This window comes from Verrucomicrobiia bacterium, assembly GCA_035577545.1.
Taxonomy (GTDB): domain Bacteria; phylum Verrucomicrobiota; class Verrucomicrobiia; order Palsa-1439; family Palsa-1439; genus Palsa-1439.
Genome location: DATLVI010000037.1, coordinates 1 through 57,671, shown reverse-complemented (window position 1 = coordinate 57,671; position 57,671 = coordinate 1). Strand labels below are relative to the sequence as shown.

The 57,671-nt window shown below is 58.2% G+C and carries 50 protein-coding genes and 1 tRNA gene (1 of these 51 running past the window's edge); 23 read left to right on the top strand and 28 right to left on the bottom strand.

Going from position 1 to position 57,671, the window contains the following annotated elements:
* The 3 genes in view from glgA to VNL17_14110 are tightly spaced (at most 33 nt apart) and all read left to right on the top strand, a layout consistent with a single transcriptional unit that may run on beyond the window.
* Positions 1-294 carry the 3' portion of a glycogen synthase GlgA gene (glgA, locus tag VNL17_14120; protein HXI85217.1) on the top strand. 1,146 nt of this gene lie to the left of the window's left edge, so 294 of the gene's 1,440 nt are visible here — the last part of the coding sequence; its start codon lies beyond the left edge, outside the window; it ends in the stop codon at positions 292-294.
* Positions 295-327: 33 nt separating this feature from the next.
* The gene (locus VNL17_14115; GenBank protein HXI85216.1) at positions 328-1,350 is read left to right on the top strand and encodes a DUF4931 domain-containing protein; all 1,023 of its coding nucleotides are present in this window, start codon (positions 328-330) and stop codon (positions 1,348-1,350) included.
* A 17-nt stretch (positions 1,351-1,367) separates the two neighbouring features.
* Entirely contained in the window at positions 1,368-3,542 is a 2,175-nt protein-coding gene (locus VNL17_14110) for a glycoside hydrolase family 57 protein (GenBank protein ID HXI85215.1), read from the top strand.
* 53 nt (positions 3,543-3,595) lie between these two features.
* On the opposite strand, the gene VNL17_14105 is transcribed toward VNL17_14110, so the two are convergent.
* The 4 genes from VNL17_14105 to VNL17_14090 form a co-directional block, all read right to left on the bottom strand.
* Positions 3,596-3,994, bottom strand: coding sequence for a hypothetical protein (locus VNL17_14105; protein HXI85214.1), 399 nt, complete (start codon positions 3,992-3,994; stop codon positions 3,596-3,598).
* Positions 3,995-4,660: 666 nt separating this feature from the next.
* On the bottom strand, positions 4,661-5,608 hold the full coding sequence (gene lepB, locus VNL17_14100; GenBank protein ID HXI85213.1) for a signal peptidase I: 948 nt from the start codon (positions 5,606-5,608) through the stop codon (positions 4,661-4,663).
* Positions 5,609-5,619: 11 nt separating this feature from the next.
* Entirely contained in the window at positions 5,620-7,416 is a 1,797-nt protein-coding gene (gene lepA / locus VNL17_14095) for a translation elongation factor 4 (protein HXI85212.1), read from the bottom strand.
* A gap of 53 nt (positions 7,417-7,469) precedes the next feature.
* Positions 7,470-8,546 (bottom strand): DUF1573 domain-containing protein, encoded by a 1,077-nt coding sequence (locus tag VNL17_14090; protein ID HXI85211.1) that lies wholly within the window; start codon positions 8,544-8,546, stop codon positions 7,470-7,472.
* Positions 8,547-8,853: 307 nt separating this feature from the next.
* Between VNL17_14090 and VNL17_14085 the strand changes: the two genes are divergently transcribed.
* The gene (locus tag VNL17_14085; protein ID HXI85210.1) at positions 8,854-10,809 is read left to right on the top strand and encodes a choice-of-anchor tandem repeat GloVer-containing protein; all 1,956 of its coding nucleotides are present in this window, start codon (positions 8,854-8,856) and stop codon (positions 10,807-10,809) included.
* A gap of 102 nt (positions 10,810-10,911) precedes the next feature.
* Positions 10,912-11,433, top strand: coding sequence for an ankyrin repeat domain-containing protein (locus VNL17_14080; protein ID HXI85209.1), 522 nt, complete (start codon positions 10,912-10,914; stop codon positions 11,431-11,433).
* 24 nt (positions 11,434-11,457) lie between these two features.
* Here the strand turns inward: VNL17_14080 and VNL17_14075 are convergent, their stop codons facing one another.
* Together VNL17_14075 and VNL17_14070 are read right to left on the bottom strand one after the other, a co-directional pair.
* On the bottom strand, positions 11,458-13,605 hold the full coding sequence (locus tag VNL17_14075; GenBank protein HXI85208.1) for an MMPL family transporter: 2,148 nt from the start codon (positions 13,603-13,605) through the stop codon (positions 11,458-11,460).
* Positions 13,606-13,739: 134 nt separating this feature from the next.
* A complete protein-coding gene (locus VNL17_14070; protein HXI85207.1) occupies positions 13,740-15,401 on the bottom strand; it encodes a tetratricopeptide repeat protein in 1,662 nt (553 codons plus the stop codon).
* 314 nt (positions 15,402-15,715) lie between these two features.
* Between VNL17_14070 and VNL17_14065 the strand changes: the two genes are divergently transcribed.
* Positions 15,716-16,132 carry a TadE/TadG family type IV pilus assembly protein gene (locus tag VNL17_14065; GenBank protein HXI85206.1) on the top strand — a complete coding sequence of 139 codons (417 nt, stop codon included), beginning with the start codon at positions 15,716-15,718 and terminating at the stop codon, positions 16,130-16,132.
* A gap of 24 nt (positions 16,133-16,156) precedes the next feature.
* Positions 16,157-17,119: a TadG family pilus assembly protein gene (locus tag VNL17_14060; protein HXI85205.1), complete on the top strand. Its 963-nt coding sequence runs from the start codon at positions 16,157-16,159 to the stop codon at positions 17,117-17,119.
* Positions 17,120-17,170: 51 nt separating this feature from the next.
* On the opposite strand, the gene VNL17_14055 is transcribed toward VNL17_14060, so the two are convergent.
* The 4 genes from VNL17_14055 to VNL17_14040 are packed head-to-tail and all read right to left on the bottom strand — an operon-like array spanning position 17,171 to position 19,772.
* On the bottom strand, positions 17,171-18,601 hold the full coding sequence (locus tag VNL17_14055) for a phosphoglucomutase/phosphomannomutase family protein (GenBank protein HXI85204.1): 1,431 nt from the start codon (positions 18,599-18,601) through the stop codon (positions 17,171-17,173).
* On the bottom strand, positions 18,582-19,253 hold the full coding sequence (gene rpe / locus VNL17_14050; protein ID HXI85203.1) for a ribulose-phosphate 3-epimerase: 672 nt from the start codon (positions 19,251-19,253) through the stop codon (positions 18,582-18,584). Before rpe ends, VNL17_14055 begins: the two co-directional genes overlap by 20 nt.
* Positions 19,250-19,639 carry a VOC family protein gene (locus VNL17_14045; protein ID HXI85202.1) on the bottom strand — a complete coding sequence of 130 codons (390 nt, stop codon included), beginning with the start codon at positions 19,637-19,639 and terminating at the stop codon, positions 19,250-19,252. Before VNL17_14045 ends, rpe begins: the two co-directional genes overlap by 4 nt.
* A gap of 7 nt (positions 19,640-19,646) precedes the next feature.
* Entirely contained in the window at positions 19,647-19,772 is a 126-nt protein-coding gene (locus VNL17_14040) for a hypothetical protein (protein ID HXI85201.1), read from the bottom strand.
* 128 nt (positions 19,773-19,900) lie between these two features.
* Between VNL17_14040 and VNL17_14035 the strand changes: the two genes are divergently transcribed.
* Positions 19,901-20,680: a histidinol-phosphatase HisJ family protein gene (locus VNL17_14035; GenBank protein ID HXI85200.1), complete on the top strand. Its 780-nt coding sequence runs from the start codon at positions 19,901-19,903 to the stop codon at positions 20,678-20,680.
* A 30-nt stretch (positions 20,681-20,710) separates the two neighbouring features.
* Here VNL17_14035 and rplT read toward each other — a convergent pair whose 3' ends face one another.
* The 10 genes from rplT to VNL17_13985 all read right to left on the bottom strand — a co-directional run bounded on the left by rplT (position 20,711) and on the right by VNL17_13985 (position 32,648).
* Positions 20,711-21,055: a 50S ribosomal protein L20 gene (gene rplT / locus VNL17_14030; protein HXI85199.1), complete on the bottom strand. Its 345-nt coding sequence runs from the start codon at positions 21,053-21,055 to the stop codon at positions 20,711-20,713.
* Between the two features lie 46 nt (positions 21,056-21,101).
* Positions 21,102-21,317: a 50S ribosomal protein L35 gene (gene rpmI, locus VNL17_14025; GenBank protein ID HXI85198.1), complete on the bottom strand. Its 216-nt coding sequence runs from the start codon at positions 21,315-21,317 to the stop codon at positions 21,102-21,104.
* Between the two features lie 22 nt (positions 21,318-21,339).
* Positions 21,340-21,897, bottom strand: coding sequence for a translation initiation factor IF-3 (gene infC / locus VNL17_14020; protein ID HXI85197.1), 558 nt, complete (start codon positions 21,895-21,897; stop codon positions 21,340-21,342).
* A gap of 190 nt (positions 21,898-22,087) precedes the next feature.
* Positions 22,088-22,786 carry a response regulator transcription factor gene (locus VNL17_14015; GenBank protein HXI85196.1) on the bottom strand — a complete coding sequence of 233 codons (699 nt, stop codon included), beginning with the start codon at positions 22,784-22,786 and terminating at the stop codon, positions 22,088-22,090.
* Complete coding sequence (locus VNL17_14010) at positions 22,783-24,507, bottom strand: ATP-binding protein (protein ID HXI85195.1); 1,725 nt, start codon at positions 24,505-24,507, stop codon at positions 22,783-22,785. The genes VNL17_14015 and VNL17_14010 overlap by 4 nt, the downstream gene beginning before the upstream one ends.
* On the bottom strand, positions 24,504-25,955 hold the full coding sequence (locus VNL17_14005) for a DUF3108 domain-containing protein (protein ID HXI85194.1): 1,452 nt from the start codon (positions 25,953-25,955) through the stop codon (positions 24,504-24,506). Before VNL17_14005 ends, VNL17_14010 begins: the two co-directional genes overlap by 4 nt.
* A gap of 94 nt (positions 25,956-26,049) precedes the next feature.
* Entirely contained in the window at positions 26,050-26,511 is a 462-nt protein-coding gene (locus VNL17_14000; protein ID HXI85193.1) for a cupin domain-containing protein, read from the bottom strand.
* A gap of 95 nt (positions 26,512-26,606) precedes the next feature.
* Positions 26,607-27,809 carry a redoxin family protein gene (locus VNL17_13995; protein HXI85192.1) on the bottom strand — a complete coding sequence of 401 codons (1,203 nt, stop codon included), beginning with the start codon at positions 27,807-27,809 and terminating at the stop codon, positions 26,607-26,609.
* A gap of 30 nt (positions 27,810-27,839) precedes the next feature.
* Positions 27,840-29,909: a threonine--tRNA ligase gene (locus VNL17_13990; GenBank protein HXI85191.1), complete on the bottom strand. Its 2,070-nt coding sequence runs from the start codon at positions 29,907-29,909 to the stop codon at positions 27,840-27,842.
* A 57-nt stretch (positions 29,910-29,966) separates the two neighbouring features.
* Entirely contained in the window at positions 29,967-32,648 is a 2,682-nt protein-coding gene (locus VNL17_13985; GenBank protein ID HXI85190.1) for a hypothetical protein, read from the bottom strand.
* Positions 32,649-33,022: 374 nt separating this feature from the next.
* On the opposite strand from VNL17_13985, the gene VNL17_13980 reads away from it, so the two are divergent.
* On the top strand, positions 33,023-34,885 hold the full coding sequence (locus VNL17_13980) for an ankyrin repeat domain-containing protein (GenBank protein HXI85189.1): 1,863 nt from the start codon (positions 33,023-33,025) through the stop codon (positions 34,883-34,885).
* A 190-nt stretch (positions 34,886-35,075) separates the two neighbouring features.
* On the opposite strand, the gene VNL17_13975 is transcribed toward VNL17_13980, so the two are convergent.
* From VNL17_13975 to VNL17_13965, 3 genes are all read right to left on the bottom strand, one after another.
* Complete coding sequence (locus tag VNL17_13975; protein ID HXI85188.1) at positions 35,076-36,764, bottom strand: MbnP family protein; 1,689 nt, start codon at positions 36,762-36,764, stop codon at positions 35,076-35,078.
* Positions 36,761-38,224: a YHYH protein gene (locus tag VNL17_13970; GenBank protein ID HXI85187.1), complete on the bottom strand. Its 1,464-nt coding sequence runs from the start codon at positions 38,222-38,224 to the stop codon at positions 36,761-36,763. The genes VNL17_13975 and VNL17_13970 overlap by 4 nt, the downstream gene beginning before the upstream one ends.
* A 68-nt stretch (positions 38,225-38,292) precedes the next feature.
* Positions 38,293-38,853, bottom strand: a complete 561-nt coding sequence (locus VNL17_13965) for a hypothetical protein (GenBank protein HXI85186.1) — start codon at positions 38,851-38,853, stop codon at positions 38,293-38,295.
* Between the two features lie 128 nt (positions 38,854-38,981).
* On the opposite strand from VNL17_13965, the gene VNL17_13960 reads away from it, so the two are divergent.
* Together VNL17_13960 and VNL17_13955 are read left to right on the top strand one after the other, a co-directional pair.
* Complete coding sequence (locus VNL17_13960) at positions 38,982-39,704, top strand: response regulator transcription factor (GenBank protein HXI85185.1); 723 nt, start codon at positions 38,982-38,984, stop codon at positions 39,702-39,704.
* Entirely contained in the window at positions 39,701-41,155 is a 1,455-nt protein-coding gene (locus VNL17_13955) for a HAMP domain-containing sensor histidine kinase (protein ID HXI85184.1), read from the top strand. Before VNL17_13960 ends, VNL17_13955 begins: the two co-directional genes overlap by 4 nt.
* Before the next feature lie 298 nt (positions 41,156-41,453).
* Here VNL17_13955 and VNL17_13950 read toward each other — a convergent pair whose 3' ends face one another.
* Positions 41,454-42,389, bottom strand: coding sequence for an NAD(P)-dependent oxidoreductase (locus VNL17_13950; protein ID HXI85183.1), 936 nt, complete (start codon positions 42,387-42,389; stop codon positions 41,454-41,456).
* Between the two features lie 79 nt (positions 42,390-42,468).
* On the opposite strand from VNL17_13950, the gene VNL17_13945 reads away from it, so the two are divergent.
* The 3 genes from VNL17_13945 to VNL17_13935 all read left to right on the top strand — a co-directional run bounded on the left by VNL17_13945 (position 42,469) and on the right by VNL17_13935 (position 44,326).
* A tRNA-Val gene (locus VNL17_13945) sits at positions 42,469-42,545 on the top strand.
* A 31-nt stretch (positions 42,546-42,576) separates the two neighbouring features.
* The gene (locus VNL17_13940; protein HXI85182.1) at positions 42,577-43,071 is read left to right on the top strand and encodes a redoxin domain-containing protein; all 495 of its coding nucleotides are present in this window, start codon (positions 42,577-42,579) and stop codon (positions 43,069-43,071) included.
* A gap of 283 nt (positions 43,072-43,354) precedes the next feature.
* The gene (locus tag VNL17_13935) at positions 43,355-44,326 is read left to right on the top strand and encodes an XDD4 family exosortase-dependent surface protein (protein ID HXI85181.1); all 972 of its coding nucleotides are present in this window, start codon (positions 43,355-43,357) and stop codon (positions 44,324-44,326) included.
* Between the two features lie 127 nt (positions 44,327-44,453).
* Here VNL17_13935 and VNL17_13930 read toward each other — a convergent pair whose 3' ends face one another.
* Complete coding sequence (locus VNL17_13930; protein ID HXI85180.1) at positions 44,454-46,388, bottom strand: choice-of-anchor Q domain-containing protein; 1,935 nt, start codon at positions 46,386-46,388, stop codon at positions 44,454-44,456.
* A gap of 169 nt (positions 46,389-46,557) precedes the next feature.
* Between VNL17_13930 and VNL17_13925 the strand changes: the two genes are divergently transcribed.
* The gene (locus VNL17_13925; protein HXI85179.1) at positions 46,558-49,383 is read left to right on the top strand and encodes an aconitate hydratase; all 2,826 of its coding nucleotides are present in this window, start codon (positions 46,558-46,560) and stop codon (positions 49,381-49,383) included.
* A gap of 41 nt (positions 49,384-49,424) precedes the next feature.
* On the opposite strand, the gene VNL17_13920 is transcribed toward VNL17_13925, so the two are convergent.
* Both VNL17_13920 and VNL17_13915 read right to left on the bottom strand, forming a co-directional pair.
* A complete protein-coding gene (locus VNL17_13920) occupies positions 49,425-49,640 on the bottom strand; it encodes a hypothetical protein (protein HXI85178.1) in 216 nt (71 codons plus the stop codon).
* Between the two features lie 40 nt (positions 49,641-49,680).
* Positions 49,681-50,070, bottom strand: coding sequence for a hypothetical protein (locus VNL17_13915; protein ID HXI85177.1), 390 nt, complete (start codon positions 50,068-50,070; stop codon positions 49,681-49,683).
* 755 nt (positions 50,071-50,825) lie between these two features.
* On the opposite strand from VNL17_13915, the gene sufC reads away from it, so the two are divergent.
* The 8 genes from sufC (at position 50,826) to VNL17_13875 (ending at position 57,335) form a co-directional block, all read left to right on the top strand.
* Positions 50,826-51,596 carry a Fe-S cluster assembly ATPase SufC gene (gene sufC / locus VNL17_13910; protein HXI85176.1) on the top strand — a complete coding sequence of 257 codons (771 nt, stop codon included), beginning with the start codon at positions 50,826-50,828 and terminating at the stop codon, positions 51,594-51,596.
* 4 nt (positions 51,597-51,600) lie between these two features.
* The gene (sufB, locus tag VNL17_13905) at positions 51,601-53,010 is read left to right on the top strand and encodes a Fe-S cluster assembly protein SufB (GenBank protein HXI85175.1); all 1,410 of its coding nucleotides are present in this window, start codon (positions 51,601-51,603) and stop codon (positions 53,008-53,010) included.
* A gap of 34 nt (positions 53,011-53,044) precedes the next feature.
* Positions 53,045-54,283 carry a Fe-S cluster assembly protein SufD gene (gene sufD, locus VNL17_13900; GenBank protein ID HXI85174.1) on the top strand — a complete coding sequence of 413 codons (1,239 nt, stop codon included), beginning with the start codon at positions 53,045-53,047 and terminating at the stop codon, positions 54,281-54,283.
* Complete coding sequence (locus tag VNL17_13895; GenBank protein HXI85173.1) at positions 54,280-55,551, top strand: cysteine desulfurase; 1,272 nt, start codon at positions 54,280-54,282, stop codon at positions 55,549-55,551. The genes sufD and VNL17_13895 overlap by 4 nt, the downstream gene beginning before the upstream one ends.
* A gap of 11 nt (positions 55,552-55,562) precedes the next feature.
* Positions 55,563-56,021, top strand: a complete 459-nt coding sequence (locus VNL17_13890) for a DUF2721 domain-containing protein (protein ID HXI85172.1) — start codon at positions 55,563-55,565, stop codon at positions 56,019-56,021.
* Between the two features lie 63 nt (positions 56,022-56,084).
* Positions 56,085-56,255 (top strand): hypothetical protein, encoded by a 171-nt coding sequence (locus tag VNL17_13885; protein HXI85171.1) that lies wholly within the window; start codon positions 56,085-56,087, stop codon positions 56,253-56,255.
* A gap of 225 nt (positions 56,256-56,480) precedes the next feature.
* Complete coding sequence (locus VNL17_13880) at positions 56,481-56,915, top strand: SUF system NifU family Fe-S cluster assembly protein (GenBank protein ID HXI85170.1); 435 nt, start codon at positions 56,481-56,483, stop codon at positions 56,913-56,915.
* A 33-nt stretch (positions 56,916-56,948) separates the two neighbouring features.
* Positions 56,949-57,335 (top strand): DUF2203 domain-containing protein, encoded by a 387-nt coding sequence (locus VNL17_13875; GenBank protein HXI85169.1) that lies wholly within the window; start codon positions 56,949-56,951, stop codon positions 57,333-57,335.
* 30 nt (positions 57,336-57,365) lie between these two features.
* Here the strand turns inward: VNL17_13875 and VNL17_13870 are convergent.
* Positions 57,366-57,671, bottom strand: a 306-nt coding sequence (locus VNL17_13870; protein HXI85168.1) for a hypothetical protein, incomplete at its 5' end; no start/stop codon positions are given.

Sequence of the window (57,671 nt, the reverse complement as noted above, 5' to 3'; positions counted from 1 at the left end):
GAACCTTGCGGATTGACGCATTTGTACGCCCTGAAGTATGGCACGATCCCGGTGGTGCGGGCGACCGGTGGGCTGGAGGACACGGTCCAGCAGTACAATTCGCGGTCGGAGCAGGGAACTGGTTTCAAATTTGCTCCCTACACGGCAACAGCGCTCGTGGAGGCGGTGCAACGCGCGATTTTACTCCACAAGGAGCCAAGGAAATGGCAGAAGTTGATGCGGAATGCGATGGCCCGCGATTTTTCGTGGCGGGCCAGCGCCCAGGAATACGAAAAACTGTACGCGGCGCTGTAAGGCGCGGCGGCTGAAAAGTGGGGACCAACGGTTATGCCAGAACTTCGCAAGGATCCAGTTGTCGGTCGGTGGGTGATTGTGGCCACGGAACGCGGGAAGCGACCGAGCGATTTCGCGCCGCAACCGCTTGAGACGCCCGATCCGGCCAAGAACCCGTTCGCCGAGGGCAACGAGCACATGACGCCGCCGGAGATTTTTGCCTTCCGCGACCCGAAGAGCAAGCCGAACGGCCCGAACTGGCAGGTGCGGGTGGTGCCGAACAAGTTTCCCGCGTTGCGCATCGAGGGCGACATCGACAAGGAGGGGCAGGGGATCTACGACAAGATGAACGGCATCGGCGCGCACGAGGTCATCATCGAGACGCCGAATCCGAGCCTGCAATTGGAGCAACAACCCGTCGAGGGAATCGGGCGCGTCATCGAGACGTACAAGATTCGCATGACCGACCTGCTGCGCGATCCGCGGTTCCGCTATATTTTGCTTTTCAAGAATTTTGGGCGGCAGGCCGGCGCGACGATCGGGCATCCGCACTCGCAGTTGATCGCGACGCCCGTTACGCCGAAGCGGCTGAAGGAAAAACTGCTCGGCGCGATGGAGTACTACAATTACAAGGACCGCAGCATTTTTGAGGACATCCTCAAGCAGGAGATCAAGGAAGGTTCGCGGCTCGTGTATGAGAACGCGGGCTTCGTGGCGTACTGTCCATTCGCGTCGCGGTTCCCATTCGAGGTCACGCTGACCCCGCGGCGGCAATCGGCGTACTTCCAGGATATTCACCCCGATGAGATCCTGCTACTGGCTGACGCGCTGAAGGTCACGCTGCAGAAACTGGCGAAAGCCCTGAACCAACCGCAGTACAATTTTATCGTCAACACGGCGCCGGCACGCTACGCGCATCACGGCTTTTGGTCGACGATCGACCAGGACTTCCGCTGGCACATCGAGATTCTGCCGCGACTGACACTGATCGCGGGCTTCGAGGTCGGCACGGGTTTTTACATCAACCCGACGACGCCCGAGGAAGCCGCGAAGTATCTTCGCGAGATTTCGGTATAGACGTCTTCGGGTCACTCATGCCGCTCCACGTCGCCTTCCTCTGGCACATGCACCAGCCGTGCTACGTCGACCCGATCCGCGGGACGGCGCTGATGCCGTGGGTGCGCCTGCACGCGACCAAGGGCTACCTCGACATGATCTGGCTGGCGGACCAGTACCCGGATTTCCATTGCACATTCAACCTGACGCCGGTGCTCTTGCAACAAATCCAGCAGCTCGCCAATAACGAGGTACGGGACCTCTGGCACGAACTGGCCGCTCCGTCCCCGGAGACGTTGACGCTGATGCAGAAGGCCAACCTGCTGGAACACTTCTTCAAGGCGAATTGGGACAACATGGTCAAGCCGTTCCCGCGGTACGCGGCGCTGCTGCAGAAGCGCGGGCTGAACGCGGCGAAGATCGACCTCGAGCACGCCGCGGGCAATTTCACCGACGAGGAGTTCCGTGATTTGCAGGTGTGGTTCAACCTCACCTGGTTTGGGTACGCCGCGGACCGGCTGTATCCCGAGATTGCCGACCTGAAACGGAAGGGCAGGGGATTCAGCGAGGAAGACAAACAGACGGTCTTTGAGCACCAGCAGGTCGTCCTGAAGACCGTGCTCGGTTACTACAAGGCCCTCGCCCAGCGCGGCCAGATCGAAATCAGCACGACGCCTTTTTTTCACCCGATCATGCCGCTGGTTTACAACACCGAGTTGGCCCGTCGCTGTATGCCGGGCCGGGACCTGCCGCCACCGTTCTCACATCCTGAGGATGTTCGCGCGCAGTTAACCCTAGCCCGCGACCTGCACACGCAAATCTTCGGCGCGCCGCCGCACGGGGTATGGCCGTCGGAAGGTTCGGTCTGTCCGGAACTTATCCCGATCCTCGAGGAACTCGGATATCAATGGTTCGCCACCGACGAGGAAAATCTCTGGCGGAGCCTGGCGGTGGTGCATCCCGGCAGGGTCTTCGACCGCGCCATGTTGTTCCAGGGTTATCGTGCGCAATTCGGCGACGCGGGCGCGTGCCTAGCTTTCCGCGAGCGGACGCTGAGCGATTTCATCGGGTTCACCGCCTCGCGCAATGACCCGCAGCGCGCGGCCGATTATATGATTGGTCAAATCGAGCAGGTCGCCCGGACCGCGCAGGGCGACAACCCGTTGTGCGCGGTGATTCTCGACGGGGAAAATGCGTGGGAACATTTCCCCGACGGCGGCCAGGCGTTTCTGCGGGAGGTCTACCAGCGATTGTCCGTGCACGACGGAATTGTGACGACGACGTTCCATGACTACTTTTCCGCGCATCCGCCCGGCGCGATCCTGAGCACGCTACACACGGGCTCATGGATTCGCGGCGATTTTGACGTCTGGATCGGCGAGCCCGAGGAGAACCGCGGCTGGGAACTGCTTGGGCAGACCCGGGACTTTCTGCAGCGGAAAATTGACCAGCGCGAGATCACCCCCGATCAGCACGGCAAAGCCATGCGTGAAATCTATGCCGCCGAGGGTAGCGACTGGTTCTGGTGGTACGGCAGCGACTTTGTGACGGACAACGACCTGATTTTCGATGAACTGTTCCGTACCCACCTGCAGAATGTTTATCATATTTGCGGTGTGCCCGTTCCCGATGTCTTGAAGACGAACATCTGCCGGTCGGAGGTAGCTCGCGAGATTCGCAAGCCGACCGACCTCATCACGCCGACAATCGACGGGTTGATTACGTCATATTATGAGTGGGCCGGGGCGGGCGTCTATGAGACGGGCCGCAACATGGGCGCCATGTATCGCAGCGAGCGCTGCGTTGAAGCCATTCATTTTGGCGCTGATCTCACCACATTCTATCTGCGGGTTGACTTCCGCAAAGGCGTCGAACTGCCGGCCAAGGTGACGTTGCGGGTGAATTTCATCGATCCGACCCATCGGGCTCTCATTATAATGGAGCTTACACCCGCATTCAGTAAAGCCGACCTCTGGGTAACGGATCCGGAATCCTCGCCACGAAAGCTTGGGGAGATCAGCCTCATCAAATTCGATAAGATCCTGGAGCTGGGCATCCCACTGGACGATCTCAGCTGGAAACAGCGTGAGCAGGCCGCGTTTTTCGTCCAGTTACTCGAGGCAGACGTTGAGCTGGAGCGCCATCCCGACATCGGCGCACTGGCCCTGACCGTGCCCGACGAACTGTTTTCCGCTGAGAACTGGTGGGTCTGATCCTCAAAACCCAACACAATCTTGTCCCCGGAGCGCCCTTGTAGTGCCAATTATTAGACATAATCTATATTGTGCGACGTTGGTGGTTCAATAGGAATCAAGGTTAGCGGCTTCGCCGCTGGGTTTTTGTCGCGAGTACGTAGGTCTGGTTTCATGGCCGCCACTTCCTGCCACCGTTGACCCATCTCCGCGCTGGCCTCGGTTTCGATCCGCGCATCCTCGATGGCGTTCCAGAACCCCAAGTCGAGCGTCTGTTTGGCCCACTCCTCACCGCGCTCTAATACCTGATGCGCCAGCAAAGAAGCAAACGAAAAACCGCGCCGCGCGAAACTCGCCTTGAGCAGGTCCTGCCGTGGACGTACCCGCTTGCGCGTCCGTTGCCCTGGGGAACGACCTTCGGAAGTCTGTAAGGGGGTGTCGCGCCTGACGTTTGTGGGGGTTTCGGGCGTCACTGCCGCCGTGCGCCCGTCTGACGCGGCAGCCGTGGCCCCGTTCCCTGAAGAGAGCTTCTCGTTACGCGTCGTCGAAATCGTGGCCGTGTCCCTTGTGCCGCGTCCGCACGCTGGCGCGTGATGGGCAACCGCCGAGAACGACGCAAAAACGGACATCGGATTACGATTAACGGTTAATGACCCCTTGCCAAATCCCCACCAAGAGAGTAGACTTACAGCAACATCGGGCACGCGGTTTTCGAGCGCCGTCTCGCAACCCCTAAGGGCTACGGGAGCATCGAGGCCTAGGACATCGTAACTCTCCGTGCGACGGCGCTCGAAACTCGCGTGTGAAACGTCGCGACGTTCTTCACCGATTCCGCTCCCCCTACAGGTCGACGGGGGAGCACCTTGCCCTCCCGTCGCGTTCAGTGCCGTGTCAGCCTCGCCAGAAAATGCTCTATAACGGTCAATGTTCAACAAGGTTAGCTCGCAGGCGCGGCGCGGGCCTTCGGCCCGCAACCGCGCCAGACTCGCTTGGTCTGTCCTCAAGTGGGTCGTTACATTGTGTAACTGGTCGGTTTCCGAGGCCCCCCCACTCTCTATATTGTGCGACGTTATAGGCGTCGGTAAAGCCTTGAGACTGCATCTGGATAGTATGATTGGCCCTCAGCCCCAACCCTGAATTCAGTTCACAAGTCCAAATCGCTTGCTGAAAGGCCAATAAACGAATACCGCCCTGCCGACAAGATCCTCCTGTGGAACAGATCCCCAGAAACGGCCGTCCAGGCTGCTTTTGCTGTTATCACCCATGGGAAAGAGGTGCTTTGGAGGCACCGTGTATGTGCTCGCGGAAGATGGAAAGTATTTTGGTGAGGGAAACGTCTCCGGAATGACGTAACCGTTATACCCATTCTCTTGGGAATAAATGCGTCGGAAGGCATCCCGCCCATCCAGCACCCGTCCATTGACGAGCACATACGGCGGCTGGATCTGGATGACATCGTTCTCCAGCCCGATCAGCCGTTTGATGTAGAAATTGCCACGGGACGGAGCGGGGATTTCCGGGATGTGGGTTGTGTCGAACACAATGACTTCACCGCGGCGGGGTTTGCGGAAGTGGTAGCTGATCTTATCCACAAAAATGTGATCACCGCGTGTGCGATACCCGTAGGGCTCGTACATTCTCCCTTGGAAGACCACCCCCGCGAGGCGCTCAAGAATGGATGGAGGTCGTCCGACATATCGAGACGGCGCCTCATTGGGTGGCGGATACACCCCGTACAACGTCGGCTGCATCGAGCCCGTCGGGATCTTGAAAGGTTGGATGAAAAATGTCCGCACGGCCATGGCCACGATGACCGCCACGAGCAATACTTCGATATTCTCGCGGAGGGCGGGAGACTTTGGCGCTGGCAACGCCCCGCGGATTTTCTGCTCCAGTTCACCAGACCGGGAGGCGGCGGCCTTGGCGTTTTCCAGTCGCAGCGCCTGCTCCAGCTCGCCGATCTTCATAGTGATGGCGACGATTTGACCGGGCGCGATCAAATCGCGATTGATCCGCAACCACTTCCGGGCACCTTGGACCATCTCCCGCGCGGATTTTAATGTTTGGCGATCTTCCGAGTTGCTCATGACTGGCTCCCCTACCCTGATTTCAGCACCGAGATGAACGCTTCCTGCGGGATGTTCACCTTGCCGACGGCTTTCATGCGCTTCTTGCCTTCCTTCTGTTTCTCCCACAGCTTGCGTTTCCGCGAGATGTCGCCGCCATAGCATTTCGCGGTGACATTCTTGGACAGCGCCTTGACCGTCTCGCGGGCAATGATTTTCCCGCCGATGGCAGCCTGGATCGCCACCTGAAACATCTGCTGCGGGATCACTTCCTGTAGCTTCAGCGCCAGCGCCCGGCCCCGGGTTTCCGCCTTGCTGCGGTGCACGATGCTGGAAAACGCGTCGACCGGCTCGCTATTGACGAGGATGTCGAGTTTCACCAGGTCGCCCTCGCGATAGCCGTGCGGCTCGTAGTCCATCGAGCCATAACCGCGCGTGATGCTTTTGATTTTGTCGTGGAAATCCACGAGAATCTCGTTCAGAGGTAACTCGGCGGTCAACATCACCCGGCGCGTGTCGATGGAATCGGTCTTCGATACCAGGCCGCGCTTTTCCATGACCAGTTGCAGCATGTCGCCGATGTTTTCGTTCGGGCAAATAATGAACGCCTTCACGTACGGTTCCTCGATGTGGTCGATCACCGATGGATCAGGCAGGAAGACCGGGTTGTCCACCTCGAGAATTTCGCTGTTGGTCTTGAGCACCTTGTAAATGACGCTGGGGTACGTGGCGATGATGTCCATGTCCCACTGCCGCCGCAAGCGCTCCTGGACGATCTCCATGTGTAGTAGTCCCAGGAACCCGCAGCGGAAACCGAAACCGAGCGCCGCCGAGCTTTCCGATTGATACTGGAAGGCGGAATCGTTGAGCTGCAATTTTCCCAACGCGATTTTGAGGTGCTCGAAGTCCGCCGAGTCGATCGGGTACAGACCGCTGAAGACCATTGGATGCACCTGCTGGAAACCCGGCAAGGGCTTCTTCGCGGGCTGGCGTGCATCGGTGATCGTTTCGCCGATCTTCACGTCGGCGGTGGTCTTGATGTTGGCAATGACGTATCCCGTGCTGCCGGCGGACAGCCTCTTGCGCGGCTCGGGCTTGGGCGTGAACACTCCGACGTCCTTCACCTCGTACTTCAGTCCCGTGCTCATGAGCTGGATCATCATTCCCGGCATGATTTCGCCCGCGAACAACCGCACGTATGTCACCACGCCGCGATAGGTATCGAACATCGAATCGAACACCAGCGCCTGCAGGGCCGTATCGGTGGGCGGTTGTGGCGGCGGAATGCGTTCGACCACACTGCGCAAAACGTCATGGATGCCAAGGCCCGTTTTCGCGCTCGCCATGATCGCCGTGTCACCGGAAATGGCCAGGATGTCCTCGAGCTGGCGTTTGGTTTCCTCGACGTTCGCGTTGGGCAGGTCGATCTTATTGATGATCGGGACGATGGTGAGTTTTTGCTTCGACGCCATGTGCACGTTGGCGACCGTCTGTGCCTCGACGCCCTGGGCGGCGTCCACCACCAGCAGCGCCCCTTCGCAGGCGGCGAGGCTGCGAGACACTTCGTAGGCGAAATCCACGTGGCCCGGCGTATCGATCAGGTTCAACTCGTACACCTGGCCGTCCTCGGCGTGCCAGGTCATCGTCACCGGATGCGCCTTGATGGTGATGCCGCGCTCGCGTTCGAGGTCCATCGAGTCGAGCACCTGCTCGCGCATCTCGCGTTTCTCCAGTGCCCCCGTCGTCTCCAAGAGCCGGTCCGACAACGTCGTCTTGCCGTGGTCGATGTGCGCGATGATGCAGAAATTCCGTATATGCCCCAAATCCATGAGCCGCGCACTCTATCACCCTTTCCCGCGTTTGGGTAGTCCCCTTCCCTACTTTACGGCAACTGTTTTGGAATAGAAATCGTCACAGGGATCACCACTTTCGGTTGGGACGTCATGTTCGTCTCGAAGACAATGGCGCCCTGCACAGATTTCTCTGGCATCTTCACAAGCCGCGCGACGACCACATACGTCTGGCCTGCATTTTTTGCGACCAGTTTGAGGCTCAAGTCCTTGACGTTCGTCGTCAGGTTCGTAATATCTAGGGGCTGACCTGCCGTGAGAGCCAAGACCTTGATCTCCCGCGTTGGCAGCGCCTCGGAATTCGTCGAGGAAGTGTCTCTGATTGGCCAGTACAGCATCACCGGATCCACGAGCACATCACCGAGTAGCCGCCCGTCGATGGTGATGGCCGCCACGGGCTGCGGGACGTCCTCAAGAGACAACTTTACACTCTCGCCAAATTGCCGCGGCGTTCCTTCGTTCTGGAGTTCAATGATGACCTTCGCGGACTCATCGTTGGAGCCTTCGACGGGTTCCACTCGTGTCCGCAAAAGCTTACTGCCGGATTCCGCCTTGGTGATGTTGAGGCTTTTGCCATCCACGCGGTGCACCAGCACCATCACATTCGTGATTGTTCCCTGCCGAACGTTCCCCAAGTGGATGTTCTGAGGCGAAATCTCAAGTACCTGTTTGACTTCGACTTTAATCGACAAACTCATTTTAGGTGCCTGCGGGTCGTTGGATGTGACGGTGATATGTTTCTCAAGCGCACCATGGGCGGCGCCGATACTGAGCTTGAAGACCAACTCGCCCTTTTCCCCCGGCTTGAGGACATCTGGTTTCACACTGGCTTTCTGTAACAGCTTCCCAATTTTGAGTTCTCCCGTGCCCGTGTTGTGGAACGTGAAGGTCCCGGTAAGGGATTCGACGAGCGACGTGATGCCGAAATCGTACACGGTCTTGTCGAACTGGATTTTTGGCGACGGGCCCGGCGGTTCTGCCGGGTTGTTTGTCGCCGGCACCGGTGACGGTGGTTGCGTGGATGCCGTCGGATTGTTCGTGGCGTCCCCTCGCGCGATGCCCATCGTCGCGATCACAACCAATGCTACCGCCAGGAATTCTCGCTTCATGGGGGCGTTAATCTCACCGTTTAGACGGCCATAGTATCACCCCCGACAGTGCTGACCAGACGATTCTGACGGATACACAAGGACGGTTTTACCGCAGGCGAATGTCGATTATGCGATCATGTGAGGGCTGGCTCCCTTATCCCTGCAATTTGCGGGCGTGCAGCCTTGACGTCGTTAGAATAAGCCTCGACATGCAGGGACTCTTTTGCAACAAACATTCTGCGCGGAGAGGCACAGGGTCGCGTTTGACTCTCCTCCTTCTGGTTCACGGAAATTAATTTGGGTGCGTTACAAAGGGCAAACCATCATGAAACGAGTCGCTCTTCTTGCTATCGTCGTTGGTCTGGGTCTATCGGTGGTCGCCGGTGATCTGCTCGCGGCGGTCACACTGACGACGCTGCATACCTTCACCGGCGCTGACGGAGATGCGCCCGTGGCCGGACTCGCGCTCGGCACCAATGGCAATTTCTACGGCACGACCGAGTTCGGTGGGATGGAAACGAATGGTTGCGTTGGGAGTTGTGGCACCTTGTTCGAGATCAGTTCGGACGGCGCGTTTACGTCGCTCCACTTGTTCAACTACGACGACGGGAGTGCCCCACGCGGCGGACTGGTGCAAGCCAGCGACGGCAATTTGTACGGCACGACCTTCGATGGCGGGGCCTGTGGCCTCGGCACCGCGTTCCGGATCACGGCGAGCGGCGTCCTGACGACAATTAGCCCACCTGATCCAGGCTCCTGCTGTGCTATTGGCAGCAATGCCAAACTGGTGCAGACCAGTGACGGCAATTTGTACGGCACGGGCGGTGCCGGGGTGTTCCAGATTGCCACGAACGGCGTGTGTACGGCGCTGAACGTCGAGCTTCCGGAGTCAACTCCGGCCGGGCTGATCCAGGGTAGCGACGGCAATCTCTACGGCACGACCCAGTTCGGCGGTACAAGCTCGAATTGCTCGAGCGGCTGCGGCACCGTTTTCAAGATGACCACCAATGGCGTACTCACGATCCTGCATTCGTTTGACGGGAGCGACGGCCAGCAACCGCTGGGCGACTTGGTCGAGGGCAACGACGGTAACTTCTACGGCACGACCTCCGGCAGCGTCTTGGGGGCGTTAAACTGCACCAACGGCTGCGGCACGGTCTTCCAGATCACCCCGGACGGCGTCTTCACGAATCTGCACGCATTCACCGGCCCCGAAGGAAAGCTGCCGAAGGCCGGGTTGGCACTGGGCAGTGATAGTAACTTCTACGGCACGGCCTCCAGCGGCGGGGCGTTCGGGGTCGGCACGGTGTTCCAAATCACCACCAACGGCGACCTGACGAAGCTGGTCTCGTTCAATGCTCTAAACGGGGGCGACCCGGTAGCGCGGCTGCTGCTAGGCCCTGACGGCGCGTTCTACGGTACGACGGAGGTGGGCGGCAGCGGGACGAACGCCTTGGGCACGGTGTTCAAGCTCACGATCTCAACCAATTCCTCAGTGACCATCAGTTGCGTCTTATCGCCGGCCCTGGCCACGAACACCGTCAACACCCCGAACACCGTTGTGGCGACTGTCACTTCCAACGGCGTCGCCAAATCCGGTCTGCATGTGAATTTCAGTGTGCTCGGCGCCAACGCCGGCCAGACCGGCAGCGCCACGACCAGCGCCGGTGGGTTGGGCACATTCACGTACACCGGCACCATCGCCGGCACCGACGCCATCCGCGCGATTGCCGGCGGCGCGACCGGCACCGCCACGAAAGTCTGGATCGCAGCGGTCGCCACCCACGACCTCGAGGTCACCAAACTCAAGGCACCCAAGAAGATCACGCTCAGCGCCACGAAACCCAACATCACTGGCAAGTTCGCCGTCACCATCCAAAACAACGGCGACGCTACCGAAGTCATCCCGGATCTTGGCACCCTGGCCAATCTCGTAACGCTCAATATCCAATCGCTTGGGGCCTGCACCAACCCGGTCGCAATGTTGACCACGCCGAAGTTTGTTTTTCCGTTCCAACTCGCACCGAAAAAGAAACTCAACCTCGCCTACACCACGATCTTCTCTTGCGCCAACAATCCGCTAGCCACAACCAAGACTGCGACGAACAACGACTACCAGACAACTGCGGTTGTCGATCTGAGCGCACTTAGTGAAACGGACAGCACGTCCTCGAACGACCTCTGTCCGCGTCCGCCCAGCGGCAGCGATCCCGGCTGTGGCAACAAGACTCTCGCTGGGACGCTTGGCGGGGATGTACTAATTGATGTGGTGGTGAAATAGAGACATCGCGCTGCCGCAAGCCTCGTAGCCATCCACGATAATTCTTGCCAGCCAATGACCGAAGTTGGTATCCAGTTAGACCTGCTGTCGGAGGGGACGTTTATGGATACGCTTCACGTCGACGCGACCATACCAGAAATCACCATCACGCCCAGGGACATCCTGTTTGAATGCCCCAATTGCAGCAAGAGCATGGTGATCGACGAGTCCGCCGTGGGGAAGATTGTGGATTGTCCGCGGTGTCCAACGCAGGTGATCGTTCCCTCCAGACCAGCTCCTCCTGCAGAAACGGAGCGACGAGAAAGCGCTACCGCTGCTCTGCTTCTTGCGGTGCAACACGGCGACTCGAGTTCGCTGAATGTGGCCCTTGCCCAGGGTGCGGACGTAAATGCCGTCGCTCCCGACGGAATGACCGCCCTGATGCTCGCTGTACAACAGGACCGTGCGGACTTCGTCAAGGCCTTGATCGGCCATGGCGCAAACCTCGAAGCGAAAGGCCCCAGCGGTCGAACCGCGCTCATGCTCGCCCAGCAGGCCGGCCAATTTCATCTCGTCCGTTTGTTCTGGAAAGCCGACACCAGGCCCGCCTATCGATTCTTCGGCCGACGCAGACGTCGTCCATGAACGAACACGCGTGGGAGCGATCGCTTACCTGGTGGCTACGGTTTTCCAGTGGGCGCCGCTGAGAAGCGGCAAGACCAGCAGGGTGGCCATGATGTCAATCAGCGTGCCAAAAATCACCACCAGCCCAAACCGTTGAGTCGGCGGGAAATTCGACAGGGTAAAAATCGCGAAGCCGGTGGCGATGATGGTCGCCGAGCCGGCGACGGCGCGCCATTGTTCGTCGCGGGCCGCCACCCACACCTTCCAGGAGTCCTTTTCCAAGCGACGATTGCGGCGAACGGCAAACACCAGATGGATCATGGAGTCCACGGCCATGCCGATGCAAACATTGGCGGCAGGAGCCGAAATGATGTCCACCGGCACCTTCAAAAACCCGGCGGCTCCCAGCATGCAAAAGCGGCACAAGCTCAAGCTGATAATCATGGCCACCGCGGTGCGAAACGATCTCGTGATGATGAGAGCGACGACCAGAAACACCGCAAACAACCATCCAAGGCCCTCCAGCATGCTGGCGGAAACCAACCTTGCCAGGTCTCCTTGGAGCTGATAGACGCCGCCGACGAGGACCGGTTCGAAGCCCTGCTGGCGGACGATGGAACGGAGGTCGTCCACGATCTCGGCCCGGTATTGTTGCCGTCCGGATTCAACCATGCGCAGAAGGAACACCGCCTGCGTGTGGTCTTCGTTGATAAAGCTGGCGGCCACCCGGCCGTGCTCAGGCTTTTCCATGATGCGAAGAAGATTTTCCCAGGTCAGCAGAAAAGCCAACGGCGCCCGATTCCCTTCCGCCATGAGGACCGGCAGCGAAACGACCGTGCCGACCGCCGGTTGGTTTTCCAACGCCCCCTGGAGTTGCCACATTTTTTCATAGGCGTCGCTCGTGTTTAATTTACGGCCATCCGTAGTCGCAACGACCAGTTCGAGCGGGCTGCTGCCGCCATTGCGATCCACGTATTCCAGCCCGTCCCGCAAGGGTTGATGGGGTTTGAAATAATCCAACAGGCTTGGATCCGTGTTCAATTTGCGCAGACCAAAAGCCAGGCTGACCGTCACGATCAGCAAGAGAGCTACCGGCAGGATGAACCGGCGATCCCCGAACGGCGAGTAGCGTTTGGTTTTGGTTACCCGATCGTCTGGCGGAACCGCCCAGCGCAAGAAGAATGGATAGATGGTGTAGGCGCAGAGGAAGGCGGCAATCGTGCCAATCGTTCCCCCGAGGCCCAGTTCGCGCAACGGTTTGGCCTGCACCAGCAACAGCGTGGCAAAACCCAGTGACGTGCAGACCATGCACCAGAAGGAGGGAGGAAGCGTCACCCCGTACGCAGCCGCGGCCAGTTGGCGCGGCGCCGTGTCGCGCCGGTGGGCAAGGTTGCGCCAATTCGACGTCATATACACGAGATGGGAAAAAGTCAGCACGAAGACAATGGTGCTGAGATTGGCGGTCAGGATGCCGATTTTCATCCCCAAGAGGGCCTGGACGAGCAGCGAGACCATGATCGCGCTGATGCAGGTCGCCAGCATGCCGACCAGAATCCGCACCGACCGGAATATCGGCAGCATGGCCCCGCCAAAGAGAATGACCGCGGTGGCGCTGAACCATGCAAAATCGTGTACCAGGTTGCGTTGAATCATGGCCACGACATAGGGCGCTCCCGCGATGCGGATGACAAAGTCCTTCTCGTCAAACTCCTTGACGATGTCCTCCACCCGACGGATGAGCTTCGAAGCCTCCTTTCCTTCGATCAGCACGATCAAATTGGAGGATCGTTGGTTGCCGGCAATCAACAGGCGCCGCCATAGCGGGCTTGCCATCGCATCGGAAAAACTTTTGGGCCCCTCAGCCAGGCTCCGTACACCCACTATCTGGTTGATCGCCTTGATCTTTTCCGTCAGCTGTCCGATTCGCTCAAGGTAATGCTCGGAAGAAATATCGGGCGACGAAACACTGATGATGAGTTGTGACCGGTTGGGAAAACTCGCTTCGATCTTTTTGGTCTGTTGAAATTGCGGGTCCTTTACCGAAAAGAAAAAGTCCTCATCCACGTGCGGGGTCAAATCAACCAAAACCACGACCAACCCGATTAGGGCAGCCGTAAGGGCCAGCAGGAGCCAGTGCATCCAGGAAGGCGCTGCCGTGAGGATGTTTGAAACCCTGGCACGGATCGCGGTCATCTCTTCAATATACGTTACGAAGGGGCAGCCGCACAAATGCGGTCAGTTCAATTGTCGTTAGCCTGCCGTTGCGTCATCATGAAAAAGCAGACTGACCCCGTCGTTATCACGAATTCGCGATACTGGCCCGCGCGTTATCTCGGTCTTGCAGGGGTGGACAATGGCTGTGGTGTTTCACGGCTCAGCTCTTGGGCGAGTTGATCGGCTTTGACGGGATCGATCTTTTTCATTTCGCGAGCGGCATCGCCGGCTTTGCCGGTCTGATGGAGCTTCAGGTAGGCCCTGACCAGGCCGCCCCAGGCTTCGGCGTAGTTGGGCTTGAGCTTGAGTGCTTGCTGGAAGAAGAGGACGGCCTCGTCGTGGTCGCCTTGCTGCTCCGAGACGACGCCGAGATTGAACCATGCCTCCGGAAAATCGGGCCTATGTTTCAATGCCAGCCGATAGGCGTTGATGGCCTCGGGGTACCGACCCTGACTTGCGTAGGCTGCGCCGAGCTTGAAATGGGCGTCGGCAAAATCCGGCTTCAATTCGACCGCTTTTCGGTACGCGGCTATCGCGTCCGCCGGATGCCCCTCCCCCGCGTACGCGCCGCCCAAATTCTCCCACGCCTGGGGGTCGCGCGGGGTCAGTTTGACCAACTGCTGAAACACGTCAGCCGCTTCCGGCATGTTGCCTGCCCTGGTGTAAGCCCATCCGAGGTTGTACCACGCATCGACGTAATCCGGCTTGAGCTTGATCGCTTCCTGGAACGCGGTTGCGGCATTGGAAAAAAAGCCCAGCTTCGCGTAGGCCTCGCCGAGAATATATTGGACCACGCCACTGTTGGGATAACGGTCCGCCAGGACCTTGGCGGTCTTGAGCAGTTCCGTGTAATTCTTCGCGTCCTCCGCCGCGCCGGCCACCGCGTAATCCGGATCGGACAATACATATACGTCTGCGCTACGCCCAAATTGCCGCAGCGGCCCACCCGAACCAAACGGCCATCGCTCGAACCACCACGCGCCGGCGCCGCCCACCAGCACCACCAACAACAGTCCAGCCACGCGATGTGGCCAATTTCCCCAGCGAGTGGGCGCAACCGGCGCCTCCTCGGCGGCTGTGGCAGGCTCCGTAGCAGTGACAAGCCCGGGAGCTGCAATCGGGGTAACCTTGACGGGCGCCTCCGACCGCGCTTCTTTGGGAGGTGTGCCCAGGAGGTTGGTCGCAGTCGGATTGGCCCGGAGCGCGTCGGCAAATTCCGGGAACTCCGCGAGTTGTTTCCAGTTCCGGCGCGCCTCGGCCGGCACCCACGTCTGCTCATTGGCGAACCCTTGCGAGATCCACTTCTGCAGTTGCGTGGCATTGACCGGCCCGTAGGTGCGCCCGTCAGCGCCCACGATTCGGTATTCCAACTCTTTCGCGGGAGGCTCGATTGGCCGCGACCGTCCCAAGGGCAAGGCCGTCTGGGGCGAGTATATTTTCGGTTCAGCCGGCGGTTGTCCCGGCTCCTCGTACCACATCTCGACCTCGCCAAAGAGCAGCGTGTCGCCATGGCGCAAGTCCTCCCCGGTTATGCGGACGCCGTTGATGAACGTCCCGTTCGTGGAGATCAGGTCGCGAACCTTGTAATGCGAGCCGGTGCGGATCAGGACGGCGTGGTGCAGAGAAACCGTGATGTGATCAAGACGGATCAGGTTGTCGTCCTCGCGTCCGACGTTGACGCGGTCCTGCGTCAGTTCGAACACGCGACGCGACATTGTACCCGAGGCAAGATGAAGCCTGCCTATGACGGTCGTTGTAGAGTCAACCCTTACCATTTCGGTCATCCGATTCTACAAGGTAGTGTGCCTTGAACGACCCAAACTTGCAAGCCGCGACCGCCCGTATCATCTCATGATTCTCGCCTTTGAGAGAGCGTTGCAATTGTTGAACTTGCGCGATGGGAGGCTGCCCACCCGCCTGTCTGTGAGTCTCCACCGATGCCGTCTCGTCGGGCTCTGTCCCCGTTCTGGTTGTGGTAGTTGCGTCGCTTTGACGGCGGTTGGCCCTGATCGTGCTGAAAAACGGCGAGAAACACGGCCTGCGGTGTGGATAGGTACGCCGCATGCTACTTACTGCCATGGAGAATATTATGAATCATGAATTGAGTCACTGGATAAGCAAATCATACCGAAAACAGTCGGGGCAGTCGTTGGTGGAATTCGCGCTGGTCTTGCCCATCCTGGCGCTGCTGCTATTTGGAATAATCCAGTACGGGTTTATTTTTTCAGCAATGCTCACGGTGCGTAACGCTTCGGCGGTCGGAGCCCGATACGCCGTTGTTGGATCCCCGTCGGGCAGTAACGTCCAGGCAGTTGCAACGGGTGCTGTGGCTCCCATGTTGAATGCGGGCAGTGCGACGGCGAGCGTCACTCCAACGAACCTGGCAGGGAACACCGCAACAAGCGTAACGGTCACTTACAACTTGCCCTTGATTATCCCGTTTGTTGTTCCCGGTAAAACTGCCGGAGGTTCGTTGACACTGAGCGCGACGACGGTCATGCGCTAGTCGATGGCGGGGACGGAGGAGCTTATGAGCAAACGAGTACGAAGAATCCCGCGTCAGGAGTCGCGAGGCAAAAACGGTTCGACCCTCGTGCTGGTCACGGTTTCCATGGTGGCCCTGTTTGGGTTCACGGCGCTTAGCATCGACGTGGCGCGCGCGTATAAGGAAAAGCGCCATGAGCAGTTCGGCACGGATGCGGGCGCTTTTGCAGCCGTCGTCATGCTCAATACGAATTTGGCGGCGAGTACCGCAGCGAACAATGCCAGCTTGGAAGCGGCCAATGTAGCAGGCGCCAACGGCGTCACCTCGTCTGAGATTACGAGCGGAGGGGGGATACAGGTCGGAAGATGGGCGAACGGTCAGTTTTTCCCGAATCAAACGACCAACGGCGTTTACACCGCGGTGCGCGTGCAGGCGAAGCGAAACGTTGGCATGCAGTTCGCAAAAGTCGTCGGCCTCAGTTCCATGAGTCCAACGGTTCACTCAACCGCTGATCTGGAGGGGGCCGGTCGGGTGGCGAATGCGGTTCCCTTCGGGGTGTCCGTGGATCAGGTGACCAATCACACCTATGGTGACACCATGCTTTTGAACGATATTACTATAGGAAGTGGCAAACAGGGTAAAGTCTACCTTGCTGCTTATCAGGACACGCCAGCTTGGTATGTCGCCATGACCGGTTCGTCTGGTTGCGGCTGCGAGACGTCAGTAGGAACGATTCCGACCAAATCAGGCAACGGACAAGTGGATCAGGCGTTTAATGCACTCGGTGCCGGGGCCATCTTGGTTATGCCGGTAGTTGACCAGTTCTCTTTCAGCGGAAACAGCGGGCAAGCCGACATACTAGGATTTGTGATCGTCAAACTGCTCAACTCTAGTGGGACCGGAAACAACTGGAGTGCGAACGTTCAATTCCTGGCTACAGTCATAGGAGACGGTGGCGGCGGTAATTGTCCCCCGCCCTGCGCCCAAACCAGGCTGATCGTTCAGTAGAAATCGGGCCGATATCCGCGGCCTGCCCGACAACCGGAAGAAGGATTCAGCCTACGTCTTCGCCATCTTCAGCGCGAGGCTCTTGCCGTGTTCCAGCAACCTTTTCATGCGCACGGCGGTCGACGCTTCGCTGTAAATGCGGATGATCGGCTCGGTGCCGGAAGTGCGAAACATCAGCCAGGAATCGTCCTGCGCGATGTACTTCACGCCATCGAAGTCCTTCATCTGGGCCAATGGCACTCCGAGCAACTCCTTCGGGGGCTGGCTCCGCAACGACTCGATGAACTTCTCGCGTTTCTCCAGCGGGAAGCGCATGTCAATGCGGTCATAGGAGCTGGCGCCAAATTCCTTTTGCAGTTCCCGCGCGATCCGCGTGAGGGGTTTGCCGGTCATCGTCAGCATCTCCAGCAACATCAGGTTGGCCAGCATGCCGTCGCGCTCGGGAATGTGGCCCTGGAATCCAATTCCGCCGCTTTCCTCGCCGCCAATCAGCACGTCTCTTTCGCGCATCTGCTGACAGATGTATTTGAAGCCCACCGGCACTTCCGCCAGTTTCAAACTGTGCGCGCGACAGATGCGATCAATGAGCACCGTACTATTGGCTGACTTCACCACCACACCGGTCTTCTGTCCGCGATTGCGAATCAGGTGCAGCAACAGCATGGCGAACACGAGCTGAATGGATTCGTACTGCCCCTTGTCGTTCACGATACCGAGACGGTCCGCATCGCCGTCGGTCGCCAACCCGATCTGGGCGCGCGTCTTTTTCACCGCGTCGCATAGCGCGCCGAGATTCTTGCCAATCGGCTCGGGGTTGATGCCGCCGAACAGCGGGTCGCGGTTCGCCCGGATTGTCTGCACGCGGCAGGCTGACTTCGCCAGGATCGTCTCCAACTCGGTGCCACCGCAGCCGTACATCGAGTCCACGGCAATCCGGAGTCGGGTACCACGGATCTTTTTTAGGTTGATGATTTTCTTTACCGCGGCCACGTGCGCCGCGCGAGGATCGTAGATTTCAATACTCCCGTTTTTGATGCCTTCGTCGAAGTTGAGCGCCCGGACGGGTGACTGGTCCACGCGTCCTTCCACTTGCGCGCAAGTCTCCGGATCGGCGGGCCCGGCGTAGTGGGCCTTGAGCTTGTAGCCATTGAATTGCGGCGGGTTGTGACTGGCTGTGATCATGACGGCCCCACAAAGCGTCCGGTCGCGCACGGCGAACGACACTGCCGGTGTCGGCACGGCCAACGGCGGATAGAGCGCCTTGATCCCGTTCGCCGCCAGAACCTCGCACACCAGTTTCGCGTAGGTCTCCGACAGGAACCGGTTGTCGTATCCGACAATCGCAGCCTTCTGCGTGCCCACGAGGGAATTCCAGTAGTCGGCGGTTGCCTGGGCCACGCGCCGCACGTTCTCAAACGTGAAATCCTCGGCAATCACTCCCCGCCAGCCGTCCGTTCCGAATTTAATCTTGGTCAAGTGCATGCGTTTTCAGCTCCGCGATGGCTTCAGCCAGGTTCAGTGTCTTGTGTCGAAATAACGAGTTTCCGGCCACCAGGATGTTCGCCCCGGCCTCGACACATTGGCGACTTGTTTCCGGATTGATCCCGCCGTCGACGATGATCGGTAAATTTGGCGCCGCCCCCCGCAACACGCGGATCTTCGGCAACATTTCAGGCAGGAACGCCTGACCGCCAAAGCCCGGATGCACCGTCATGACCAGCAGTTCGCCGATTTTATCGAGATATGGCAACGCTTTCTCTGCCGGCGTTTCGGGATTGATGGCCAATCCCGCAATCTTCTTAAGGCGCCAAATCCGAGCCAGCGTCTCCGCGACATCATGCCGCGCCTCCAAATGCACGATCAGGCTGTTGGCACCGGCGTCCGCGAAACGGTCGATATACTTGTCAGGTTGATCGATCATTAGGTGCACGTCCAGCGGCAGCTTCGTGGCTTTGCGGAACGCGGCGATCGTGTCCGGGCCAAACGTGATGTTTGGCACAAAGTGACCGTCCATCACGTCGCAGTGCAGCCAATCTCCCCCACCCTGCTCCACGCGCTGTGCGTCCCGCGCGAAATTGCCAAAATCACCGGCGAGAATCGAGGGTGCGACGATGATCTTTCGCGGTGCCGTCACTTGGTGGCCCGTTGGATAAGCTCAATTTCGTAACCTTCCGGCGCGTCAACGAAAGCGAACACCGTATCCGGCGGTGATCCCACCGGCCCATCGGACAACTTTACGCCTTTCGCCTCGAGCTGCTTCGCAAAGGCTGTCAGGTCATCGACTTCAAACGCGAGGTGCGTGAGATCCGTGGGCACATGGACCGGTCCGCTCGCCGGGTAGCAACACAGCTCGATTTCCTCTTCACTCCCGGGCGCCTTCATGAAAACCAATTCCGAGCCGCGCGGTGACTTGTGTCGGCCGGTCTCTTGAAGACCGAGCACGTCCCGATAGAACGCGACCGTTTTCTCCAGATCGTTCACGCGATAACGGGTGTGCAGCAGTTTGCTGATCTTCGCCATATTCTCCTCAGTGGCCATGCTGGTTCCGGAACGGCCCTTCCGAGCCGTATTTCTGATCATACCAGTAAGCGGCCCCAACCAACAACAGGATGGCGGCAAAAAACAGCGCAAATGGAAGCAGCACTTTCCTCATGGCGTTTGAATGTAGTGAAAACCTGCCCGGAGGGCAAGCCACGAGCAGGATCATCCTTTGGCGTGCGTCCCCCGGTGTCGCCACTTAGACTCTTGCACTGGCGGACAAAAACATTAGACTTCACTCCTGTGCTCATCGATTACCACATGCACACGGAATTGACCGATGGGACGGGACGACCCGCCGACTATGCCCGTGTCGCCGTCGAGCGCGGCCTCGACGAAATCGGCTGCTCAGATCACGCGCCGCTGGCCGACCGCGAGACGGATTGGACCATGAAGAAGTCGGACCTGGAAATCTACGTGAAGTGGGTGCGCGAGGCCCAGGCGAAATTCCCGCAGTTACCCATCAAGCTTGGGCTCGAGGTGGACTTCTTACCGGGTTGTGAGGACTGGGTGCGGGAGTTGGCGGCGATGTACCCGTGGGATTTCTTCCTCGGGAGTGTCCATTACCTCGGTGAGTTTCCCGTCGACCGTAGCGCCAAGGACTGGGAAACAGAAGACGTGGAAGCGCGCTGGCGGGAGTATTTCGAACTCTGGAAAAAGGCGGCGCGAAGCCGGTTGTTCGATTCTCTCTCCCACCCCGATCTACCGAAGAAGTTCAACTTCCGCCCCAAGAGCGACTTCACGGCAGTCTATGAGGAAGCGTTGCGCGCCGCCGCGGAATCGGATATGGCGATTGAAGTCAGCACCGCCGGCCTGCGCAAACCGTGCCGGGAAATTTATCCAAGCGAACCGTTCCTGAGAATCGCCCGCCGTCTGAACGTCCCGATCACAATGGGTAGCGACGCGCACATCCCGCAAGACGTGGGTGCGGATTACGGCAAGGCCATTGGCCTGGCACGTTCGTGCGGTTACGACAGGATTTGCCGATTCACCTTGCGAAAGCGCGAACTGGTCAAACTGTAATCGCGTCCCTACTCTGCCAAACGCGCGTATCTATTTCGTCGCCGCGAGCACGGCGTCAAACGCCTTGGGATCGTTTGTCGCGAGCTCGGCCAGGATCTTGCGGTCGAGCGCAATGTTGGCCTTCTTGAGCGCGGCGATGAACCGGCTATAGTTGATGCCCTGTGCGCGACAGGCGGCGTTGATGCGCACGGTCCAGACCGAGCGGTAATCCGCTTTCTTGTCCTTGCGGTGGGCGAAACTATAAGTCAGGCCGTGCCAGACGGCGTTCTTCGCATAACGGAACTTCTTGCTGCGCCAGCCGCGATAACCGGCGGCGGCCTTGATCATCCGCTTGCGGCGGCGCTGGCTGGCTGGGGCATTAGTGGCTCTTGGCATGGTGAACTCCTGGGATTTTCAAATTATCGATTTCAGGACGGTATCATTAACCGCGATGGCTGAACGGCATCACATCGGTGATATGGTGCTTGTGGGTTTCGCTAACCGCTTTGGTCTGGCCAAGGCGGCGCTTGTGCTTTGAAGACTTGTGCGCGTTCAAATGCCTCTTGCCTGCACCGTAGCGCATCACTTTGCCGGTCGCCGTGATCTTGAATCGCTTGGCGGCGGCTTTCTTTGTCTTGGCTGATTTCCAACGTGGCATATGCCGTTTCCTTCCAAAATTTCTACGCTTCGTCCTCTTCTTTGGGCTTTGGCCCATCCGTCTTTTTCACGCCGCGAACTGGCGAGACCATCATCGTGATACTGCGCCCCATCAGCTTTGGCATCACTTCGGGACGACTGCAGTTTTGCAGGTCTTCGATAATTTTCTGCATCAATTTATTGCCATATTCGGGATGGGCGTTTTCGCGACCCCGCAACATCATCGTCACTTTCACCTTCATCCCGTCACCGAGAAAATCCCGCATGTGATTGAGCTTCGTCTCGTAATCGTGCGGATCGATGTTCAACCGAATCTTGATTTCCTTCAGCTTGGTCGCGTGATGGTGTTTGCGCGCTTCGCGATCCCGCTTCTCCTGCTCGTACTTATACTTACCGAAATCGACGATGCGACAGACTGGCGGCGTCGCGTTCGGCGCGACCTCCACCAAATCATATCCCCGCTGCATGGCTGCCGCCAGCGCCTGGCTGGTGGGCAGAACCCCGAGTTGCTTTCCGTCTGAGTCGATTACCCGCACTTCTCGCGCGCGAATCTTCTGATTAACACGAACAAATTGTTGAATTGCTCCGACCTCCTGTTGGCCCTCAGCGGGTTAGCTTGGTTGAATGACTTGGCTCACAATTGTTTATACAAACGCCCCTACGCTATCGTCGGCTTTGGCCCGAACCGTACACGCGGCGCGAATGGCCCATTCTTCTAAGGCTTTTCTCCCATCAATGCAACTGTCTTTTTCAAGCACGTGATTGAGGCCCTTACCCCTTCGCTTTGGACTCGTTTTCAAAGCGATAGCCGATTTCGCGGATGGTGTGGATGAACGTCGGAAGGCGCGAGTCGGGTTCGATCTTGGCCCGCAGCGTGGTGACGCAACGATCCACGCTGCGCGAGGTAACCATGACGGTATTACCCCAGACCGCGTTCATGATGCTGTCCCGGGTGAACGCGCGCCCGGGGTGCTGGAGGAAGTGTTCGAGGAGGCAATACTCCTTGTTGGTCAGAGGTACTTCAACCCCGTCTTTGAGCAATCGGTGGGAGGAGGTGTCGAGATGGCACCGACCGAACTTGTAGCTGACCGTCGCGCCTGCCTGCTGCCGCCGAAGAAATGCCTGTGCGCGTGCCACCAGTTCACGGATGCTGAACGGCTTGGTAATGTAATCGTCCGCTCCGAGATCCAGGCCGCGCACAATGTCCTCTTCCTGCCCCTTGGCCGTCAGCATGAGGATCGGCATATCGAGTTTCTCGGCGCGAACAGCCCGGCAGATTTCAAACCCATTGATCTTCGGTAGCATGATGTCAAGGACGATCAAATCGGTCCGGCCATTCAACGCGGCGTCCAGTCCTTCTTCGCCGTTGCGCGCAATCCGCACGTCATAACCTCGTGTGATAAAGTTGTCCTTTACCACCCGCAGGATCGTTGGGTCATCTTCGATGATCAGGATCTTCGCCGGAATCATGACGCCCCGTCCGCTATGGCGGGGATTTCGATGGTGAACGTGCTCCCGCGCCCGGGTTCGCTTTCGACGCGCACGGAGCCGTGGTGTGCCTCAACGATCGATTGGACGATGCTAAGGCCGAGCCCGCAGCCACCGACAGATCGCGAAAGTCCCTGGTCCGTTTGATAAAAGCGGTGAAACACCCGCTTGCTTTCGCGCGGCGTCAAACCGATGCCATTGTCCTCGACGGCGAAGCAGACGCTGCCATTGCGCGCCTCGGTTCGCAGGACGATGTGTTTTTCGTCGCCGGAATACTTCCAGGCATTGTCCAGTAAGTTAAGCAACGCCGTTACCAGCGCATCAACATCTCCGCGAATCGAGGGCAGATCCACGGCGGTATGTGATTCCAACATGCAGCCTGGCGCCTGGGCCCGTTCTCCCAGAGCAGTCACTGCGCCTTCCACGATCTGCTGCGGACGGACGCGGGTGAACTCAAAGGTGAATTTGTTCCGCTCCAGGCGCGAGAAAGTTAGAAAGTTGTCGATCAAACGGCTGAGTCGCGCGTTCTCCGTAGCGAGCAACTTCAGGTATTCTCGTGTCATCTTTTCATCGAAGCGCTGGGCGTCGAGCAAGGTGTCCACAAGGGCGCGCATCGCGGTGAGCGGAGTTTTAAGTTCGTGGGAAACCGTGGCAACCAGATCGTTCTTCAACCGGGCCAACTGCACCTGTCGTCCGAAGCCCCGCGCCATGAAAATTGCCAGCACGAGCATCGCGGCAATCACGCAACTGCCGATGACGAGATAGCGCGCAACGCGGCGCTCCGCCTCGGTGTCGAACAGCGCGTCATTATCAAGCGATAGCGTGAGCCGCCAGCCGGGCAGACCCTGGCCAATTGGCATGGTTGCGATCGTTGAGTCGCTCATCGTATCTTCCCCAGGAGCGCTGACCACGATACGCACGCCCCTCGGTAACGAAGAGCTTGAATCGCGTACGGTGCCGCCCAACCGCCGGCGCAGACCTCCCGTCGTAAACAATGCCAGCACCCGCGGCTCCAGCCGCGAGGAGACCGACCAAACGCCAGGTAGCTTGGTTGCACGCAATACTGGTTCGCCAGTGCTATCCGCCAGTCCCGCATCCAGATAGCGTGCGGCCAGTTCCTCAGCAGCCAGGGTCGGAAATTCCCAATTCGGATCGAGCCTTTGCAGTTCGTGCATGATGAACCGACGTTGCGCCGACGGCATCCCGTCTCCCGAATAGTTGCTCACCCGGGCGCGTAGTCCCCCCATGAGTTGGATGTATGGCGGGGACATATGAGGAGTCGGTGATTCGAGCTTGAGCAGTTCCGCGTTCGCCTCCACATTCCGCAGCGCCTCATCGTCCGCCGATGTCAGCCGCGGATAGGCTGGGCGCCCCCGTTCATCGAGGCAAATCACGCTGTCTGCCAGATCACTGCGCACGCAACGGTCAAACTGGTTTGGCGCAGGCCGGCCGTAGCCCAGCTGCCCCAGCCGTTCGTTCCAGCGCGCCTCGGTCTGTGCCTGCACGAGCGTCAATTGGCTCCGATACGCTTCGACCAGTTTCTCGCGCACGGCCATCCGCTCGTTCCGCATTGCCTCGCGCATAAACCACAATACGCATCCAACGGCGACGACCATAACGAGCGCCAACGATGCCAGCATGGGCCAGGCACGAACGTCCCGGCCCATGCGGCGGTGGAACAGATGGAATCGTTGTCTATTCACTTCGTTCGGTAGCTGGCGACGATCGTGTCAAACTGTGATTTGAGCGCATCAAACTTGTCTGGAGCGCTCGCAATCACAAACCATTCGGAATTCTTCGAGCCTAAAACACACACCATGTAGTACACATGCGATTTGCCGCCCTCAGTGTAATCCGCCACGCTACTCACGGCAGGCCGCCCATCGATCGTCAAGTCCTTCCAACTATCGGGACGAACCCGGACGTTTTTGAGAGTTTGCAAATACTCCTCCATCCAAGTCCGCGCCGACTGCCTCGCTTTATTCGACAACGTGTCGGTCGCAAACAAACGAATCCCGCCATCGGTCGTGTCCGCATTCGGGTCTAGCGCGCGAATCAGCACTTGTCCTTCTGGCTGGCCGTGCTGGGCGCGCCATACAACCCAGTCCGCTGGAGCCGTGAACGACACTCCGGTTTCATTGTCATGAAACTTCACCGGCTCGCCGGCTTTGCGCTGAGTGATTGAGGTAAGCTGCGCCGTAACGGGGCCCGCCTCGAATTTCACCAGATAGCGATGCGCGTCAGCCGAAAACCAGAAGGTTTGGTTCACCAAGCTGAGGTGCACGATGAAACAATCGAATTTCCCCGCTGGTACTTCGACGGTCTCCTTTCCCTGCACTTCGAGGCCAATGGAAAGTGTAGTTGCGGCTCCCAGAGTCGGGAGCACCGGGAGTGTTGTCTTATAACCAACTTGCAACGGAAGCCGACGCATCATGTGTACAGCTTCTTCGTTGTCATAAACAGAACTGTCAACGGCAACCACATCAGCTCGGGACTTGCCGACACGTTGAATATCAACCTCGCCGGGTTTGTAGGTCGCGGTCACCTCGCCCAAGAGCGAATGCTTCCAATGGCTGGTGAGGGGGCGAAAGGTCTCGGCATCCACATCGACACTGCTGACGGATTGCGGCCCGGCCATCATGCGACAACCAACTCGCCAAATCTTGCCTCCATTGGCCGGTTGGACAAGATCAGCGCGATACTCGCCCGTTCCAATATCAGCGCCAGACGCCAGCGAGATATTCAGCTGCATCCGCTCACCATCGACCCAGGGAATTGGCCCGAGGGTGAGGTTGCCAGGGAGATACTCACGGGCCTGGGCGATGAGTGTCTTCTCGTTCGGAAAATCGTGAATCAATTTCTCAAACGCCGCCGTCGCCTCCGCGGGTTGATTTTTCTTCAGATAGCATTGGCCAAGGCGGAACTGCGCGTGTGCCGCGATTTGATGGTTGTTGTTGGATTCCGCGATCAGTTGTTGATAGATCGCAATCGCTGAATCAAGGTCACCCTTGGTGTCCTGGTTATAGATCCCCTTCTCAAGCAACTCGGAAGGAGACTCCGGTGCGGCCGGCGACGACTGTGCGTAGATCGCGGCGGAGACGTTCAAAACGGAGATCGCGAACAAGGTACATAAAACAGTTATAGTTTTCATGCCTCCCAGCTTGCCGAAGCCATGTTACCACTTTGTTACCTGCATGTCCTTTGTTTGTCCGGCACCCACAGGCAACAAGCGACGTCAAGCTCGGTCACTTCTTCGGTGTCAACGGCGTGTAGTAATAGATGACCGTGTAGGTGGCCGGGAGGTTGCCGCGGTTGCGTAGGCGCGTGGTGGCGTGCGAGGCGAAAAAGATGACCGAACCCGGCCCGATGGTTTCGGAGTAGCCGTCATACGTCGCTTCGATTGTGCCTTCCTTGACGATGATGACCTCTTCCTGCACGTGCAGACGAGGTTCGCCGCTCTGTTCGCCGGGATTCAGCGTGGTGATGTGGCAATTGATCTTATCGAGGGTCGCGGTCGGCCCGTCGAACACCACGCGCCGCACGCCGTTCGATACCGGCGTGGGCTGCATCTTCTCCCAATCATAAATGGCGGACTTCAGCTTTGGCTGATCAGCGAGTGTAGCTGCCGCGTTCGTCGGCGTCTGGGCCGAAAGCCCCGTACTGAGGGCGACCAATGCCATCGAACAGAAAATCGTCTTCGCATTCATAATGTCCTTGGAATTGTGGGGGGTTTCGCGATCCGAGCAGCGACTACCGACCTGCACACCTCATGGGAGAATGCTGTGGGATGAGCCAGACCGGCTCAATCCGCCCCGGGCAGTTCGCCTTGCTTGTAGCTCTCGAGCTGCTCCTGCAGATAGGCCTTCTCGGGACCATCCGCGAGGTCCACGGCTTTTTGTTGGAATTCGATGGCCTTCTCTTTCTTGCCTTCCATGAACAATACCCGGCCCAGCGTGTTGAGGACGGGGACGCTCTCGCCCTTGGACGCTTCGTTGGCGCGCGTAGCGATGATCTCCGCCAGGGCCAGGTCGCGTTGCTCAATGCCCTTATCGGTTGCGAGGCGCCAGGCCAGATTATTTTGCAGGTCGGCATCGTCCTGGTGCGTCTCGCTCATTTGCGCGGCCAGTGTGTACGCCCCGGGGTAGTCCTTAATGAGAAACAGGATGTTGAGCCGCGTCATATCCAATTCGTCCTGCAATTTCGGGTCATCCTTGTGGGTCGTTTTCATGGTGGCAGCCAGCTTGGCCGCGCCAGCATGGTCTTTCTTGCCGACCAGGATGCTGTATTGCGTGAAGTCCTCTTTGGCTCGCTGGTCTTCAGACAATAACTTCTTCTCTTCGTCCAGCTTGGCCTGCGCCGTGTCCCAGTCCTTTGTGTATATCGCCTGGCTGATTGCCATCCGTAAGGGGCGCAACTGCGACTCGGTTCTCTTCGTCTCCGCGTATTCCTTCGCGGCCTTCGATATATCGAATTTGCCCGCGAGGACGTCTTCGATTGTTTTCTCCGGCAGCGTCATGGGATGTCCGATCCAGGCAATGAGGCCGTTTGGATTGACCAGGAATGCCGCCGGGATGCCGCTTTGCCCGGCAGCGTCCATCCATGTCTCGGCCATCTTGCCCTTGTCGCTCCCCGTCTTGTCGTCGAGGGCAATGCGGTAGGTCATTTTATTGCCCATACTCTTGATAAACGGCGCCACGAGGCTCTCGTCGCGTTCCCAGCTATCTTGGCCGATGACAACCAGGCCCTTGTCCTTGTACTTGTTGTAAATCTCGTTCAGGTGCGGGATCGAGGAACGGCACGGGCCGCACCAGGTGGCCCAGAATTCGACAATATAGGTCGTCCCTGTCGCGAGCTGCTTCACGGGATCGCCCTGCACCCATTTGCCGGTTTGGAGTTTCGGCGCCGGATCGCCAACCTTGAGGATCGAGTCGGCCGCTTGCGCGGGTGCGGCGATTACGGCCAGAAACAGCAGCGACGCGAACCACATCATTGTCCTTCGATTCATGTTGCCGTACCTCCGTTTGTCAGGAACCAGCTACCCGCGTCGCTCTTTGATTGATTGCAAAATATCCGCGATAACTTCCGCCTTGGGCTTGGCGCCAAGGTTGCCTTTGCCGTGGAGGCGCACGCTGACGGCACCGGCTTCCATGTCGCGACCGCCAATAACGAGCATGGTGTGAACCTTCGCCTCTTCCGCATCGGCAATCTTGCCTTTGATATTGTCGTTGCTGTAATCGCCCTCGACACGAACCATGTTAACGCGGAGTTCGTTGACGATGCCCTTGGCGTATTCCACCAATGGGGCGTCTTCGCCGATGGTGAGGACGCGAACCTGTTCGGGCGCGAGCCAGAGCGGGAAGTTGCCGGCGTAATGTTCGATGAGGAAGCCGATGAAGCGCTCGTGCGTGCCGAGCGGCGCGCGATGAATGCAGAGCGGGGTCTTTTCAGTGTTGTCGCGGTCCTTGTACACGAGGCCGAAGCGTTTCGGTACGGCGAAGTCCACCTGATTGGTCGCAATGGTGAATTCGCGGCCGATGGCGCTCCAGACCTGCACGTCGATCTTCGGGCCGTAGAACGCAGCTTCGTTCGCGACCTCGACGAAATTGATGCCACTGGTCTTAAGGACTTCGCGCACCATGTCCTCAGTCTTAATCCACAACTCTGGCTCGTCGACGTACTTCTTGCCAAGGCCTTCCTTGCTGTGGGTGCTGAAACGCATCTCGTACTTGTCGAAACCGAAAATCTTGAAATACTTCAGGTACATCTCGTTGACCGCATTGAACTCCGCGGCGAACTGCTCCGGGGTGCAATAGATGTGCGCGTCATTCATGTTGAGCGAGCGTACGCGCATGAGGCCGAAGAGTTCGCCGGACTGCTCGTAGCGATAACAAGTCCCGTACTCCGCCAGCCGCAACGGCAAATCCCGATAGCTATGCCGCTCCGCCGCAAAAATGCGATGATGATGCGGGCAGTTCATGGCTTTGAGGAAATAATTTTCTATCTTCGGTAGTCGCTCAAATTCTGAATGCACTCTTTGACATTCATCAAATGCTTGCGCGATATTCGGCGGCAACGTTCCGTCCGCCCTAGCCAAGTTCACCATTTCTTCTCTGAGTCCCGGGCCGCCCTTTTCAATCTGTGCTCCTATTGCAGAATAATCGACACCCCGCCGGGCAGCTTCAATCTTAGTCCATTCGATCAATTCCTTCTGAAATGGTCGCTTTCGATTATTAAGTTCAATGCGTTTCTCTTGAAACTCATCAAGCACCATTGGAGGAAACATTGATTCTTGGTAGTACGGCAGATGACCCGATGTGACATACATCTTCTCTTTGGCGATATGCGGGGTCTTGACGCGGACGTAGCCGGCGGCGAACTCGGTTTCTTTCGCGAGTTTTTCCAGCTCCTCGACGATGACGGTGCCTTTGGGGAGCCAGAGCGGGAGGCCGGGGCCGACGAATTCGGTGTCGATGGCAAAGAGACCCATTTCCTGGCCGATCTTGCGATGGTCACGCTTCTTGGCCTCCTCCACCATGGTGAAGTAGGCTTCCATCTCGGTCTTGTTCTTGAACGCGGTGCCGTAGATGCGCTGCAACTGCGGGTTCTTTTCGTCGCCTTTGTAGTAGGCGCTGGCGACGTGGGTAAGCTTGAACGCGCTGACGTTGCCGGTGCGCATCACGTGCGGCCCGGCGCAGAGGTCGATGAAATCGCCGTTCTTGAAATAGGAAATCGGTTCGTTCTCGGGAATGTTCTGGACGATGTCCAACTTGAACTTGCTGGGAGTCCCGCGCGGGGCGAGGGCGGCGAGGCGTCCACTTTGCGCGTCGCCCAGGGCTTGTTCGCGAGTGACGATGACTTTCTCGAAGACCTGGTTTTCCTTCGAGATCTTCTTCATCTCGGCTTCGATGGCCGGGAAATCCTCAGGCGAGATGCGGTGCTGCAACTCGACATCGTAGTAGAACCCGTCGTCAACCGGCGGACCGGCAGCGAACTGCGCATCCGGCCACAGTTTAGCAATGGCAGTCGCCATCACGTGGGCAGCGGAGTGCCGCAACCGCTCGAGGTCGGTCATCTGCGCGCGTTGATCGAGTGTTTTCCGTTCCATAAGAAGCGGAAGTTTAATACGGCGCAAAGGCAACAAAGTCAATGCCGGTGCATGACGCTACGGTACGAGGCGGACGCGGTAATACAATGCCGGCCCGTTCGTCGCGGCGCCGGCGTCGAGATAGTTGGTGGCGGCGCCAGTGGTGATGATGTTGGTGATGGCGGCGAAGCTGTTCGTCGCGAAATTGCCGGCGTTACCGGCAGTGCGTTCGAGCGCGTTGGTTTTGCCGGGGCCAGTGGTCCACGTGACGCGGATATTGTTGCCGGTGGTCACAATGGAAGTGATGAGCAAAGCTGACGCGCTGTTGGTCGGGTCGGTGCCGGCCAGGTACTCTTGAAGGTTGTTCATGCCGTCGCCGTCCGGGTCCTTGTTGGCCACATCGGGATCGAAGGGATCAAGTCCATATTGCTGTTTCCAGCCGTTCGGAATTCCGTCGCCGACGGCGCTCAGGTTCGGGTCGAGGTTGGTTGTGGTCGCCGACAGCGTGCCGCCGGTCTTGACCAAGCGGCCGCAGACGTTGGTGATGACCAGATTGTCGACCGTTAGCGTGCCGGATTCCAACTGGAGGATGCCGCTGCGCACATCGAGCACGGCGGTGTGGGTGGCGTTGGTCACGAATAATGCGCCGCCGGCCACGGTGACGACGCCGGTCGCCGTACAAGCGGATTTGCCGAGAATCATGCTGTTGTAAACCGAGTTGCTCCCACCGGCCATCGTCAGCGTGCCGAGGCCCACCGCGCTCAGGGCGCTTGAGCCGATAAAAAGGTTGCGCGCAAAAATCGATCCGTTGGAAACCGTCATCGCGCCGATGCCGCCTTCGCTGATCTCGTTATCGATGATGTTGTTGGTCAGCACAAGCGTGCCGCCGGTGACCCACACGGTGCCGGTCGCAAACGAATTATTGGCCACCGACAGTGCGGCAGGGCCGTCCAGCGTTCCGCCGGTCATCGTGAATGTGCCGTTACCGCCCACATTGACGCCGACAGCGATTTGACCACCGCGCATCGTTCCGTTGCTGAGGATCAATTGGCCTGAGCCGCTCACACCGACCTCGACAGCGAAATTGGTGGTAGCATTCAAAAGTCCGCCCGTCACCCAGACGGTGCCTTGCCCACCGTTGAAACCGATGAAGGTGGTTCCCAAGGTGCGGTTGGTGCCGCCGGCAAACGTGATCGTGCCGAACGAATTGTTCAGATGCCCCACAAACAAACTATTGAAAAGCGTCGAGCCGCCGAAAACCGTCAGGCTGCCGCTGCCGGCATTGCCGATCACCGTTTGCACGTTGCTGACGACGAGGGAACTGCCGTTGGTGAGCGTAACGCGGCCGTCCACGATCAAACCGCTGCCGATGCCGACCGTGGCCGGCGAATTGGTGATGACGAGTTGACCGCCGGTGACCCAAACCACGCCGACCCCCGGTCCCCCGACGTTCAACGGTCCGATCAAGGCATTGGTGCCGCCCGCAACGGTCAGCGTGCCGGTCGCCGTAACGTTTGTGGCGAGGTTGAGCGCGTTGCCTAGAAAAGTTCCATTGGAGATCGTCATCTGGCCTGTACCGCGCGCGGCGATAATCGTCACGGCATTCGTGATCACCAGGCGCCCGGGTTCCGTCAGCCACACGGCTCCCGTTGAGTTTGTTTCATCACCAATGGTTAGTGTGGAGAAGAAGGTATTCGTGCCACCGTTGACCGTCAGTGTCCCCCGACAAGCTGCATTGCGTCCCATATTCACGGTGCCGGCCAACCAGGTTCCGTTGGAGAGAACGAGGCGACCGTTACCGCCCGCAGTGCCCGCGCCAAGTGTGGTTGGAGCGTTACTCGTGATCAACGTCCCGCCCGTGATCCAGACGGTGCCGGTCTTCGGAATCGCAGCCGAGAAACCGACATCGAACCGCGTCGAAGATGTCATCGTCCCACCGGCCAATGTCAATGTGCCTGCAGCCTCTTGAGTCACCTCAAAATACGGAATATTCACCGTGCCGTTGGAAACCGTCATCCGGCCATCGCCGAAATAACCGAGGACCGAGGTTGTTGCCGTACCTGGCACGTCCAATCGTCCACCCGTCACCCACACCGTACCGGATGCGCCGCTATTACCAACGTGCAGGACCGAAGCAAACGAAACAAGGTTTGTTCCGCTGACAATAGTTAACGTCCCGGCGGAGCCGACGTTCAGACCGATCCCAGTGCCTGAAGTCGTCACAAGACCATTGGAGATCGTCAAAATACCCTGGCCCGAACTGCCAATGAACATCCCGGTGGAGTTGGTGACGAACAGGCGTGCGCTGGGAGAAATCAGCACGACTTCGCCATCATCCTTCAGCGGTCCAGCGACGTTCACGGACTGCACGCGCATTTCGGCGTTGGAAACCACGAGCAATCCGCCCGAGCTAATCGTGCACGCCTGGAGGGCGATGAATGGATTGTTCGTGCCGGGATCGCTCAGTAAAAGCTTGTTCACTGAACCTGACGGTGCGGACAGCGTCAGATTGCTGACCGTCATCGTGCTGTTGGAAAGGGCGGTAGTGGCATCGATGGTGACAGTCTTTGTGGTCGCGCTGGTGATAAACACGAGCGAGTTCATGTTGGGCGCGACGTTGACAGTCCAATTCGTCGCCAACTCCCATTTGCCCGATACACCCGACGCCCAGTTATTGGTGGTCTGCGCGGAAGCGCCAGTGGCCGCCCACATCGCGGAAAGAAGAATGACCACCCCATACCGCCCACGACTCATGCTCATATCCAGACCCTCTGGTTGCCCGAGTTACGCTGCGCTTCTTCCCTCACATCCTAACGAAACTGGGCTTGTCAAGGCAAGGCAATTCCAGCAAGCCGCAGAGTGCCGCAACCGTCCGAGGTCGGTCATCTGCGCGCGTTGATCGAGTATTTCCGTTCCATAGGGGGTTGCCTGTTGACAATCCTGCGATCGCAGGTAGATGGCCTGCGTCGCTTAGAGCGTGCGCGTGTTCGTCGTCAGCACGGGGAATGATTAGACGATTAATGAGCGAAAGTCAGTGCTGCGTTGGGTCGTGTCCCTGCTTTTGCAGGTCATGGAGGGCACGGGATTCATTTTTTGTATCGCGTCAGTCAATACCGACGGATAGTATCCCCAGCATGAAACGAACGCTCATTTTAGGAGCGCTTAGTTCGTGCCTCGTATGGAGTGCCCACGCTGAATCTCCCAAAACGGCTGAAGACATCATCGCATTTTCCCGTAATAAGACACGCGAGTACAAGACTTGGTCGGCTGACATTCATTACCTTGCGAATGAATTTGGAATGACCGTACCGTCTGATGGCACCGTTCTGTGTAAATCACCGGACTTGGTGCGCATCCAGGCGAAGACGGAAGCGTTTGGAGAATCGACCGGCGTATTGATCGTGGTCGGAAAGGACCGCGTGCTTTGGCAGGAGAACACGGCGCGGGGAACCTCGGCTGTTCTTAAGGCCGATCTGAGCAAAGTTTCTCGTGAAGAACGTGCGGAAGGAGGTGTGGCTGTTAATCTCCTTCAGGCGGTCAATTCTGCCGACGCTTTAAATGAACTTCGTGAATCATTTGATTTCTCGGTCGGTCCCCCGGAGGAAATCCTGGGGCAACCCATGTATACCTTGAAGGGCACGTTAAAGAAATCGGCTCTGAAGAAAGACCTGTTGGAGAAGTTTCAATTTGTTAATGGCGAAGCGCGTGCGGTTATCGGTGAGAGAGACGGATTCGTGTACGAGATCGAACAAAGGATGGGATTTGTCGAAAAGAACAGCTCAGGAGAACCGTTGGTAAGAGCAGGAGGATTTGAGTTTCAGAACGTGAAGTTCAATGCGGATATCACGGATCAACAGTTCGTATTTCAGCCGAAAGCGGGCGTACAGGTCGTCGAGTTACAATCGAAGTCGGGCAATTGGAAAGCAAAGGATACAACGGAATTAACCCCGCCACAAAGCACTGCACCTCGCAATGAACAGTCAGCCAGACCTAAAAATTCACCCTCCTTAGCGAAGGCAAAACCCAGAAAACGTATACCATTGACTGATAAGGATAAGGGATTATTGAATGAAGTGGGGTCACCGAGCGGGCAAGCCGCCAAAGTGGAGCAACTTCTCAAAGATGGCGCCGATGTGAACGCCTCGGACGAATATGGTCGAACCCCGCTGCATTATGCCGTCCTCAATCAGCTTCGCGGTGCAGAATTCGTCGAGCTTTTGATGGCCAAAGGTGCAGATCCAAACGCTCAAGATACAGATGGAAGTACTCCGCTGCATTTTGCAGGTGAAAACGGCTGGCATAATGTGGCTGCTGTAAGAGCTTTAATAACGCACGGCGCTGATCTAAACGTGAAGGACAAGCAAAGACGGACGCCCATACAAACTGCCAACGCTTGGATCGCGTGGGATGTCGTAGATGTTCTCGCTGCAGCGGGTGCAGATCTGGACATCTATACAGCGGCTCGAATAGGGAAAGCAGAGCGTGTGACTGAATTGCTCAATGCGAATCCCAAACTTGTGAACAAACTCGAACCGCCAAAGCTACCGGGCTGGGACCCTAACGGCACTCCTCTGGATGAGGCAGCCATGGGAGGAAACGCAGAGGTTGTAAGACTTCTTCTTGATCGAGGCGCTCATCTTTCAGGCGACAGTACTGTATTTGATGTTGCACAGAACTGGAATCGCCGAGACGCCTTGGCTGTCCTTATCGAGAAGCGCCACCCCAGCAAAGAAGTCTTTGACCGCTTGATCTGTTCCGCGGCTAATGACGGCCATCCAGAGATAGTCACACTCCTTCTCTCAAAAGGAGCAAATATCAACGCCAGGGACGGAGACGGTAACACGCCGCTGCACCTTTCCGCCGTCCACGGTCGCAAGGAAGTAATTAACGTCTTGCTCGCCAAGGGGGCGGATACTCACCTGAAGAACAACGCTGGACAAACACCCGACCAAGCCACCTTGCACAAGGACATCGCCGAGGAAATTCGCCAGCACTAGTACGTCAGCGTTGCCGGTTCGACGGTGCTGTGGTGGTGCTAACCATCAATTGTCGGCTTTGCGCTCAGTGATTCTCTTCGCGTAATCGAGAAGCAGTTTCTTCAGTTCACCTATGCGCTTCGAGCTTCCGGCGCTCTTCGGGATCCTCGTCCATTTCCATTGGTGGGAACACCCTACCTCGCCAGCACGGTCAATGCTGCGTCGATTCTTCGGTGAGCGCCTTGAGGAAAGCAACCAGGGCTTTTTTGTCGTCAGCGCCGAGCGGCACGCCGCCGTCGGGATGTTTGGCGAGATTGGGGTCGAGCGTGGCACTGCGTTTCGTGCCCGTGCAGTAGTGCTCAACCACTTCTTCCAGCGTCTGGAAACGTCCGTCGTGCATGTAGGGACCGGTCAGCGCGACATTGCGGAGGGACGGGATGGCGAACTTTCCCTTGTCCAGTCGATTTCCGGTGACGCGTTCGCGACCGGTATCGGCGGAATCAGCATCAAGGCCGTTGTTGGTGAAACGGAAATCGGAGAACAACGGTCCGCCGTGACAGTGAAAGCAATCGGCTCCCGTCAGGCCGCGACGCGGGTCGTACTCCGTCATGAACAGTTCAAAGCCGCGCTTCTCTTTTTCGCTGAGTTCCACCCTTCCCTTCAGCGCGCGGTCGAATTTGGAGTCGGAGGACTCCAAAGTGAGGACGAATTGTTCGAGGGCGCGCGCTACGCGATCCGCGCTGACCTCACGAGAACCGAAGGCTTTCTCGAACTGGTCCGTGTAGCCGGGAGCGGCAGCGAGTTTTTCCACCATCTTTTCCAGCGGTTGATGCATCTCTTTGGCATCTTGAATTGGCATGAGCACCTGTTGACGAAGCGACGATGCGCGACCGTCCCAGAAGAACTCGCGTTTCCATGCAAGGTTGAAGAGCGGCATCGCGTTGCGCACGCCTTCCTGCTCGTCTACGCCCTTACTGAAACGACGCGGGCTGTCGCTGAATGCCTGCGTCTCCTTGTGGCACGAGGCGCACGAGAGCGTGTTGTCGCGCGCGAGCAGTTTCTCGTGAAAGAGCCGTGCACCGAGAGTGACGCCTTCCACGGTCAACGGATTGTCACGGGGCAACGATGGGATCGGAAATCCGGCGGGTACGCGGAAGTGATAAGGAGTGGTGTTTGTGGCCATGAGTGCCCTGACGGTGACGGAAATCGGCATCGCCTCCGGTGCGGAAACGGCACGAACGAAGAAGGAGCGTGCAATATTGGTCTGGAACATCGCCGCGAGCGGATCACCTTCCCGCGAGTGGGTGGCGGACTCGTCCGCCGCGAAATGAATTGATCTCAACAACCCATGCACATCCAGCGCGATATCGATTTGACCGTCTTGTTGCAGGTCAAGAGACGCAGCCAGATTGATCGACGTTTGATTCGGCGATTTTGCCAGGTGAAGGGAGAAGCCGGCGTCCTTGTCGTAGTGACCTTCCAGCGCAAAGAAGACGTACCCACCCTGCCAACTCCAGTGGAGGACGTTAATCAATGGATTGAGCGGATGATCGGCCGGCCATTGGGACGGGTCACCGTAGTTTGTCTTTTCGTTGAGCCCAACCGTGAAACCCACGCGCTGATAGGAATCCGGTGGTACGTTCGCTAGATGGAAACTCAACCGGTTCTGCAACGGGTCAATGAACGCAAATTGTCCCGGTAGATCGACCCAGCGCCCATCACGGCGCTGCAGACGGAAGTCTGAAAGCAGAAACGCCAGACGCGTTACCGTAACGGTCTGAGCCGAATCGGTCGTCCATGCCAAACTACCGTGGGGTTCGATGCGAACCTCGAAAGTCGTGCCGTCACATACGGTGACAGCCACGACAAACAGGATCGCGATGATAATGGGCTTGTTCACGGATCAAACGATGCGATCGAAGAGAGTTTCACCTTATAAAAGCGTTGCGCGTAGGTCTGTGCGGCGGCCGTTTCGGTATTCTGCGACGTGATGCCCGTGGCGGTGACGGACGGACTCAGTTCGGCCCAACTAACCAGATCGGTCGACGCGTCGACAATGTAGGTGCCGCCTTGTACGCTGCTCCAGGTAAGCGTTACGTCACTGGCGGCATTGATGCCGGTAACAACTAACGCCGTGTTTGTGCCACCCGTGAAGTTTGTTGTGACCGATTCGGTGATGCTGCCCGCTTGGGAGATGCTGCTGACCGTCCCACCGCTGACGACGCCGTAGAATTGGCGACCGAGGAGGTACGGGTAAGCGGGAGTACCGTTTGTATTGATGGTGACGAAGTAGACATACATCCCTTGGGGATAATCGGGTGTGACGCAGAATCGTCCGTTGTATCGGTCAAGGTCCCACTGTGCGCCGGCGGTGAGGTTCGTCGGCAGGTCGCCAAGGTAATCGTAGTCTTCCGCGTAACGGCCCAACGCAAAGGAGCCGGTCATGTCGGCGGTCTTTGTCGTGCTCGGGCCATATTGCGAGGACGTGAGGTTCGTGCGGTTCTGCGAAAGTTGCGCCCAATAGGGCAAGGTTGTTCGGCCGGTAACATTGAGGTTCGACGTGCCATAGGAGCCGTCGCGTTTGATGTAACCGGAGACCATGCGACGAATGCCGGACGCGGCGTTCGTGGCATCCGAATAACCGTACGGGCCATAAATCGGATAGCCGTCGAAGGCCCAGGCGATAATCGGCGAATGATGGAGGTTGTTGGTGTTCTCGGTGTAGGTATCGCTGGCGACGGTGTAGGTCGCGTTGTCACCGAGTTGGTAGCGCAGCCCGATTGGGTTGATGTGCATGTGATACTGGCCGCTGCCTGGCTGGTGCGCGTTGGCCGGGTCGAATGTCGGAAGCTCGGCGAACGCGGCGTCGCGTTCCCAGATGCCGCTGCCGATCATCCCCTGTTGGTCGGAGCCGGACGTGGTGTTGTAGGCGTAGCCATCCAGCATATTGAACATGGCTACCCCGGTGACATACATCCCCATCGCGCCGCCCGGGGTGAGTGTGTGCGTGGTGGTCGCGGGCGTCTGGAAACGCGGGAAGCGCATGATCGTTTTTTGGTTGGTCGGCTTATTGGGAAAGATCATTGTCTTGGCCGCGTTGAGATACCACGGGCCCATGATGTAACTGGCGAGCCCACTCGCGTAGACGTATACGTTGCTGGTGGAGTACATGATCGTCTGTACGTCGGAATACGCGGGCAACGCCTGTCCTGTCCAGGTGGTGACCGGGGTCGCGCCTGTCGTGGCGCGGATGCGGGCATATTGCGCGGTATTTGTGGTGGCCCACGAAGTCAATTGCGGATCAGCAAACACGGATGCGCCCAATACGACTATGAGGAAGAGAGCCAGTAATGGTTTCATGTTGATCCCCCTGCTTTGGTTTGGCGGGCACGCGCCCGGAGAAGGCGCGCACCCGCTTTGTCGTTGGTTTAATTATCTTCAGGCGGAGGCGGCGGACGTTGACCATCCTGTTGATCCCCGCCACCTGGCGGGCCATTCGGGCGTGGCGGGAGGAATTCGTCCCGGGTCAGTTTGCCATCGCCATTCTTGTCGAGCGTCTTCAACGCTGCCGAGGCGTTGGCGATCTCGCTGGCATCGATCACGCCATCGTGGTTGGCGTCGAGCGCCTGCATGATAGGCAACGGCGGGTGGCGATGAGGTCCTCCTTGCGGGCCGCCAGCGGGGCCTCCCTGCTGATTGCCCTGCGGGCCGTTCGGGTGCGGCGGCCTAATTTCGTCGGCTGTCAGTTTGCCGTCGCCGTTCTTATCGAGCGCCTTTAAGACTGCGGACGCGTTGGCGATTTCACTGGCATCGATTACGCCATCGTGGTTGGCGTCGAGCGCCTCCACAATCGGTGAAGGTGGTGGACGATGACGTCCCCCTCCCGGTCCACCTTGCGGGGGCGGCCCACCCTCGTCCTGCGCGAAAGTTGTCGCGATTCCCAAACCAACGACCACTGCTGTCATCCAAATAAGTCTCTGTAGCTTCATAACTGTAATTCCTTTCTGATAGTAATAGACAAGGTGACTGTTAAGCCCGTGTGTGTGAAAACGGGGAAAATTGTTAAGGAAGCGTTAAAGTTGCGGCAGAATCCGCCAGCCTGCGGTATTCTGGCGGCGTGACGACCGGACGGCCCACACGCGTGCTGATCATCGATGATGACCGCAAACTCTGCGCGTTGATTGGCGAATACCTCGCGCCGCTCGGCTTCGAGGTGGCCGCTGAGCACACGGGTCCTTCGGGCGTCGAGCAGGCGATCGCGGGCAACCACGATGTGGTCATTCTCGACGTGATGCTGCCCGGTCTCGATGGCTTTGAGGTGCTCAAGCGTATCCGCCAGAAGTCCCAAGTGCCCGTGCTGATGCTCACGGCACGCGGTGAGGAGACGGACCGGATCGTTGGCCTAGAAGTTGGCGCGGATGATTATCTGCCGAAGACGTTTTCGACGCGCGAACTTTTGGCGCGTCTGCGCGCCGTCATGCGCCGTGCCTCCCGCCCTACCCCATCGGCTGGTGGTGATGCTCCGTCGGGTGAAATCGTGGTGGGCGAACTGCGGCTCAATTCCGATGCACGCGTGGCAGCGCTCGGCGACAAGCCCCTCGATTTGACGGCCATCGAATTCGATTTGCTGGAATGCCTCGCGCGCGCACGTGGGCGTGTCCGGTCTCGTGAACAGCTCATCGAATCGATCACCGACCGCAATTATGACGTCTATGATCGCTCGGTGGACGTGCATATTTGTTCGTTGCGCAAGAAGCTTGGGGACGAATCGGCCAGCCCGCGGTTCATTCGCACCGTTCGCGCGGTCGGTTATATGTTCATCAACCCGGATGAAGTATGAAACTGCGTCTGCCACTCCTTCCCCGTATCCTGCTGTGGTTCTTCCTGAACCTCGCGTTGTTGGCCGCCGGATTCATCCTGTTGGTGCGGTCGCAATTTGTCTTTGACCGCGATTTTCTGCTGACGGCTGGGGCGGTTGAACACTTGCAGACCATCGGTGACGAGATTGCTGCTGAGATGTCCAACCGTCCGCTGGAGCAGTGGAAGAGTATGTTGGATCAATACGACAATACGTACAAAGTCCGCTTCCATGTATTCTCCGATGAAGGGCGGCCATTAGTAGGTGACCCACAGCGATTGCCTCCCGAAGTACACGAACGCCTTGCCCGCCGTCCGGGACCTCAACGACGTCCGCCACCCGAGGCCATGGGTGAACCCGGTAATTTGCCGCCGCAGGATTCACCGCCCGAGCGACGTCCCCCTCCGCCAGTCGGGCGCAATCCGAATCCGCCACGCATGCTTATTCGCGCCGGTAATCCCCCGCATTATTGGTTCATCGTTCGCGCCTCGACGGGAGTTTTTGTCGTCGTGGAGTCTGAGACGTTGACCGGCAGGGGATTGTTCCTGGATTTGCGACCGTGGCTGGTGGCGGTTTTTGGCGCGGCGATTTTCTCGGCGCTGTTCTGGGTGCCGATCGTTCGGGGCATCACGCGTTCCATTGCCCAAATGACCCAGGCCACCCAGCAGATTGCAGAAGGTCATTTCGATGTACGGGTGGAGGCGCACCGCGGCGATGAACTCGGTACCCTCAGCCAGGCCATTAACAGCATGGCCCAGCGTCTGGACGGTTTTGTCACGGGCCAGAAACGTTTTCTCGGCGACGTTGCGCACGAGCTTTGTTCGCCGCTGGCCCGGTTACGGCTCGCCCTCGGCATCCTTGAGGAACGCGTCAGCGGCTCGCAGCAGTCCGATGTTTCTCGAGCCAGCGAACAGGCGGATGAGATCGCTGCTCTTGTTAATGAACTGTTGTCCTTTTCCAAGGCTACGCTGGGCGCTGCACACGCCAAACTTCAACAAGTTCCCCTGCGAGCAATTGTTGATCTGGCTGTTCGTCGTGAGGGCAGCGACGGCGCGCGGATCGAGGTGAACATGGCGTCTGACCTCCGCGCAGAAGTCGAACCGGAGCTGCTGACACGCGCCCTCTCGAACCTGCTGCGGAATGCCATTCGCTACGCTGGCCCGGCCGGACCGATCACGATTTCTGTTGAACAACATGACGGGCAGGTTGCCCTGACTGTCTCCGATTGCGGTCCCGGCATTCCCGAAACAGAGTTGCAGAGGATCTTCGACCCATTCTACCGTCTTGACGCCTCCCGCGATCGGGAAACCGGCGGCGTCGGACTGGGCCTCGCCATCGTAAAAACGTGCGTCGAGGCATGCCAGGGAACCGTCGTCGCAGCGAATCGGCTGCCAAACGGACTGCAAGTGACGATTACACTACGCATGGCGTAGTTGCGCCCATCGATACTCCCTTATCGGGCTGCGGGTACTGCCTTTCGTTTAGCCGAAAAAAATCGGAGGATGAACCACTCCAAAGCAATCAACACTCCCATGCCGATAAGCGTCGGCAACAGCCAAAAAATACAAAATACCATTATCTGGTACGACCAAGTGTAAACGAAATCGGCATCAACATGCGTTGGATGAGCTACAATGTCTGACGCTGCAACAAAAAAATGCCAAATCAGCAAAGCCAAAACGACGCAAAACTGACCAAGTGCCAAAATCCAAAATAGTCTCGTAGGCTTTATCATGCGCTCGTCGGCCTAGGTGGAACCCACAAGAACGCGCCGTGTTTCTGGAAGTGGACGATCTGCTGGACGGTCTGCTCGGCTTTGCGGTCGACTGCTTCGGAGGTGTTAAAGGCGTTGTGGGGGGTGAGAATTACGTTAGGGCGGCCGGCCAGCGGGAAACTGGTTTTACCTGAGCGTAGCGCAACGGCCAGCGTGCTTTCGTTTTCATAGACATCCAGTGCCAACGCGCCAAGTCGTCCCTCGTCGAGCAACTTCACCAGATCATCGGTCGGAGATAGCTCGCCGCGGGCGATGTTGACGAACACGACGCCGCGTTTTGCGCACTTGAGCGTCTCATAACGGAAGTAACCCGTGTTGGCGTCCGTCAGGTTCATCGCACAGACAATGATGTCGGCCCATTTCAGACCCTCATCGATGGACACATACGATACGGAAGCGTGACTCTTAACCAGATCGACGCCCTTCGATTCCATCCCGAGCGCCTGGGCGATCTTTATGACTTCCGAGCCAATGCTGCCGACACCGACGACCAGCAGGCGTTTGTCGGCGCATTCCTGTCCCGTGAGGCCGTCGCGGTTGAAGTTTGGGAATTGAGCGATTTGTTGGAGAAGTTTTCGCTGCAGGGCCATTACCAGCAGCAGCGCCTGTTCCGCCACGGCGCGGCTGCAGTAATGCGGCAGGTAACCGCAGGGTATTTTCTGCCCGACGAGATGATCGTAGCCCGTCGTGCGCGACACGATGCCACGCAGTTTCACCGCCCAAGCTGGGGAAACCACGGATTGCGTCCGAATACTGATGAGCGGCGCGTCCGGTTCCCAATCGCCCGTCTCCTGGATTGTCTTGTCACTGAAACCGGCGGAAATGCCGGCCGGCAAGTGCCGACGGAGCGCGGCCACTTCTTCTTCAAACGCCTCGTAGAAATAGACGTCCATTATTTGCGTGGGGACTGTAACAAAAGTGTGGCGGGTTGACAGCTTTTCGTGCCCCTTGTACTATCGGTGCGGTGGCGTGGGACGATTAGCTCAGTTGGCTAGAGCGCTTCCTTGACATGGAAGAGGTCACAGGTTCAAGTCCTGTATCGTCCACCATTTTTTGATCAACAAATAACAGGAGAACGCAATGGCATTGAAAGTTGGCGACAAGGCACCGGATTTTGAATTGACCACGAAGTCGGCGGAGGGTCCGAAGAAGATCAAGCTGAGCGGCAACAGCGGCAAGAAGAACACGGTGCTGTTGTTTTTTCCGATGGCGTTCACGGGAGGTTGCACGAAGGAGATGTGCGAAGTGAGCATGGGCTTGAATGCTTACACCAGCCTGAACGCTGACGTGCTTGGGATCAGCGGCGACAATCCGTTCGCGCAGGCGGCCTGGGCGGAGAAGGAAAAGATCACCGTTCCGTTGCTGGCCGACTACGAGCACAGGGTCACTCACGCTTACGGCGTCGCCTATGACAGTTTCCTGCCGCAGAAGAATCTCGGTATGGGTGGCGTCTCCAAGCGCTCGGCATTCGTCATCGACAAACAGGGTGTGGTTCGTTACGCGGAGAGTAACGACGATCCCGGCGTGATGCCGAATTTCGAAGCCATTAAGGCGAGCTTGGCGCAGTTGAAGTAGCGCGCCCCGCTCCGTTCCCGCAGTCTTAATCGCCCTGACCTGACAGGTCAGGGCGATGTTTTTTTGCCTGGAAACACCTGATTCCGAGCGCTTACCGCTGTATCTCCCTCAATAGTAACAACCTTGTAAGCCAGTAAAAATAAGCCTTATATGGTAGATAGCCCCTTGTATTGCCCCGTTTCCTGTGCTACCTATCCGAGTTACGCATTTCCCGTTTTCAGGGGATGGGGAATGCGAGAAAAACGGAATTAGGGTTCCGTAATTTGGGAAAACAGGGAGAGGTATGGGTATTCAACCAGTCGTATGGGGTATCTCGGCCGCGTCTGTCGGGTCCGCGACGGAGCCGTCAATTGCGGTGCCAGTGTGGAGCAATACCTTGCTCATGCGCGGCTTGCGGAAATGCCGCCAATCCGTGTGGATGTGCGTGGCCATGCTGATGTGGGCGGTCATGCTTATGGCAGCCCTGACAATCCTGGCGACCTCGGCGCAATCGGCGACTACGTATATCGCAAGCAGTCCCGGCAACGACGCGGGTGAGACGAACAAGGCGTCGGCCACATTCAGCCTTTCGCTGTCGGGCACGACCACCAATCTGCTCGTATCGCTGACGAACCTGGCCAAGTACAAACCGAATGATCCACAGGATATTCTCACCGCAGTATTTTTCTCACTTACGGGCGATCCAACGCTAACGAAAGTCTCGGCGCTCCTGAATGCGGGTAGCGTCGGAGTGAAGAATGGTTCCACTCTGACGGTCCCCGGCGGCGTGGTTGGTGGCTCATGGGCTTATGCGGCTGGGTTGAGCGGCGCTCCCGGAGGCGCCAACGAGGGGATCAGTGCCGCCGGCTTCGGCCTGTTCGGTTCAGCGAATCTTTTCCCAGGCGCCGCGCTGCCCGGAGATGGCAGCACACCGGGCGGGCTTGGCGGAGGATTGACCACCGCCACGGATGATGGCAGCAAGTATAAGGGCGGGCTTACGGGACGGCCCTTCATCAAGGATAGTGCCGTATTCACGTTGGGCGCCGTCCCGGCCAGCTTCACATTATCTGGGATCTCAGGCGTGAGTTTTCAGTATGGAACCACGCTTGGGACCGAGCCCAACCTGCCGGGGATCCTGATTCCTGAACCTAGCGCCGTCATGCTTGCCATTCTCGGTATTGTGTTGCTGGGCCTGATTAATCGTCAACGACGTGCTCATTCGCGGCGCCGCTCCGTCTGTGCTGTTACCGTCAACCACAGAACGGGTGTTGAGTAGTTCGCTGTTCGTGCTTGGCCTGCGGGAACGCGGGCGATAGTCCGCTTGGGATCGCTATCGCCTGTAAGCAGCCAACCCAGAATGCCCCGACCTAATCAGTCGGGGCGTTTTGTGTTTATCGTTAACGCTATAGCGATGCGCTATGCCACGCATGGGCGTAGTCATGTATCGCGGTAACCGGTTTGGTCGCCGCATCGCCACTGCTGAGTGCCGCTTGCGCTTTTGCAAGGTCCTTTGCGCTTCCACCCAGGAAGCTCTGAATCGAAATCACTGCGGCGAGCCGGGTGGATGCGATTGTCTGGTCGATGATTCCTTGCAGCGCCGCATCAGGCCCGTTCTTCTTTTGCAAGGCGAGGAGGCTGCTCACGGCCCTGGCCGCCGCGCTGAAAACGGCCTTGCCGGTCTTTGAGTTCGGATCTTCGTCCGTGGCCCAATTTAGCGCGTCAACGCCTTTTGTCAGCGCGACGATGGCTTTCGCCAGCCCCTTGGCATTCGGGCCGGTCGGGGCTGCATTGAAGAGGGCCGTCAACTGCTGAAGTTGGTCCTGCAGCACATTGCGCGAGCCCTCGACGAAAATCGTGAAGCTACAACCGATCTGGCCCCCTAGCCCGTTGGTGGCCGCGGAATTCACGGTATTCGTCCCGAAGGCGAACACATTGCCGGAGGCCGGGAAGCTGACAACAACGGGCGTATCCGTGTCGCAGTTGTCGACGGCGGTGACAGCAAAGGTGACCGTTGCTCCGCCGACAAACGTGGCGATGACGGTGAGATTGCTGGAGCAGGCAATCGAGATCGGGGGCGTATTGGTGTCAATTTCACACAGGCTGGTTTCCACGGCGCCGATATCGGTCCCCTTCCCTTGGGGACGGGAGACATCGCGTTGATCGGTGACCTGGCGATTCGCGTCATCACCGGCGTCCAGAGCCGGACTGTTGGTCAGCAGCAGGTGCGTGAATGTGGCGCCGCCGTTGTCCTGGAGAGGCCCCAGTTTCGCATCCACATTGACCAGGTCGCCGCCGATCCAGCCCGTTGCGCCGTTGGTGTTACCGATGAGATTGTCGCCCTGGCTATCGAAGACGCCTTTGACATCTGCATCCGCCGTGGTGGCGGTGTTGCTGGCGATGATGGTGTTAATGACGGAAGCGAGCGAGGCACTGAGAAGACTCTCGACGCCGCCGGCATCGTTGGCGTGGTTGAAGGCGATGGTGGTGGCATCGACATCGAGGGTGCCGCCGTTGACGATCGCCCCGCCCGACCCGGTGGCCAGGTTGGAACTGATTGTAGAATTCACGATGGTGACCGTGCCGTTCGTGCTTTCGATGGCGCCGCCGTCGCCCGTAGCTGCGTTACCGGATAAAGTGCTGGCAGTGATGTTCAGGGTATGGTTGTTCCAAATCGCACCGCCGTCGCCGTTGACTTCATTGTTCGCGAGGGTGGAATGATCGATGGTCGCGATCCCGGCGCCGAAGTTATAGAGGACACCGCCTTGTGAGCCAGAGGTGTTTTCCGCCAGGATGCAATCATGGATGTTGAGAATTCCATCACTGTCGATGGCGCCGCCAAACTGGGCGAGATTGGCAACGAAGACGCAATTGCTAAGGTTGACGGTGACTGTAAAGGGGGATCCGGACTGGATCAAAAGCGCGCCGCCGATGCTGCCCGAGGCGCCATTTGTAAATGTCAGCCCTGAAATATTGATGGTGAGATTGGTGCTTCCGCCGGTCGCGAGGGTAAAAATGCGATGCCCGCCGGTACCGTTGATGAAGAGGTTGCCAGTGCCGGGACCCGTGAGCGTCACGCTATTCTGGACGAGTATTTCACCCTGCGTCAGCGTGATGGTGGTCGGGTTTGGCAGACTGAATGTGACGCCATCCCCGTCAGCGACGTGGGCGAGACAATAGCGAAGGTCACCGGAGGTTCCCGCGCCGGCGCCGTTATCGGCGGCGCTGTTGACCGTATATGTTGTGGCGAGTAATCGGTCGCCGCTTCCCGCGATGGTGAAAATGAAAAGGGTCGCTACGGTTTTGAGAATAAGACCGAAACTGCTTGTGGTAGTTTTCATATTGACTGCCTCCTGACTTGTAATCAAAGCAGTCGTCATTCCACATGTCATTTGGGTCGGACGCCACTATTCGCGCCTTGTTTCTTGGCAAAATTGACCGCCGGATGCGCATTCCTGAACATTAGCGCCTACTTGCCTAACTCTTGCCGCGCCGTATAATGAAATGGAGATGAGCAACTCACATAATCCTTTCAATTCACGGCAGGAATTCGATCTCGGGGGCGGGCGCAAGGGGCAGTTCTATTCCTTGCCGGCGCTGGAGGGCGCGGGAGTCGGGAAGATTTCGCGGCTGCCGATTAGTATCCGGATCGTCCTGGAATCGGTGCTGCGCAACGTCGATGGCAAGAAGGTGAACGAGCGGGACGTGCGGACGCTGGCCAGCTGGAACGCGAAGTCGCCCGCGCAGGAGGAAATCCCATTCATCGTTGCGCGCATTGTGCTGCAAGATTTCACGGGCGTGCCGCTGCTGGTCGATCTCGCGGCGATGCGGTCGGCGGTGGCGCGCATGGAGAAGGACCCGAAGATTGTCGAACCACTGGTGCCTGTTGATCTGGTGGTGGACCACTCGGTGCAGGTGGATTTTTTTGGGACGGCGGACGCGTTGAAACAGAACCTGGAGATGGAATTCAAACGGAACCGCGAACGCTACGAGTTGCTCAAGTGGGGACAGCAGGCGTTCAAGACGTTCAAGGTGGTGCCGCCCGGGATCGGGATCGTGCATCAGGTCAATTTGGAATACCTGGCGAAGGGCGTGCTCAGCAGCGGGAACATTTATTATCCCGACACGTTGGTCGGCACGGATTCGCACACGACCATGATCAACGGGCTCGGCATTGTCGGCTGGGGCGTCGGCGGCATCGAGGCCGAGGCGGGGATGCTTGGCCAGCCGGTTTACTTTCTCACACCCGAAGTTGTCGGCGTGTATATGACGGGCGCGTTGGGCGAAGGCGTGACCGCGACGGATCTCGCGTTGCACGTGACCCAGATGCTCCGCAAGGCGAAGGTGGTCGGCAAGTTTGTGGAGTTTTTCGGGCCCGGTGCGGCGTTGTTACCTGTGGCTGACCGTGCGACCATCGCCAATATGGCACCCGAATACGGGGCGACGATGGGCTTCTTCCCCGTGGACGATGAGTCGCTCAATTATCTGCGCGCTACGGGCCGCACCAACGAGCAGGTCGTGGCCTTCGGCAACTACTTCAAGGCGCAAGGAATGTTTGGTATTCCGGAGAAGGGCGATATTGATTACAGCGTTGAACTGGAACTCGACTTGGCAGATGTGAAGCCGAGCGTGGCGGGGCCAAAGCGCCCGCAAGACCGCATCGAGCTGCCGAACCTGAAGAATACGTTCGTCGAGCTGTTCTCAAAGCCGCTGACAGAAAACGGCTACAACAAACCTCGCGGCGAATTGGGCAAGCGCGTCCCCGTCCATCTCGATTCGAGCACGCCGGTCGAACAACCGCAGCAGGCGTATGCCGGCACTGATCGCGTGTCGGCCAGCGAATCGGAGATGAGCGACCAGCATCCGACGCCCGATACCGTGAATAACTCCGTGCCCACGCGCGATGGCGATTGGCAAATCGGCCACGGGTCGGTGGTCATCGCGGCGATTACCAGTTGCACCAACACATCCAACCCTAGCGTGATGTTGGGGGCGGGCCTACTGGCGAAGAAGGCGGTCGAGCGCGGGATGAAGGTCCCGGCGTACGTCAAGAGTTCACTCGCGCCGGGCTCGCGGGTGGTCAGCGATTACCTGACGAAGGCAGGCTTGCAGCCCTATCTCGACAAGCTCGGTTTCAATCTCGTCGGCTACGGTTGCACCACATGCATCGGCAACTCGGGGCCGTTGCCCGCGCCGATTGAGGATGCGGTCACGAAGAACGATCTCATCGCGGCGAGCGTACTCAGCGGCAACCGGAATTTTGAGGCGCGGGTGCACTCCAGCGTGAAGGCCAATTTTCTCATGTCGCCGCCGCTGGTCGTCGCCTTCGCGCTTGCGGGACGGGTGGATATCGACCTGACGGCCGAGCCAATGGGCAAGGACAAGAGCGGGAGTGACGTTTATCTGCGCGATTTGTGGCCGACGCTGCAGGAAGTCAAAGACGTGATGAAGAGCGCCCTGAAGCCGGAAGTGTTCCGGACGTTGTACAAGGATTTCGCGGCGCAAAACCCGGCGTGGAACGAGATCCCCTCTTCCGTTGGCAATGTGTACCGCTGGGATTCCAAGAGCACGTACATCCAGGAGCCGCCGTTCTTCGAGAACTTCTCGATGAAACCCGGTACCGTCGGCGAGATCAAGGGCGCGTGCGCGCTCGGCATTTTTGGCGATTCGGTGACGACCGATCATATCTCACCCGCCGGCAGTTTTAAGAAGGATTCACCCGCGGGCAAGTATCTCGTCGAGCACGGGGTTCAGCCCGTTGATTTCAACAGCTACGGCGCGCGACGCGGCAACGACCGCGTGATGACGCGCGGGACGTTTGCCAATGTGCGCATCAAGAACCTCATGCTGCCCGGCGTTGAAGGCGGGGTCACGAAGTACAAGGGGCAGCCGATCTCGATTTACGATGCCGCGATGAAATACCAGCAGACGGCAGTGCCGCTGGTCGTGTTCGCGGGACAGGAATACGGCACGGGCAGTTCGCGCGACTGGGCGGCGAAGGGCACGAAGTTGCTTGGCGTCCGCGCAGTCATCGCGCAAAGCTTCGAGCGCATTCATCGCTCGAACCTCGTCGGCATGGGCGTGCTGCCCTGTCAGTTCAAGGAAGGCACGACGGCGCAGACACTGAAACTCGATGGTACGGAGACGTACGATATCCTCGGGTTAAGCGAAGGCCTCCAACCGCGGCAGGAGTTGACCCTGGTGATTCAACGTCCCGACGGGACGATGGAAGAAGTGCCGATCATTGCACGCATCGATACGCCGATCGAAGTGGAATACTACCGCCACGGCGGCATCCTACCATTCGTACTGCGGCAGTTGGTCGCGAAGGCATAACGGCTTCGCATGGAAAACCCGATCGGACAATCCGTCCCTACCTACGTAACGGTGACGCGTGCGGCTCGGCAGGCGTCGTTCATGGAGGCCAGGGCGTTGGTGGTTGTGCGGTCGAGTGACTTGCCGCTCTGAATATTGCGCTGGGCTGATTTTTCGATTTCGGCAATGTGATCTAGGAGGAAGCCGCCGCCGGTGGTGGTGAAGCGGAAAACGGTTTCGAGGGCTGTTGCGGTGGCGACATTGGATTCTTGGGTCATTGGTTTCCTTTCGGTCAAAGTCTCTTCCTGCTGGTAAATGTTAGCGTTTCCCCGCCTGGTCAACCACGGCGCGGCGGTCGGTGGTTTCATCGACCTTTCGCATGATGTCGCCCCATTGTCCCGGCGACGGTATGGAGGCGAGGGTGTAGCCGCTTAAGGAATCAAGCAGGTTGTGGATGGCATTCAGCATCAGTTCAGTGTTCGTGATCCGCAGGGAGGAGGCGTCATCGCCCTCGCGTCGGACCTCGGACAACGGCCAGTCGCACTTCTTCACCATCTTCTTGATGGCGGCCAGCACCTCGCCCCATTCGTCCTTGGAGGGCGTATGCCACGACTGGAACGCCTCGCAATCCAACAATCCACAGGCGAGCGCGTACTTCTCCGTGAGGAACCGATTCAATTCGTCTCTGCTGATTTGGCTGATTGCCACAAAATCTCCTTTGGCAGCGGTGTTCGTTGTTGCGTCTGGCTGCCCGACTGCGTCGCGGTTCGTAAGAATTGGCCGGAGAGAAGCGGTTCGCTGAGGCCACTAGAAGCTTACACCCGATTGAGGGATAACCTAATTGTTTCGTAAAGAATCTCTGTTGCCAGGCAGCGGTACGATACTGTTAGATTATCGTATTTTGATATTGACTTGTTGGTCCGTTTTGGTAAGATGTGGTCGTGTTCATGAAGCTGGACTGGCTAGTGACGAGCTTGTTGGGTAGTTCTTTTGAAGTACCCTCCCCTACGACGACTGGGACCACCGGCACATCAAACATGCAATTCTACCAAACGAACCCAATTTTTTTCGACGCTATTTTCGGTGTAACTATTTATATGCGTGGGCGTTGCAGCGATAAAACCATGAAAAACCAATTGGGTTCGTTCTTGGAAACGAATCCAATTTTAGGGGGTAAAATGAAGGGTCGAGGGTGGGTTTTAACCCCGTTTGGGGAGGTTTTTTGGGGTTGAAAAATGGATTACCAGTTGAGAGTCGAGTGGGTCCTGCCTGGGCGGGACACACTTCGCTCTGCGAGAGCCTGGAGAGCGTTGGGAGACTCTTCGCTTCGCTCAGAGTGACAGACCGGGCGGCTACCGTTGGGCGCTTGACTCTCTGGCTGGTGGCGATATAGTGAAGTTGGAATCGGACAAAAATTGTCGCATTTGAAATGAGGCGTCCAATTCCATCGAGGAAGACAGACCATGGCTGATACGTTTGAAATTCAGGACTTACACGTCAAGATCGAGGAACGCGAGATTCTCAAGGGTGTGGACCTCGTGGTTCGCAAGGGGGAAGTGCATGCGTTGATGGGGCCAAACGGCTCCGGTAAGAGTACGCTGGCCAACGCGATCCTGGGTCATCCGAAGTACACGGTGACCAGCGGCAAGATCCTGATGAAGGGCGAGAACATCCTCGAGATGGAGACCGACGAGCGCGCCCGCAAAGGGCTGTTCCTCGCCTTCCAGTACCCCTGCGAAGTGCCGGGGGTCCGCCAATCCAATTTCCTGCGGCTGGCGTGCAGCGCGCGCGCGGGCCGCGACCTCGATGTCATGGATTTCTACAAGAAGCTCGAAGACAAGATGAAGGTCCTAGACATCGACGAGAAGTTCCTGAAGCGCTACCTCAACGAGGGGTTCTCGGGCGGGGAGAAGAAGCGCAACGAGATTTTGCAGATGATGATGCTCGAACCTGAGTTCGCCGTCATGGACGAGACGGATTCGGGGCTGGATATCGACGCGTTGAAAGTCGTGTCGCGCGGCGTGAACGAGTTGCGGGGGCCGAACCTCGGCATCCTGATCATCACCCATTACGAGCGGATCCTGCGTTACATCAATCCCGATTTCGTGCACATCCTGGTCGACGGCAAGATTGTGAAGTCGGGCGGCCCGGATCTGGCCGCGCACCTCGAAGAGCACGGCTACGATTGGATCATCAAGGACGCGGAGCCCGCGGCCGCGCCAGCGAAAGGTTAATGCGATGAGCACTGCATCACCTGATCAAGTTTTGCCGGGAGCCTACAAGGAAGGTTTCCACGACGTCAACATCAAGGCCCGGCACAAGGTCCCGAAGGGGCCAACGCACGAAGTCATCGATTACATGTGCGATACGAAGGGCGAGCCGGACTGGATGCGGCAATTTCGCCACCGCAGCCTCGATTTGTTTTTGAAGGCGACCATTCCGGACTGGATGCCCGGCTTGCGCGACATCGACTACGACGCGATCACCTATTACGCCAGCCCGATTGAGAAATCGGCGCGACGCTGGGAAGATGTGCCGATAGAGATTCGGAACACTTACGACAAGCTCGGCATTGCCAAGGAAGAGCAGAAACTTCTCGGCGGACTCGGCGCGCAGATCGACAGCGAGATGGCGTACCACAACATCCAGGAGACGCTCTCCAAGCGGGGCGTGGTCTTTTTGAGTTGCGACGACGGCATGAAGGAGTATCCCGAGATTTTCAAGGAGCACTTCGCCAAGTCGATCCCGCCCGAGGACAACAAGTTCGCGGCGCTCAACTCCGCGTTCTGGAGCGGCGGCTCGTTCGTGTATGTTCCCAAGGGCGTGAAGTGCGACGTGCCGCTGTCCGTGTACTTTCGCATCAACGCCGAGCAGTTCGGACAATTCGAGCGCACTCTGATCATCTGCGAGGACGACAGCTTTTGCCATTATGTGGAAGGCTGCAGCGCGCCGGTGTATACGACCAATTCGTTGCACTCGGCGGTGGTCGAGATTTTCGTCAAGGACCGCGCGCGGTGCCGATACACCACGATCCAGAATTGGTCCACGGACGTTTACAACCTCGTGACCAAGCGGGCGTTCCTTTACAAGAACTCCGTGATGGAATGGGTGGACGGCAATCTCGGCTCGAAGCGCACGGTGAAATACCCGTCGTGCTACATGCTCGGCGAAGGCGGGCACGGTGAAATCCTGAGCCTCGCCAGTTCCGACAAGGGAATGTGGCAGGACGCCGGCGCCAAGCTCGTGTTCCACGCGCCGAACTGCACGGGGCGCATCAACTCGAAGTCGATCAGCGGCCATGGCGGACGCGCTTCGTACCGCGGCCTGGTGCAGGTCAACGAGGCTGCCAAGAATTGCCGAGTGCAGGTCAATTGCGATGCACTGATTCTCGATGAGATCAGCCGTTCGGACACGTATCCTGTGATGGAAATCGACGGCGACCTCGCAACGGTTGAGCACGAGGCGAGCGTTTCGAATGTTTCCGAGGAACAGCTGTTTTATCTGCAGAGCCGCGGCATCAAGAAAGAGGACGCGGTCGCGATGATCGTCAACGGATTCATCGAGCCGATCGTCAAGGAGTTGCCGATGGAATTTGCGGTCGAAATCAATCGGCTCATCAACCTGCAGATGGAAGGTTCCGTCGGCTGACGCAGCCGTTCTGGATAATTTGACTCGGATACCCATGACAACCGGATTCTCTCAACAGACCCTCGAAGCCGTCGCCTCCGGCGAACCCGGCTGGCTCACGTCCCAGCGGCGGACGGCGTGGCAGACATTCGAAAAGCTCCCGTTGCCGACGCGGCGCGATCTGCAGTGGCAACGCTTTGACATACGCACCCTCAAACTCGACAAGGTCGCGCTGTCGGTCGAAAAGCCGTCCATCGTCGAGCGCCTCACTCCCCTACCCCCCGAGTTGAGCAAGCAGGGTGTTATCTTTTGCGACATGGCGACTGCGCTCGCCAAGCACGGCGATGTGCTGAAGGATTATCTTGGCAAGAGCATCGCCCCCGACGAGCCTGCAAAATTCCAGGCCCTGCATGCGGCGCTCTGGAAAGGTGGCGCGTTCCTCTATGTGCCGCGCAATGTCCGATGCGAACTGCCACTTGAAGTCGTGTACGAGATGGTCGGCCAGAACACGGCGGGCTTTCCACATACATTAGTGGTCGTCGAACCTGGTGCTGAGGCCACGCTCGTGCAGAAGTTCATTGGCGGCCCGCCTGTGGGCACCAACGGCGCGCCAAGCATTCACGCGAGTGGTACGGAAGTGTTCGTGAAGGAAGGTGGCCATCTCCACTACATCAGCGAGCAGAATTTCTTGCCGAACGTTTATGATTTTACGGTGAAGCGTGCCCACGTTGCCCGCGACGCGGAGATTGACTGGGTGCTCGGCATGTTCGGCGCGTCGTTCCAGCGCTATGACGTCGAATGCGTCATGGAAGGTGAAGGCGGCATGAGTTTCATGTACGCCGTCGGCGTGCTGGACCACAACCAGCAATTCGGGCAATTCACCAAGCAGCACCACAAGACGGGCAATACGACCAGCGACCTGATGTTCAAGAATGTGTTGCGTGATTCCGCCATCAGCAATTACACGGGCGTGATCAAGGTGGAGAAGAACGCCAATGGCACCAACGCGTATCAAGCCAATCGCAACCTGGTGCTCAGCAAGGAGGTGCGTTGTGACACGCGACCGATTCTTGAGATCGAATCGAACCAACTGCGCTGCACGCATGGGGCAACGGTCGGCCAATTGGAAGAGAACCAGCTTTTTTACCTGCGCAGCCGCGGGCTGACGCCGGAACTGGCGCGCGACGTATTGATCGAGGCATTTTTGGATCCCGTGCTGGCGCGTATCCAGGTGGAAGCGGTGCAAAAAGAGTTCGCCAAACTGGTTCATGACAAGGTGGTGCGGAAGCAATGATTGAAGTCCTCGATGAGGTGCAGTTGGAGGAAATCCGCGACGACTTTCCGGTGTTGCAGCAGAAAGTCCACGGCAAGCCGCTGGTTTATTTCGACAACGCGGCCACATCCCAGAAGCCGCGCATCGTCATCGAGGCGTTGAACGACTACTACGAGCGATACAATGCGAACGTGCACCGTGGTATCCACGCGCTGGCGGAGCGCGCCACCCGGGAATACGAGCGCGCGCGCGAGAAGATCACCAAATTTATCAATGCACCGTCGCCCGAGTCGGTCATTTTTACACGCGGCACCACGGAAGCCATCAATCTTGTCGCGTATTCCTGGGCCCATGCCAATCTCAAAAAGGGCGACGAAATTCTCCTGACGTTCATGGAGCACCACAGCAACACGGTGCCGTGGTATCAGGTGTGCGAGCGGACCGGTGCGGTGATCAAGCGTATCGAGTTGAATCCCGACGGCACGTTACGGCTTGACGATCTCGACAAACTTATCACCGAACGAACAAGGCTGGTAGCTGTTACCCAACAGTCCAACGTTCTGGGCACGATCAATCCGGTTCGGTTGATTGCCGATGCGGCCCATAAGAAGGGCGCTGTGGTTCTCGTCGATGGCGCGCAGAGTGTCCCGCACATGCCCGTGGATGTACAGGCACTCGACTGCGATTTCTTTGTGTTCAGCGGACATAAGATGTGCGGCCCGACGGCCAGTGGCGTCCTGTACGGACGGCGGGCGATTCTTGAGGCGATGCCACCGTTCATGGGCGGTGGCGAGATGATCAAGGAAGTGTGGTTCGACCACGCGAAGTACAATGATCTGCCTTATAAATTCGAGGCGGGAACGCCGAACATTGCCGAGTCAATCGGCCTCGGCGTCGCTGTCGATTACCTGACGCGTATCGGCATGGAGAAGATTCGCCAGCACGAGAAGGAAATCACGCAGTACGCGCTCGATAGTTTGAAGGGCTTCCCGGAAATCACCGTCTACGGCCCGGAGGACGTCGAGAAACGCGGGGGCCTGGTCACTTTTACTTTGGGCGACGTGCATCCGCACGACATCGCGACCTTCGCCGACCAGGACGGCGTCGCCATTCGGGCAGGTCATCACTGCGCCATGCCGCTGCACAAGAAGCTCGGCCTTGCCGCCACTGCGCGCGCCAGCTTCTATCTCTACAACACCCGTGATGAAGTGGATGTGTTCATCGCCATGCTCCACAAGGCCAAGAAGTTCTTTGGCGCCTGCCCCACCGGCCGCGCGATGGGTTATTAACTGGTTTTCCAATGCAGGCACTCTCGGTAGCGCAACTAATTCCGGTGCTTCAAACCGCGATCGGTCCCACGATCCTGATTTCCGGCGTGGGCCTGCTTCTGCTCACGATGACCAATCGGCTGGCACGGACTATTGACCGCACCAGAACGCTCGCCCGCGAAGTTCCCGATAAGAGCGAGCCTGATCACGAAAAGAACACCGGACAGCTCCGAGTTCTCTGGAGACGCGCGCGCCTAATCCGCCTGTCCATCGCGCTGGCTTCCCTAAGTGCGCTTTTCGCTGCCCTTTTGATCATTGTGCTGTTTGTGACAGCCTTGTTACAGATTGAAAACGTTTGGCTAATCTGCGCGTTGTTCATTACCTGTCTTATCTGCTTGATCGGATCGCTGATCGTGTTCATCCATGATATCAATCTGGCCCTGGCAGCCTTGAAGTTTGAGCTCGCCGGTAAGGACATCGGCGACACGTAGAAAGAATTACAGAAATATTGAAACGAAAACGGATTTCATGCGTCTAACATAACAGGAGGTCGTATGAAAAATCGTGTCAAGAAGCACGTTATGAAGCTGCAGGATGTCATTAGTATCGTGTCGCGCTTTGCGCGCAACGATTACGAGACGAGTCTGGTCGTCGCAGACCTGCTCAACCGTGGGCTTGTCCGTGTTAACACCCACGGTCATTTCCGACGTATCGTTGTCCGCTAATCATCGGGTCGTCGCACCGTGTCGTGCATTGGGCAGGGAAAGCACTGCGGTTCGCAGCCTTGATTACGGGAGCCCGCATAACACCACACTGGCGAACCGGGCGACCGGGCGAGGGAAATGTTGGATTGGGGAGTATTCCCAGCCTGATCACGGTGGCAGTTACTGCTTCAGTCTTGCGCCTTTTTTTCTTCCCGCACTGGCGCGATGTGGTAGCTTTGTCGTGCCATGATGGAAGAGCTTTATCAGGAAATCATCCTTGATCACTATCGTCGCCCGCGCAACAAGGGCAAGGCGGAACCTTCGGACATTTCCGCGCACGACTCCAATCCATTGTGCGGTGATGAAATCGATGTGACGGCAAAGCTGGCGGATCACAAGATTGCCGAACTGAAGTTCGACGGCAAAGGCTGTGCGATCTGCACGGCTTCCGCGTCGATCATGACGCAGAAGCTTGTCGGGAAGACGCTGTCGGAAGCCAGACAGTTCATAGGCGGTTTCCTGGACATGATGCGCGGCGAGGCGCCGTTTGGCGGCAAGGAGATGGGTGACTTGAAGGCTTTGGAAGGCGTTCTAAAGTTTCCGGTGCGCGTCAAGTGCGCAACCCTCGCGTGGAATACCGCGTTGGAAGGCATTCAGGAGCACGCGACGAAGAAACCCTGAAACGACCACAGCTCCGCTGTCCCCGGCACTGTTATGCCCTACCAATTCGAAAAACACTTCACACTCGAAGAAGCGCGGGCCCTACTTCCCGAACTCCGCAGCATTTTTCGGGACGTACACCGCCGCCGCGATGTCGTGCAAAAGACGGACGCGGAACTGAGTCGAGATCTAAAACAGTCGGGGGCCGAAGTCGGGGGCGAAAAGGTTTCGGGTCTCTTGATGGACATGCTGCAGCTCAACGTGCAGTTGCGACGCATCCAGGAACTGGGCGTGCAAATCAAAGATTTCGACCGCGGGCTCGTCGATTTCCCCCACATCCGCGACGGTCGCGAGGTGCACCTTTGTTGGGAACTCGACGAAGACGACATCGAGTTCTGGCACGACATCGATACAGGCTACGGCGCGCGCGAGCGCCTGTAGCTGCCCGGCCACACCCTGCGGGCGGGCCCGCTAGATCCTGCCGTCGTCAGCCTGTTTCGTCGAGAATGATTCCGGCTTCCAGTCACCGTTTACGTCGCGATAGAACACATCGCGCTGGATAACCGTGCCGCCGTCGGGCCGGTGGACTTCGTGTTCGACGATCTTGCGTTGCGGGACGAGGGGCTCGAGGAGTTGGTTGCCGGTTGTCGTCGAATAGATCGAGCGACCGTGCTCGATCGTTTCGCGGGATACGGAACCATCGGGCGCGGTCGTCTCGGTGGTGGTTGTGCGACCAGTCAACTCCCAGCCGATGCGCCCGGGCGTGCGAACCTCACT

Bases quoted from the DNA above. Each gene is read 5' to 3' on its own strand.
- VNL17_14115 (HXI85216.1), top strand. From the start codon at position 328: ATGCCAGAACTTCGCAAGGATCCAGTTGTCGGTCGGTGGGTGATTGTG.
- VNL17_14110 (HXI85215.1), top strand. From the start codon at position 1,368: ATGCCGCTCCACGTCGCCTTCCTCTGGCACATGCACCAGCCGTGCTAC.
- lepB (HXI85213.1), bottom strand. From the start codon at position 5,608: ATGAGCAACTCGGAAGATCGCCAAACATTAAAATCCGCGCGGGAGATG.
- lepA (HXI85212.1), bottom strand. From the start codon at position 7,416: ATGGATTTGGGGCATATACGGAATTTCTGCATCATCGCGCACATCGAC.
- VNL17_14090 (HXI85211.1), bottom strand. From the start codon at position 8,546: ATGAAGCGAGAATTCCTGGCGGTAGCATTGGTTGTGATCGCGACGATG.
- VNL17_14085 (HXI85210.1), top strand. From the start codon at position 8,854: ATGAAACGAGTCGCTCTTCTTGCTATCGTCGTTGGTCTGGGTCTATCG.
- VNL17_14080 (HXI85209.1), top strand. From the start codon at position 10,912: ATGGATACGCTTCACGTCGACGCGACCATACCAGAAATCACCATCACG.
- VNL17_14075 (HXI85208.1), bottom strand. From the start codon at position 13,605: ATGACCGCGATCCGTGCCAGGGTTTCAAACATCCTCACGGCAGCGCCT.
- VNL17_14070 (HXI85207.1), bottom strand. From the start codon at position 15,401: ATGGTAAGGGTTGACTCTACAACGACCGTCATAGGCAGGCTTCATCTT.
- VNL17_14065 (HXI85206.1), top strand. From the start codon at position 15,716: ATGAATCATGAATTGAGTCACTGGATAAGCAAATCATACCGAAAACAG.
- VNL17_14060 (HXI85205.1), top strand. From the start codon at position 16,157: ATGAGCAAACGAGTACGAAGAATCCCGCGTCAGGAGTCGCGAGGCAAA.
- VNL17_14055 (HXI85204.1), bottom strand. From the start codon at position 18,601: ATGCACTTGACCAAGATTAAATTCGGAACGGACGGCTGGCGGGGAGTG.
- VNL17_14045 (HXI85202.1), bottom strand. From the start codon at position 19,639: ATGGCGAAGATCAGCAAACTGCTGCACACCCGTTATCGCGTGAACGAT.
- VNL17_14040 (HXI85201.1), bottom strand. From the start codon at position 19,772: ATGAGGAAAGTGCTGCTTCCATTTGCGCTGTTTTTTGCCGCCATCCTG.
- rplT (HXI85199.1), bottom strand. From the start codon at position 21,055: ATGCCAAGAGCCACTAATGCCCCAGCCAGCCAGCGCCGCCGCAAGCGG.
- rpmI (HXI85198.1), bottom strand. From the start codon at position 21,317: ATGCCACGTTGGAAATCAGCCAAGACAAAGAAAGCCGCCGCCAAGCGA.
- VNL17_14015 (HXI85196.1), bottom strand. From the start codon at position 22,786: ATGATTCCGGCGAAGATCCTGATCATCGAAGATGACCCAACGATCCTG.
- VNL17_14005 (HXI85194.1), bottom strand. From the start codon at position 25,955: ATGAAAACTATAACTGTTTTATGTACCTTGTTCGCGATCTCCGTTTTG.
- VNL17_14000 (HXI85193.1), bottom strand. From the start codon at position 26,511: ATGAATGCGAAGACGATTTTCTGTTCGATGGCATTGGTCGCCCTCAGT.
- VNL17_13995 (HXI85192.1), bottom strand. From the start codon at position 27,809: ATGAATCGAAGGACAATGATGTGGTTCGCGTCGCTGCTGTTTCTGGCC.
- VNL17_13990 (HXI85191.1), bottom strand. From the start codon at position 29,909: ATGGAACGGAAAACACTCGATCAACGCGCGCAGATGACCGACCTCGAG.
- VNL17_13985 (HXI85190.1), bottom strand. From the start codon at position 32,648: ATGAGCATGAGTCGTGGGCGGTATGGGGTGGTCATTCTTCTTTCCGCG.
- VNL17_13980 (HXI85189.1), top strand. From the start codon at position 33,023: ATGAAACGAACGCTCATTTTAGGAGCGCTTAGTTCGTGCCTCGTATGG.
- VNL17_13970 (HXI85187.1), bottom strand. From the start codon at position 38,224: ATGAAACCATTACTGGCTCTCTTCCTCATAGTCGTATTGGGCGCATCC.
- VNL17_13965 (HXI85186.1), bottom strand. From the start codon at position 38,853: ATGAAGCTACAGAGACTTATTTGGATGACAGCAGTGGTCGTTGGTTTG.
- VNL17_13955 (HXI85184.1), top strand. From the start codon at position 39,701: ATGAAACTGCGTCTGCCACTCCTTCCCCGTATCCTGCTGTGGTTCTTC.
- VNL17_13950 (HXI85183.1), bottom strand. From the start codon at position 42,389: ATGGACGTCTATTTCTACGAGGCGTTTGAAGAAGAAGTGGCCGCGCTC.
- VNL17_13940 (HXI85182.1), top strand. From the start codon at position 42,577: ATGGCATTGAAAGTTGGCGACAAGGCACCGGATTTTGAATTGACCACG.
- VNL17_13935 (HXI85181.1), top strand. From the start codon at position 43,355: ATGGGTATTCAACCAGTCGTATGGGGTATCTCGGCCGCGTCTGTCGGG.
- VNL17_13930 (HXI85180.1), bottom strand. From the start codon at position 46,388: ATGAAAACTACCACAAGCAGTTTCGGTCTTATTCTCAAAACCGTAGCG.
- VNL17_13925 (HXI85179.1), top strand. From the start codon at position 46,558: ATGAGCAACTCACATAATCCTTTCAATTCACGGCAGGAATTCGATCTC.
- VNL17_13920 (HXI85178.1), bottom strand. From the start codon at position 49,640: ATGACCCAAGAATCCAATGTCGCCACCGCAACAGCCCTCGAAACCGTT.
- sufC (HXI85176.1), top strand. From the start codon at position 50,826: ATGGCTGATACGTTTGAAATTCAGGACTTACACGTCAAGATCGAGGAA.
- sufB (HXI85175.1), top strand. From the start codon at position 51,601: ATGAGCACTGCATCACCTGATCAAGTTTTGCCGGGAGCCTACAAGGAA.
- sufD (HXI85174.1), top strand. From the start codon at position 53,045: ATGACAACCGGATTCTCTCAACAGACCCTCGAAGCCGTCGCCTCCGGC.
- VNL17_13895 (HXI85173.1), top strand. From the start codon at position 54,280: ATGATTGAAGTCCTCGATGAGGTGCAGTTGGAGGAAATCCGCGACGAC.
- VNL17_13890 (HXI85172.1), top strand. From the start codon at position 55,563: ATGCAGGCACTCTCGGTAGCGCAACTAATTCCGGTGCTTCAAACCGCG.
- VNL17_13885 (HXI85171.1), top strand. From the start codon at position 56,085: ATGAAAAATCGTGTCAAGAAGCACGTTATGAAGCTGCAGGATGTCATT.
- VNL17_13880 (HXI85170.1), top strand. From the start codon at position 56,481: ATGATGGAAGAGCTTTATCAGGAAATCATCCTTGATCACTATCGTCGC.
- VNL17_13875 (HXI85169.1), top strand. From the start codon at position 56,949: ATGCCCTACCAATTCGAAAAACACTTCACACTCGAAGAAGCGCGGGCC.